56 protein-coding genes (1 of these 56 running past the window's edge) are annotated in these 57,671 nt (G+C 40.0%); 39 read left to right on the top strand and 17 right to left on the bottom strand.

The features are described from left to right. The 16 genes from porW to QSE00_RS00205 all read left to right on the top strand — a co-directional run. A protein-coding gene (gene porW, locus QSE00_RS00280) for a type IX secretion system periplasmic lipoprotein PorW/SprE (RefSeq protein WP_286104440.1) crosses the window boundary here: on the top strand, positions 1-211 show its 3' end. Its footprint begins 2,333 nt before the window's first position; 211 of the gene's 2,544 nt are visible here — the last part of the coding sequence; its start codon lies beyond the left edge, outside the window; it ends in the stop codon at positions 209-211. 19 nt (positions 212-230) lie between these two features. Further along, the gene (locus tag QSE00_RS00275) at positions 231-662 is read left to right on the top strand and encodes a bactofilin family protein (protein ID WP_110356212.1); all 432 of its coding nucleotides are present in this window, start codon (positions 231-233) and stop codon (positions 660-662) included. Then, on the top strand, positions 640-870 hold the full coding sequence (locus tag QSE00_RS00270) for an AtpZ/AtpI family protein (RefSeq protein ID WP_072860080.1): 231 nt from the start codon (positions 640-642) through the stop codon (positions 868-870). The genes QSE00_RS00275 and QSE00_RS00270 overlap by 23 nt, the downstream gene beginning before the upstream one ends. Beyond that, positions 870-1,256, top strand: coding sequence for a DUF6168 family protein (locus QSE00_RS00265; protein WP_110356211.1), 387 nt, complete (start codon positions 870-872; stop codon positions 1,254-1,256). The genes QSE00_RS00270 and QSE00_RS00265 overlap by 1 nt, the downstream gene beginning before the upstream one ends. 124 nt (positions 1,257-1,380) lie before the next feature. After that, positions 1,381-2,457, top strand: a complete 1,077-nt coding sequence (gene atpB / locus QSE00_RS00260; RefSeq protein ID WP_110356210.1) for a F0F1 ATP synthase subunit A — start codon at positions 1,381-1,383, stop codon at positions 2,455-2,457. A gap of 33 nt (positions 2,458-2,490) precedes the next feature. Next, positions 2,491-2,682, top strand: a complete 192-nt coding sequence (atpE, locus tag QSE00_RS00255) for an ATP synthase F0 subunit C (RefSeq protein WP_031446173.1) — start codon at positions 2,491-2,493, stop codon at positions 2,680-2,682. A gap of 90 nt (positions 2,683-2,772) precedes the next feature. Further along, positions 2,773-3,273, top strand: coding sequence for a F0F1 ATP synthase subunit B (locus tag QSE00_RS00250; protein ID WP_110356209.1), 501 nt, complete (start codon positions 2,773-2,775; stop codon positions 3,271-3,273). A 10-nt stretch (positions 3,274-3,283) separates the two neighbouring features. After that, a complete protein-coding gene (atpH, locus tag QSE00_RS00245; protein WP_286104438.1) occupies positions 3,284-3,823 on the top strand; it encodes an ATP synthase F1 subunit delta in 540 nt (179 codons plus the stop codon). 58 nt (positions 3,824-3,881) lie between these two features. Beyond that, entirely contained in the window at positions 3,882-5,456 is a 1,575-nt protein-coding gene (gene atpA, locus QSE00_RS00240; protein WP_110356207.1) for a F0F1 ATP synthase subunit alpha, read from the top strand. Positions 5,457-5,559: 103 nt separating this feature from the next. Then, the gene (gene atpG, locus QSE00_RS00235) at positions 5,560-6,420 is read left to right on the top strand and encodes an ATP synthase F1 subunit gamma (protein WP_110356206.1); all 861 of its coding nucleotides are present in this window, start codon (positions 5,560-5,562) and stop codon (positions 6,418-6,420) included. An 841-nt stretch (positions 6,421-7,261) separates the two neighbouring features. After that, positions 7,262-8,722, top strand: a complete 1,461-nt coding sequence (locus QSE00_RS00230; protein WP_110356205.1) for an oligosaccharide flippase family protein — start codon at positions 7,262-7,264, stop codon at positions 8,720-8,722. After that, the gene (gene dut / locus QSE00_RS00225; protein ID WP_286104437.1) at positions 8,719-9,153 is read left to right on the top strand and encodes a dUTP diphosphatase; all 435 of its coding nucleotides are present in this window, start codon (positions 8,719-8,721) and stop codon (positions 9,151-9,153) included. Before QSE00_RS00230 ends, dut begins: the two co-directional genes overlap by 4 nt. A gap of 138 nt (positions 9,154-9,291) precedes the next feature. Continuing rightward, positions 9,292-10,224 (top strand): tetratricopeptide repeat protein, encoded by a 933-nt coding sequence (locus tag QSE00_RS00220; RefSeq protein WP_286104436.1) that lies wholly within the window; start codon positions 9,292-9,294, stop codon positions 10,222-10,224. 4 nt (positions 10,225-10,228) lie between these two features. Beyond that, positions 10,229-11,014 carry a DUF4292 domain-containing protein gene (locus tag QSE00_RS00215; protein WP_110356202.1) on the top strand — a complete coding sequence of 262 codons (786 nt, stop codon included), beginning with the start codon at positions 10,229-10,231 and terminating at the stop codon, positions 11,012-11,014. A gap of 1 nt (position 11,015) precedes the next feature. Then, complete coding sequence (locus tag QSE00_RS00210) at positions 11,016-12,260, top strand: murein hydrolase activator EnvC family protein (protein WP_286104433.1); 1,245 nt, start codon at positions 11,016-11,018, stop codon at positions 12,258-12,260. A gap of 12 nt (positions 12,261-12,272) precedes the next feature. Then, a complete protein-coding gene (locus tag QSE00_RS00205) occupies positions 12,273-13,109 on the top strand; it encodes an aldo/keto reductase (RefSeq protein WP_286104432.1) in 837 nt (278 codons plus the stop codon). Here QSE00_RS00205 and QSE00_RS00200 read toward each other — a convergent pair. Then, positions 13,106-13,618, bottom strand: coding sequence for an acyl-CoA thioesterase (locus QSE00_RS00200; protein ID WP_110356200.1), 513 nt, complete (start codon positions 13,616-13,618; stop codon positions 13,106-13,108). The two genes, QSE00_RS00205 and QSE00_RS00200, sit on opposite strands and share 4 nt — an antisense overlap. Positions 13,619-13,675: 57 nt before the next feature. After that, a complete protein-coding gene (locus QSE00_RS00195) occupies positions 13,676-14,623 on the bottom strand; it encodes an HU domain-containing protein (RefSeq protein WP_286104431.1) in 948 nt (315 codons plus the stop codon). Between the two features lie 104 nt (positions 14,624-14,727). Between QSE00_RS00195 and dprA the strand changes: the two genes are divergently transcribed. Next, positions 14,728-15,831, top strand: coding sequence for a DNA-processing protein DprA (dprA, locus tag QSE00_RS00190; RefSeq protein ID WP_286104430.1), 1,104 nt, complete (start codon positions 14,728-14,730; stop codon positions 15,829-15,831). Between the two features lie 242 nt (positions 15,832-16,073). On the opposite strand, the gene trpS is transcribed toward dprA, so the two are convergent. Continuing rightward, on the bottom strand, positions 16,074-17,042 hold the full coding sequence (gene trpS / locus QSE00_RS00185) for a tryptophan--tRNA ligase (protein WP_110356197.1): 969 nt from the start codon (positions 17,040-17,042) through the stop codon (positions 16,074-16,076). 72 nt (positions 17,043-17,114) lie between these two features. Between trpS and QSE00_RS00180 the strand changes: the two genes are divergently transcribed. Beyond that, positions 17,115-17,855: a lysophospholipid acyltransferase family protein gene (locus tag QSE00_RS00180; RefSeq protein ID WP_110356196.1), complete on the top strand. Its 741-nt coding sequence runs from the start codon at positions 17,115-17,117 to the stop codon at positions 17,853-17,855. 50 nt (positions 17,856-17,905) lie between these two features. Here QSE00_RS00180 and QSE00_RS00175 read toward each other — a convergent pair whose 3' ends face one another. The 4 genes from QSE00_RS00175 to recA form a co-directional block, all read right to left on the bottom strand. Then, positions 17,906-19,405 (bottom strand): porin family protein, encoded by a 1,500-nt coding sequence (locus tag QSE00_RS00175; protein ID WP_286104428.1) that lies wholly within the window; start codon positions 19,403-19,405, stop codon positions 17,906-17,908. 36 nt (positions 19,406-19,441) lie between these two features. After that, a complete protein-coding gene (locus tag QSE00_RS00170; RefSeq protein ID WP_286104427.1) occupies positions 19,442-19,984 on the bottom strand; it encodes an RNA polymerase sigma factor in 543 nt (180 codons plus the stop codon). A gap of 20 nt (positions 19,985-20,004) precedes the next feature. Then, the gene (locus QSE00_RS00165) at positions 20,005-20,478 is read right to left on the bottom strand and encodes a hypothetical protein (RefSeq protein WP_110356193.1); all 474 of its coding nucleotides are present in this window, start codon (positions 20,476-20,478) and stop codon (positions 20,005-20,007) included. A gap of 189 nt (positions 20,479-20,667) precedes the next feature. Beyond that, positions 20,668-21,675: a recombinase RecA gene (recA, locus tag QSE00_RS00160; RefSeq protein WP_110356192.1), complete on the bottom strand. Its 1,008-nt coding sequence runs from the start codon at positions 21,673-21,675 to the stop codon at positions 20,668-20,670. Between the two features lie 581 nt (positions 21,676-22,256). Between recA and trhO the strand changes: the two genes are divergently transcribed. From trhO to QSE00_RS00120, 8 genes are all read left to right on the top strand, one after another. Further along, positions 22,257-23,288, top strand: coding sequence for an oxygen-dependent tRNA uridine(34) hydroxylase TrhO (gene trhO, locus QSE00_RS00155; protein ID WP_110356191.1), 1,032 nt, complete (start codon positions 22,257-22,259; stop codon positions 23,286-23,288). Between the two features lie 314 nt (positions 23,289-23,602). After that, positions 23,603-24,772: a PSP1 domain-containing protein gene (locus QSE00_RS00150; RefSeq protein WP_110356190.1), complete on the top strand. Its 1,170-nt coding sequence runs from the start codon at positions 23,603-23,605 to the stop codon at positions 24,770-24,772. Then, positions 24,765-25,250 carry a gliding motility lipoprotein GldH gene (locus tag QSE00_RS00145; protein ID WP_110356189.1) on the top strand — a complete coding sequence of 162 codons (486 nt, stop codon included), beginning with the start codon at positions 24,765-24,767 and terminating at the stop codon, positions 25,248-25,250. The genes QSE00_RS00150 and QSE00_RS00145 overlap by 8 nt, the downstream gene beginning before the upstream one ends. Before the next feature lie 4 nt (positions 25,251-25,254). Next, entirely contained in the window at positions 25,255-27,597 is a 2,343-nt protein-coding gene (locus QSE00_RS00140; protein ID WP_110356188.1) for a penicillin-binding protein 1A, read from the top strand. A 119-nt stretch (positions 27,598-27,716) separates the two neighbouring features. Beyond that, positions 27,717-28,418: a CoA transferase subunit A gene (locus QSE00_RS00135; RefSeq protein WP_286104425.1), complete on the top strand. Its 702-nt coding sequence runs from the start codon at positions 27,717-27,719 to the stop codon at positions 28,416-28,418. Between the two features lie 33 nt (positions 28,419-28,451). Further along, positions 28,452-28,817 (top strand): four helix bundle protein, encoded by a 366-nt coding sequence (locus tag QSE00_RS00130; RefSeq protein WP_286104424.1) that lies wholly within the window; start codon positions 28,452-28,454, stop codon positions 28,815-28,817. 21 nt (positions 28,818-28,838) lie between these two features. Next, entirely contained in the window at positions 28,839-29,492 is a 654-nt protein-coding gene (locus QSE00_RS00125) for a 3-oxoacid CoA-transferase subunit B (protein WP_110356185.1), read from the top strand. 551 nt (positions 29,493-30,043) lie between these two features. Next, on the top strand, positions 30,044-30,577 hold the full coding sequence (locus QSE00_RS00120) for a GNAT family N-acetyltransferase (protein ID WP_286104423.1): 534 nt from the start codon (positions 30,044-30,046) through the stop codon (positions 30,575-30,577). A 10-nt stretch (positions 30,578-30,587) separates the two neighbouring features. On the opposite strand, the gene QSE00_RS00115 is transcribed toward QSE00_RS00120, so the two are convergent. The 7 genes from QSE00_RS00115 to QSE00_RS00085 form a co-directional block, all read right to left on the bottom strand. After that, positions 30,588-31,745 carry a methionine aminotransferase gene (locus QSE00_RS00115; protein WP_286104422.1) on the bottom strand — a complete coding sequence of 386 codons (1,158 nt, stop codon included), beginning with the start codon at positions 31,743-31,745 and terminating at the stop codon, positions 30,588-30,590. Between the two features lie 30 nt (positions 31,746-31,775). Next, positions 31,776-32,249, bottom strand: coding sequence for a very short patch repair endonuclease (locus tag QSE00_RS00110; RefSeq protein WP_110356182.1), 474 nt, complete (start codon positions 32,247-32,249; stop codon positions 31,776-31,778). A 102-nt stretch (positions 32,250-32,351) separates the two neighbouring features. Further along, the gene (locus tag QSE00_RS00105; RefSeq protein ID WP_110356181.1) at positions 32,352-33,098 is read right to left on the bottom strand and encodes a succinate dehydrogenase/fumarate reductase iron-sulfur subunit; all 747 of its coding nucleotides are present in this window, start codon (positions 33,096-33,098) and stop codon (positions 32,352-32,354) included. Between the two features lie 37 nt (positions 33,099-33,135). Further along, positions 33,136-33,411, bottom strand: a complete 276-nt coding sequence (locus tag QSE00_RS00100; protein ID WP_353477432.1) for a four helix bundle protein — start codon at positions 33,409-33,411, stop codon at positions 33,136-33,138. A gap of 133 nt (positions 33,412-33,544) precedes the next feature. Further along, on the bottom strand, positions 33,545-35,560 hold the full coding sequence (locus tag QSE00_RS00095; protein ID WP_110356180.1) for a fumarate reductase/succinate dehydrogenase flavoprotein subunit: 2,016 nt from the start codon (positions 35,558-35,560) through the stop codon (positions 33,545-33,547). Positions 35,561-35,572: 12 nt separating this feature from the next. Then, the gene (locus QSE00_RS00090; RefSeq protein WP_110356179.1) at positions 35,573-36,250 is read right to left on the bottom strand and encodes a succinate dehydrogenase cytochrome b subunit; all 678 of its coding nucleotides are present in this window, start codon (positions 36,248-36,250) and stop codon (positions 35,573-35,575) included. 824 nt (positions 36,251-37,074) lie between these two features. Continuing rightward, positions 37,075-38,796 (bottom strand): DUF4910 domain-containing protein, encoded by a 1,722-nt coding sequence (locus tag QSE00_RS00085; protein WP_286104421.1) that lies wholly within the window; start codon positions 38,794-38,796, stop codon positions 37,075-37,077. Between the two features lie 185 nt (positions 38,797-38,981). Between QSE00_RS00085 and QSE00_RS00080 the strand changes: the two genes are divergently transcribed. Next, complete coding sequence (locus tag QSE00_RS00080; RefSeq protein ID WP_286104420.1) at positions 38,982-40,280, top strand: aminopeptidase P family protein; 1,299 nt, start codon at positions 38,982-38,984, stop codon at positions 40,278-40,280. 67 nt (positions 40,281-40,347) lie between these two features. On the opposite strand, the gene brnQ is transcribed toward QSE00_RS00080, so the two are convergent. Then, positions 40,348-41,634: a branched-chain amino acid transport system II carrier protein gene (gene brnQ / locus QSE00_RS00075; RefSeq protein WP_286104419.1), complete on the bottom strand. Its 1,287-nt coding sequence runs from the start codon at positions 41,632-41,634 to the stop codon at positions 40,348-40,350. Positions 41,635-41,900: 266 nt separating this feature from the next. Between brnQ and QSE00_RS00070 the strand changes: the two genes are divergently transcribed. Then, positions 41,901-42,152: a hypothetical protein gene (locus QSE00_RS00070; RefSeq protein WP_110356306.1), complete on the top strand. Its 252-nt coding sequence runs from the start codon at positions 41,901-41,903 to the stop codon at positions 42,150-42,152. A 180-nt stretch (positions 42,153-42,332) separates the two neighbouring features. On the opposite strand, the gene thiL is transcribed toward QSE00_RS00070, so the two are convergent. Continuing rightward, positions 42,333-43,376: a thiamine-phosphate kinase gene (gene thiL / locus QSE00_RS00065; protein WP_286104417.1), complete on the bottom strand. Its 1,044-nt coding sequence runs from the start codon at positions 43,374-43,376 to the stop codon at positions 42,333-42,335. Positions 43,377-43,675: 299 nt separating this feature from the next. Continuing rightward, a complete protein-coding gene (locus QSE00_RS00060) occupies positions 43,676-45,133 on the bottom strand; it encodes a Gfo/Idh/MocA family protein (RefSeq protein WP_286104416.1) in 1,458 nt (485 codons plus the stop codon). 323 nt (positions 45,134-45,456) lie between these two features. Here QSE00_RS00060 and QSE00_RS00055 point away from each other — a divergent pair, with 323 nt between their 5' ends. From QSE00_RS00055 to QSE00_RS00005, 11 genes are all read left to right on the top strand, one after another. Continuing rightward, complete coding sequence (locus QSE00_RS00055; RefSeq protein ID WP_286104415.1) at positions 45,457-48,375, top strand: PA14 domain-containing protein; 2,919 nt, start codon at positions 45,457-45,459, stop codon at positions 48,373-48,375. A gap of 350 nt (positions 48,376-48,725) precedes the next feature. After that, positions 48,726-49,055 carry a HesB/IscA family protein gene (locus QSE00_RS00050; RefSeq protein WP_110356171.1) on the top strand — a complete coding sequence of 110 codons (330 nt, stop codon included), beginning with the start codon at positions 48,726-48,728 and terminating at the stop codon, positions 49,053-49,055. A gap of 99 nt (positions 49,056-49,154) precedes the next feature. Beyond that, on the top strand, positions 49,155-50,600 hold the full coding sequence (gene sufB / locus QSE00_RS00045) for a Fe-S cluster assembly protein SufB (protein ID WP_110356170.1): 1,446 nt from the start codon (positions 49,155-49,157) through the stop codon (positions 50,598-50,600). A gap of 142 nt (positions 50,601-50,742) precedes the next feature. After that, entirely contained in the window at positions 50,743-51,495 is a 753-nt protein-coding gene (gene sufC, locus QSE00_RS00040) for a Fe-S cluster assembly ATPase SufC (protein WP_110356169.1), read from the top strand. 65 nt (positions 51,496-51,560) lie between these two features. Further along, positions 51,561-51,938 carry a four helix bundle protein gene (locus QSE00_RS00035; protein WP_286104414.1) on the top strand — a complete coding sequence of 126 codons (378 nt, stop codon included), beginning with the start codon at positions 51,561-51,563 and terminating at the stop codon, positions 51,936-51,938. A gap of 32 nt (positions 51,939-51,970) precedes the next feature. Beyond that, a complete protein-coding gene (gene sufD, locus QSE00_RS00030; RefSeq protein ID WP_286104413.1) occupies positions 51,971-53,287 on the top strand; it encodes a Fe-S cluster assembly protein SufD in 1,317 nt (438 codons plus the stop codon). A gap of 42 nt (positions 53,288-53,329) precedes the next feature. Beyond that, positions 53,330-54,556: an aminotransferase class V-fold PLP-dependent enzyme gene (locus QSE00_RS00025; RefSeq protein ID WP_286104412.1), complete on the top strand. Its 1,227-nt coding sequence runs from the start codon at positions 53,330-53,332 to the stop codon at positions 54,554-54,556. Between the two features lie 106 nt (positions 54,557-54,662). After that, on the top strand, positions 54,663-55,085 hold the full coding sequence (locus tag QSE00_RS00020) for a SufE family protein (protein ID WP_286104411.1): 423 nt from the start codon (positions 54,663-54,665) through the stop codon (positions 55,083-55,085). A 59-nt stretch (positions 55,086-55,144) separates the two neighbouring features. After that, entirely contained in the window at positions 55,145-55,477 is a 333-nt protein-coding gene (locus tag QSE00_RS00015) for an SUF system Fe-S cluster assembly protein (protein ID WP_110356166.1), read from the top strand. A 95-nt stretch (positions 55,478-55,572) separates the two neighbouring features. Further along, positions 55,573-56,076, top strand: a complete 504-nt coding sequence (locus tag QSE00_RS00010) for a DUF2480 family protein (protein WP_286104410.1) — start codon at positions 55,573-55,575, stop codon at positions 56,074-56,076. Positions 56,077-56,150: 74 nt separating this feature from the next. Further along, entirely contained in the window at positions 56,151-57,083 is a 933-nt protein-coding gene (locus QSE00_RS00005; protein ID WP_110356164.1) for a DUF3078 domain-containing protein, read from the top strand. Positions 57,084-57,671: the final 588 nt, after the last annotated feature.

Below are 57,671 nucleotides of genomic sequence, written 5' to 3'. Positions count from 1 at the left end.
GAATGTGGTCTCAAAAGACATTTATAATTTGGAGGATCAATTTGTAGTGGTTCATGGCTTTAAATCCAAGGACTTTGCCCTAGGCTACGCAGAATTGATAAAAAACAACAAGGATTACAGGATCGATGATGAGAATTTCGTAATTTTATCCAACAACTACAAAATAATTCAAGTACATAAGAATATAGCAGATTATAAAGCCCAGCAATAAACCCCAAAACCTTAGCAAAATGTTTTCAGATAACAAAAAACCTCGTGTTATGACAGAATTAGGCGGACAGCCCAACAGAATTGAAAAGAATACCAAAATAAAAGGGGACATTGTCTCCGAGGCCGACTTTCGGATTGATGGAAAATTGGACGGCAACGTAAAGACTTCGGGAAAAGTGGTCATTGGTATAGATGGCTATATTCATGGTAAAGTAGAATGTGTCAATGCCGATATTGAAGGTAATTTTAACGGAGAGTTGATCGTGGCCGATCTCTTGTCCCTAAAATCTTCCGCTGTCATTGAGGGTACTGTTATAGTATCCAAATTAGCGGTTGAGCCCGGTGCTACCTTTAATGCATCCTGTACAATGAAGGGCAAGGAAGGGAAAGGCACTGTAAATAGCCCAACAAAACATTCGGTAAATACCAATGAGCCAGCAAAAGCCTCCTAAAAATAACAATGGTTTAAAAAATGCAGCTATCTTAACAGGTGTTGCCATTGAAATGGGTGGAATCATTTTCTTGGCTGCCCAGGGAGGAAAGTGGTTGGATGAATATTTTGAAATGGAGTCAAAGACCTTTGTAATTGTCCTTACTTTATTGGGAGTGGCGGTTGCAATTTATTTGGTTTTGCAGCAATTGAAACGCATAAAATATTAATGTCCAAGAATAAATTTCTTTTTACTTTTTACCTCTCCCTGGTTCTTTTGAGCTTTTTGGTTTTTTGTCTTCACCTCCTCATACTGTATTTGTTCGGATTTCCTTTATTGGACCATATGATCGTTTTGGCCTATTTGCTAAATGTAGTACTGGCCTTGATCATATTTTCGGTGCTTTATTGGTTTCGGGAGAAATGGAGAGATCAGATCGGATTTCTTTTTTTAGGGGGAAGCATGCTCAAGTTTTTATTTTTCTTTCTCGTTTTTTATCCCTTCTATAGCGCAGACGGGAACATGCAATCTTTGGAGTTTACCACTTTTTTTGTTCCCTATTTGGTGTGCCTCCTTTTGGAGACAATCTTTACTGCCAGAATGTTAAATAGTTAGCTTCAATTTTGTTTTCCATATTACTTTTAAGTTATGGCCCAAAATAAACCGTTTAATGCTTTTTTCTTTTTGAGATAAAAGCGTACATTTGCACGGATTTTTTGAGACCGATATTTTAAGCGATATGCAAAAACCATTTTACGTTAAAGTTCTTTTAGTTGTTACACTTCTTCTGGGTATCAATGCTTTCGCACAGGAAAAGGACCATTCGTCCAGCGAGGAAAAAGGAAGCCTAAAAAACGAAATCAAGGAATTTATAGGACATCACTTGTTGGATTCCCACGATTTCACCCTTTTCACCATAGATGAGGAAAAAAATGAACACGTAGGATTTCCGCTCCCCGTAATTTTATGGGATAACGGTCTAAAGGTGTTCTCATCTTCCAAGTTTCACCATGGGGAATCTGTGGCCGAAGTGGATGGGAATCATTATGCACTGTATCATGGTAAAATAGTGAAGACCGATGCCGAAGGAACTATCAATTACGATGAAGATCATCATGCTACCAATGCAAAACCATTGGATTTTTCCATTACCAAAAACGTGGTTTTTATATTTTTAGTGGCAGCCTTAATGTTTTTCTTGTTTTCCAGAATGGCCAAGTCTTATAAAACCAACGCGTTGCCAAAAGGAATTGGACGGTTGTTGGAGCCGATTATTCTATATATACGTGATGATATTGCCATTCCAAATATTGGAAAGAAACATTATAAGAAATACATGAGTTATTTGCTTACGGTATTTTTCTTTATATGGATCATTAACCTTTTGGGGCTTACCCCTCTAGGAGTAAACGTTACCAACAATATAGCGGTAACCTTTGCTTTGGCCATCCTTACCTATTTGATTACTACGTTTACGGCCAATAAAAATTACTGGAAGCATATTTTTTGGATGCCCGACGTACCTGTCTTTATGAAGATAGTCTTGGCTCCTATAGAACTTTTGGGAACTTTTATCAAGCCTTTTTCCCTAATGATTCGTTTGTATGCCAACATCACGGCTGGTCACGTGGTTTTAATGAGTATTTTGGGAATGATGTTTATCTTCAAAAACTGGATAGGGAGTCCGTTGTCATTTGGTTTGGCATTCGCACTTTCTTTGTTGGAGTTGTTGGTAGCGGCTTTACAGGCCTATATTTTTACGATGTTGTCCGCCCTGTATTTTGGTTCGGCCGTTGAGGAACATCACGATCACTAAGAGTAGAATGTTTAATAATTAATTATATATATTATGGAAATCCCAACTATTGTAGGAGCTGGTTTGATCGTTATCGGTGCTGGTTTAGGTATTGGTAAAATTGGTGGTTCTGCTATGGATGCCATCGCTCGTCAGCCAGAGGCTTCCGGTAAGATTCAAACAGCAATGTTGATTGCTGCGGCTCTTATTGAAGGTATTGGTTTTGCTGCGCTTTTCGCATCTTAATCAAACACAACAAAGCAACAGCTATAACGGTTGGTTATAGCTGTTCTTTTACCATTAAAAGTTAAACGTTTACATTTCATATATTAGGACATGGAAAAATTAATAGAGCAGTTTTCATTTGGATTGTTTTTTTGGCAATTGTTATTGTTTATAGCAGTGCTTCTTTTGTTGCGTAAATTTGCGTGGAAACCTATTCTTGATGCCGTTGAGGATCGCGAATCAGGAATTAAGGATGCCTTGGCCGCAGCGGAGAATGCCAAAAAGGAGATGCAAAACGTTACTGCCGATAGCGAGCGGCTATTGCAAGAGGCACGCGTTGAACGTGAGGCCATGATAAAGGAGGCTCGTGAAATGAAGGAGAAAATTGTTGCCGATGCCAAAGATTTGGCACAGGCAGAGGCAGATAAAATGATCAAGCAGGCACAACTTGCCATTGAAAGTGAAAAGAAAGCTGCCGTAGCCGATATTAAAAACGAAGTGGCTACCTTGTCCCTGGAGATTGCTGAAAAAGTAATTAAAGATCAGTTTTCCGATAAGGCCAAACAAATGAAGTTGGTAGAGGAAATGATCGGAGACATTAAGTTAAATTAGGGATTTGGATATGAACGAAGCTAGAGCAGCCGTACGTTACGCAAAGGCAATTATGGACTTGGCGGTAGAAAATAAAGCTACCGAACAGGTGGAGAAGGATTTCCGCAGTATTTTATCTACTATTGCTGATAGCAATGAACTTCGGGAAATGTTAGGGAGCCCGGTTTTGCAAGGCGAACTTAAAAAGCAGGCCTTATCCGAAATCTTCAAGGGAAGCAATAGCGTTACCGAGGGACTTATTTCCACCTTGGTGGATAATAAGAGAATTTCAATTCTGAACGATGTGGCAGAGAAGTTCATCATTTTAAATGAAGCTAGAAAGGGGCAGGGAGTTGCGAAGGTTACCACAGCGGTTCCCCTAAGTGCCGAACTTGAGAAAAAAATATTGGGCAAAATAGTTCAACTCACCGGCAACCAATCCACCATAGAGAACAAAGTGGATGAGAGCATTATAGGAGGGTTTATTTTGAGGGTTGGAGATTTGCAGTATGATGCAAGTATTGCCAATAAATTGAGTAATTTAAAGAGAGAGTTTACAAATAGTCTATAAATAATTTTTTTGGTCGGCCTTGGGTTTCAAGGAAGTCCTAATCTTATATCTATAACAAATGGCAGGAGTAAAAGCCGCTGAAGTATCAGCAATATTAAAGAAACAGTTATCGGGATTTGAAGCATCAGCTTCATTAAACGAGGTGGGTACCGTTCTACAAGTAGGTGATGGTATCGCTAGGGTTTATGGATTATCTAATGTCCAATATGGGGAATTGGTAGAATTTGAAGGTGGACTTCAGGGGATCGTTCTAAACTTGGAAGAGGATAACGTTGGTGTGGTATTGTTGAGCCCATCCAGAAATATTAAGGAAGGTTCGGTTGTAAAACGTACCCAGACCATTGCCTCCATTAAAGTTGGTGAAGGTATTATTGGTCGTGTTGTAGATACATTGGGAGCACCTATAGATGGTAAAGGCCCAATAACTGGTGAATTGTATGAATTGCCATTGGAGCGCAAGGCGCCTGGAGTTATTTTCCGTCAGCCGGTGACAGAACCATTGCAAACAGGAATAAAGGCTATCGATGCTATGATTCCTGTGGGTAGGGGTCAGCGTGAGCTGGTTATTGGTGACCGTCAGACGGGTAAGACTACCGTTTGTGTGGATACTATTTTGAATCAAAAGGAATTTTACGATGCAGGGGAACCTGTATATTGTATATATGTTGCCATAGGTCAAAAGGCCTCTACAGTAGCAAACATTGCAAAGACCTTGGAAGAGGCTGGGGCTTTGGCCTATACTACCATTGTAGCTGCCAATGCTTCCGATCCTGCTTCCATGCAGGTATATGCCCCTTTTGCCGGAGCGGCAATTGGAGAATATTTTAGGGATACGGGTAGGCCTGCCTTGATCATCTATGATGATTTGTCAAAACAAGCGGTTGCCTATCGTGAGATATCATTATTGTTAAGACGTCCACCAGGACGTGAGGCTTACCCTGGAGATGTTTTTTACCTTCATTCAAGATTGTTGGAGCGTGCGGCAAAAGTAATTGCAGATGATACTATCGCAAAAAATATGAACGATTTGCCAGAGGTATTGAAACCAATGGTAAAAGGTGGAGGTTCTTTGACAGCCTTGCCCATTATTGAAACCCAAGCAGGGGATGTTTCCGCTTATATTCCTACCAACGTAATTTCGATTACCGACGGTCAGATTTTCTTGACCCAGGATCTTTTCAACCAAGGGGTGCGTCCAGCGATCAACGTGGGTATTTCTGTATCCCGTGTTGGGGGTAATGCCCAGATAAAATCAATGAAAAAGGTGGCCGGAACCTTAAAATTGGATCAGGCACAATTCCGTGAATTGGAAGCATTTGCCAAGTTCGGTTCAGATTTGGATGCCGCGACCTTGAATGTTATTGAAAAAGGACGCAGAAACGTTGAAATTCTTAAACAGGCACAGAACGATCCTTTTACTGTTGAAGATCAGGTAGCGATTATTTATGCTGGTTCCAAGAACTTGTTGAACAAGGTTCCTGTAGAGAAGGTAAAAGAGTTTGAAAGAGACTATCTGGAGTTCTTAAATGCCAAGCATAGGGGAGTTTTGGATCAGCTTAAGGCAGGAAAGTTAACAGATGAGGTAATAGATGTTTTAAGCTCTGTAGCCAAAGATCTATCCGCTAAATATTAATAAAGTATTTTATCTGTCTTTTTGATCCAAAAAGACAGATAAAATTGAATAAATGAATGTCTAACACAGTATTCCTCTCCTAAGGGGAGCTTAAGTGGAGCCTATGGCCAATTTAAAAGAAATACGTAATAGAATTGCTACGGTATCTTCAACGATGCAGATTACCAGTGCCATGAAAATGGTTTCTGCCGCTAAGTTGAAGAAGGCTCAGGATGCCATTACCGCAATGCGTCCTTATTCCGATAAATTGTCGGAGCTTTTACAAAGCCTTAGCGCTAGCCTTGATGCAGATTCCGGAAGCAAGTTTGCCGATAATCGTGAAGTAAAAAAGGTGTTGATCGTTGCCATAACCTCTAACCGTGGTTTGTGCGGTGCGTTTAATACGAACATTTTAAAGCAAAGTGCGCTGTTGGCAAAGGAAACCTATGCTGGCAAACAAGTAGATTTTGTTGCCATTGGTAAAAAGGCCAATGACATTTTAAAGAAAAAGAACAAGGTCATTGCAAACCACAGTTCGGTTTATGATGATCTGACCTTTGATAATGTGGCGGCCATTGCCGAGGATTTAATGGACTTGTTTACCACAGGTGCTTACGATAAGATTGAAATTGTGTATAACAAATTCAAAAATGCAGCTACACAAATAGTAATGACAGAACAGTTTTTGCCAATTGTTCCGGTGGAAGGTGAAGCCAATTCGGTGTCGGATTATATTTTTGAACCTTCCAAGGCCGAGATTGTGGAACAATTGATTCCAAAATCATTGAAAACCCAATTGTACAAAGGTGTGCGCGATTCATTTGCTAGTGAACATGGGGCTCGTATGACCGCTATGCACAAGGCAACGGACAACGCAACGGACCTAAGAAATCAGTTGAAACTTACATATAACAAAGCAAGGCAAGCTGCCATCACCGGCGAAATTTTGGAAATTGTAGGTGGAGCGGAAGCGTTGAACAATTAGAAAAGCCGTTAGGGTTTTTAATTTGTCAACTGGGAAGTGGACACCAATTGGGCGCAGCGATAGCGGAGCCAAATTCCACCCAATCGGAAGCGTTGAACAATTTGAAAAGCCGTTAGGGTTTTCAATTTGTCAACTGGGAAGTGGACACCAATTGGGCGCAGCGACAGCGGAGCCAAATTCCACCAATCGGAAGCGTTGAACAATTAGAAAAGCCGTTAGGGTTTTTAATTTGTCAACTGGGAAGTGGAACCAATTGGGCGTAGCGATAGCGGAGCCAAATTCCACCAATCGGAAGCGTTGAACAATTAGAAAAGCCGTTAGGGTTTTCAATTTGTCAACTGGGAAGTGGACACCAATTGGGCGCAGCGACAGCGGAGCCAAATTCCACCAATCGGAAGCGTTGAACAATTAGAAAAGCCGTTAGGGTTTTTAATTTGTCAACTGGGAAGTGGACACCAATTGGGCGCAGCGATAGCGGAGCAAAATTCCACCCAATCGGAAGCGTTGAACAATTAGAAAAGCCGTTAGGGTTTTTAATTTGTCAACTGGGAAGTGGACACCAATTGGGATCAGCGACAGCGGAGCCAAATTCCACCCAATCGGAAGCGTTGAACAATTAGAAAAGCCGTTAGTTTTTAAATGTTTTAATTGCGAAGATTTGAGCAATTAGGTATATAGTAATTTAGCTAACCCTTTTGAAAATTATAGAGATTGCCTCACAGGAATGTGGGGCTTTTCCATTTATAAAGAATTTATAAATGGCATTTGTTGAATAAGCTATTTAACTAACTTTGCGCGCATCGATTAAATGCCTAATTTTAAAGCTAATTCATAGATTTCTTTGAATCCACTAAAAAAACTTTTCAAACAGACGTTTATTTATGGTTTGGCTACGGTCCTGCCCCGGATGCTATCCTTTTTATTGCTGCCTTTATATACAGAGGTTTTGGAAACGGCAGGCTTTGGGGAGGTTAGTATTATTTTTGCGTGGTTTGCTATCTTCAATGTCATTTTGTCCTATGGTATGGAAACCGCCTTTTTTAGGTTTTACACCAAGGCAGATGACCGTAAAAAGGTTGTTACCACTTCCCTGATTTCAATCATTGCCTCTACTTTTCTTTTCGTGGTTTTGGCATTTCTTTTCAAGGATAGCGTTGCTAGCTTTACCAATATTGACGAAAAGTATATTAGTTATGCTATTTGGATTCTTGCCTTGGATGCATTGGTCATAGTGCCTTTTGCTTGGCTTAGGGCCAATGAAAAGCCAATGCGCTATGCCTTGGTGAAGATATCCAATGTGGCCATAAATTTTGGATTGAACCTTTTCTTTTTAATAGTATTGCCACAAATGGTCGTGGATAGCCCAGATTCTTCTTTTAGTGCCCTGTACCGGCCAAATTTTGAAATATCGTATATTTTCATATCCAATTTGATAGCCAGTGCCATAACGCTTCTTTTGATGCTAAGACTATATTTTAGAAGGCCATATGTATTTGATAAGAAATTGTGGTATAAAATGATGGATTATGCCTTACCGGTGCTGGTGGCCGGAATTGCTTTTACCATAAACGAAGTGTTCGATAAAATTATGCTCTCCTATCTTTTGCCGGAAGATATCGCTGAAAGTGAAATTGGTAAATACTCTGCCTGTTACAGATTGGCGATGTTCATGACCTTGTTCGCTACAGCCTTCAGAATGGGGATAGAACCCTTTTTCTTTAGTCATGCTACTTCCGAGAAGCCCCAAAGGGCCTATGCCCAGATTACCAACTATTTTGTTATACTGGGCAGCATAATATTGTTGGGGGTAGTGGTATTTGCCGATGTTCTGAAGCTGCTTTTGGTCAGGGACGAATCGTATTGGGAGGCCATGTCCATTGTGCCTTTGGTAGTTTTGGCCAGTTTTTGTTTGGGAATTTACCACAACTTGTCAGTTTGGTACAAAGTAACAGATCGCACCAAATTTGGAGCCTACATCTCGTTGATCGGTGCCATACTAACCATTATTATCAATTTTGCCTTTATTCCGTATTTCGGATATGTGGCCTCTGCTGTGGCAACTTTAGTGGCCTATGCCACTATGGTAATACTGTCTTTCTTTTTTGGTAGAATGTATTACCCTATACCTTACAACCACAGAAAAATAATTTTTTATCTAGTGGTCTCCATTTCATTTTCCATGCTCTCCTTTTACGTTTTCGATCGTAATTTGATTATTGGCAGTATATTTTTTACTCTATTTTTGGGCATGGTTTATAGGCTTGAAAGTGATAAACTAAAACAAATTTTTCTAAGAAAATGACTATAAAAATTATCAATAAATCAGCTCACCCTTTACCAAACTATGAAACCTTGGCCTCCGCTGGAATGGACCTAAGGGCCAATCTTTTGGAATCCATTGTGTTGCAACCCATGGAAAGAACTATAGTTAAGACGGGTCTGTTCTTGGAGCTTCCTTTAGGTTTTGAGGCACAGGTTAGACCTCGTAGTGGATTGGCAGCGAAAAAAGGAATTACGGTCCTTAATGCCCCTGGCACGATTGATGCCGATTATAGGGGGGAGGTAGGTGTAATACTGATTAATCTTTCCAGCGAAGCATTCACTATAGAAAATGGGGAGCGTATAGCACAATTGGTCATCGCAAAACACGAAAGGGCGGAGTGGCATTTGGTTGAGGAGCTTTCCAATACCTCAAGGGGAGCAGGAGGATTTGGCAGTACGGGAGTAAAATAAACACCTGCTATAAACGGGGTGGACTATGGCATTATCACTAATTTTGTGGGGGTTGTTCCCATTGTCTTTTTATTGATATGGGAAACGGTTGGGTTTTATATATTAAGGTCCGTTTCCCCCTAATATGAAGTTTGTAATATGAGAAGGAGGGACTACATTATTATTTTTGCACTGGGGGTGGTTTTGGCCCCAAGTCCTAGTTGTGCCCAAGAAAATGAAGTTGGGGAGGAAGGGAGTGCCGAGTTATTTTTGGAGGAATATACCGATGAGTTTCAAGAAAAATTCTTTGAGGCATTAAAGCAAAAAGGAATTGAAAACTACGATAGGGCCATTAATCTCTTCTTGGAATGTAAACGCTTGGATCCTAGCAACGCTGTCTTGGACCATGAACTGGCCAAGGCCTATTTGGCTTCAAAACAAATGGTTTTGGCCCAGCAATATGCTATTTCTGCTGTGAATGCGAGGCCAGGGAATTATTGGGTGCTATGTACACTGGTGGATATTGCACGACGTCAAGGGACGGGACTCGAGGAAGTGCAGGAAAGGATTCCGTACAAAAATATCCAATTGCAGGAAAATTTGGCTTTGATCTATTTTGCTGGGGAAAACTATGATAATGCCTTAAAAATACTTAACGGTATGAAAGGTTCGGCATTTTCAGAGGATCTAACCACTAGGGTAAACAACGCTATTAAGAAAAAGGAAATTACTGTAATGGAAAAGGATACAATTATTGAAGAGGTTCCAAAATATGGCCCAATGGATAATTTTATCTCCAAAATTTCCGATTATTTGGCTAAGAGCGACTTTAAAAATGCTGCGGCGGTAAGTGGGGAAGCCTTGGAAAACTTTCCTGCTCAAGCTTATTTTTATTACGCCTATGGACAAAGTTTAAATAAACTCAAGAAACATAAGGAGGCCGTTGCTATTCTGGAGTCGGGATTGGATTATTTATTGGACGATGTGGATTTAGCCAATAAAATGTATAAAGAATTAGTGGATGCTAACAATGCTTTGGGAAATTCTTCCAAAGCAAATATGTATCTTAGTAAATTAAAATCCGGGTCGTAAATCTATGGTAAACAGTTTTAAAAGACTTCAAAAATGGGCTATACTTGGCGTTTTTGTGGTATTGGTGTTTTCTTGTAAGTCTACAAGTGTAATTAAAAGCGGTACGGTGGATGGGAATTTAACCGCTAAGGCGGTTATAAGAAACCACTATTACACCCATTTCAATTTTAAAACCCTAAGTGGAAAGATGAGGATAGATTATTCGGACGGAGAGAGCACACAAAGCGTAAGTGTTAGTTTTAGGATGGAAAAGGATAAGGCCATTTGGTTAAGCGCGCCCTTAGGAATCGTAAAAGCCTACATTACTCCGGAAAGAGTGTCGTTTTATAATAAGTTGGACAACGAATATTTTGATGGGAATTTTTCCTATTTGAGTCAATTATTGGGGACCGACCTTAATTTTCAAAAAGTACAAAACCTTCTTTTGGGAGAGCCACTTTTCGATTTACGGGAAGAAAAGTATACGGTGGATATCGCCAACGACAACTATCAGTTGAAACCAAAAAAGGTTGGAGATCTATTTAAAACACTTTTTCAAATAGAACCTTTGAATTATAGAATGGCTACGCAGCAGTTGTCGCAACCATGGGAGAAACGACTACTTGAAATCAATTATAGGAACTATCAAAAAGTAAATAAATGGATTTTGCCAGGGGAGATAGATATTCTGGCCATAGATGGAGACCATACCAATAATATTACCTTAGAATTTAGGAATATGGAGTTCAATAGGGCCTTGAATTTTCCATATAACATACCAAATGGTTTTAAAGAAATTGTATTAAATTAATATGGGAAGTAAACACTCTTATGTAATTTATTCTCTTTTATTTATGTTCATATTTATGGGCAATATTTCAAGGGCCCAGACCAATGAACAAAAAGCCTTGGAGTCCAAGAGGGAACAGCTCCAAAAAGAAATTTCGGAGATTAACCGATTATTGTTCGCGGAGAAGAAGGAAAAGGGAAATGTCTTAGAGCAGATGGAGGCTATGGACCATAAAATAAATGTACGCCAGCAGTTGATCAGGGTTACCAATCAACAGTCCAATTTACTCAATAGGCAGATAAATACCAATGTGAGGAACATTGGAAAATTGCGAAATGATCTCGCTTTTCTTAAAGAGGAATACGGGAATATGATTCAAAAGTCATATCAGAATAAATCGAGGCAGAGCAGATTGATGTTTCTGTTGTCTTCCGAGGATTTTTTACAGGCTTTTAAGCGCTTTCAATACATGAAGCAATATACCCAATACAGAAAGGAACAGGGCGAACAAATTGTGGCCAAAACGGATGAGCTTACCCAATTGAACAAAGATCTTTCGGAACAGCGTAAGGAGAAGGATAAACTTGTGGCCGAAAATACCCAGATCAAAAATCAATTGTACAAAGAAATCCAATCACAAAAGGAGTTGCTCAAGAGTATAAGAAAGAACGAAAGCAAATATGCCACGGCTATTGAAAATAAGAAGAAGGAGGCCAAGAGGATAGACGAGCAGATAGAGAGATTAATTAGAAGTGCTATTGCAGCCTCCAACAGAGAGGCCACTAAGTCTAGCAGTACTACTGCAACAAGTAGTAGTAAGTTTGTTTTAACTCCCGAAGCGACCATTGTAGCCAATAATTTCTCGGCCAACAAGGGAAAATTGATCTGGCCGGTTGAAAAGGGTATTAAAAGACAGGGTTTTGGTGTTTATAATGACGCCGTTTATCCCGGTATAAAGCACGAAAGTAATGGGGTAATCATTGCCACCGATGAAGGATCCAAGGCGAGGGCCATCTTTGAAGGGGAGGTTATCGCTATCCTGTCAGTTCCAGGAGGGAATAAGGGCGTACAGATTAAACATGGAAATTATATAAGTACGTACTACAATCTTTCCAAGGTTTATGTGAAAAAAGGGGATAAGGTAAGCACCAAGTCCGATCTGGGGGATATTTACACCAGCAAATCCAGCGGTACTACCCAATTGAAATTTTATCTGTACAAGGATACTACCCGACTTAATCCAGAGGAATGGATATATCAACTATAAAATATTTTAAAATTGAAAAATATAACGGATTTAAAAGGAAGTTTTAGGCTGCATAATGGCGTGGAAATGCCCTATTTTGGTTTAGGGGTCTATTTGTCCAAAGATGGAAAGGAAGTGGTCAATGCGGTAAAATGGGCGTTGGATGAAGGATATCGGCATATAGATACGGCTTCCATATATAAGAATGAAGAGGGTGTGGGCCAAGGGATTAAGGAAAGCGGTGTGGACCGCAAAGATATATTCGTGGTGAGTAAGGTGTGGAATAGCGATCAGGGTTATGAAAGTACTATAAAGGCATACGAATCCAGTTTAAAGCGGTTAAATTTGGATTATTTAGATCTTTACTTGGTACACTGGCCCGTAAATGGTAAGTATAAGGAGACTTGGCGTGCTATGGAATATTTGTATAAGCATAAAGGCGTTAGGGCTATTGGAGTGAGTAATTTTATGCAGCACCATCTTGAAGATTTAATGACTTCTTCGGAAATAGTCCCAATGGTGAACCAAATGGAATTTCATCCCTATTTGGTGCAACAGGAGTTGATCGATTTTTGCAATAAAAATACCATTCAGTATGAAGCCTGGTCCCCTCTAATGCAAGGGCATATCTTTGAAATGGATATAATGAAGGACCTAGCGGCAAAATACAATAAGACTATTGCCCAAATTGTACTGCGATGGGATTTGCAAAAAGGGGTTATCACGATTCCCAAATCTGCAAAAAGGGATCGAATTATTGCCAATGCCGACATTTTTGATTTTGAACTTGTTGCCGAGGATGTTAAAAAATTAGATCAATTGGACCGTGGAAAAAGATTTGGTCCCGACCCTAATAATTTCGATTTTTAATCCATAAACAAGGCCTTTAATTCGGTAGCATCCTTGGGCTTCATCTTGCCTGCAAGTACCAAACTTAGCTGCTTTCTGCGCAGCGCGGCCTCATATCGCTTAATTTCCAATGCGGTCTCTGGCCGTAGTTCGGGAACTGTCGTAGGCTTTCCGCTATCGTCAACGGCCACAAAAGTGTAGATAGCCTCGTTTACCTTGGATTTCTCGCCGTTAAACCGGTCTTCCATCCAAACATCTATAAACACTTCCATGGAGGTCCTAAAGGCTCTGGAAACGGCTGCCTCTACAGTAACTACACTTCCTACTGGAACAGCCTGGTTAAAGGCGACATGATTTACCGATGCCGTAACGGTAATTCGTCTGCTGTGGCGTCTGGCGGCAATACTGGCAGCACGATCCATTCGCGCCAACAATTCACCACCAAACAAGTTGTTCAGAGGGTTGGTTTCACTGGGCAGGACCATATCGGTCATTAAGGTACGCGATTCACTGGGCGTCTTTGACTCCATAAATTTCTTTTGGGTAAAGATACATTGGTAATATTAAGCTAAAAAGTAGAGAAGGATTTATTTTACGGAGCGCAACCAAGCCTCTGGAGATTCGGACTGCTTTATTTTCCTTAAATAATTTAAGGCTTCCTTGGCATCGTCAAAACTGCCATAGGCTACCATATGCAGTCCATATTGATTAACACCAAGATAGGATGCGTCGTATCCTTTTTCTTTAAGTTGAAGGACTTTCTTTTCAGCATTCTCCTGAATTCTAAAAGCACCGGCAATAACTTGGTGAACACCACTTTTTTTGTTTGTGGTAATATTCAAGGATATGGCAGGCAATTCAATGGGAGCTGTATTGAAAAATGTGGCTTCCTGAATATTTTTTGACACTTGCTGATGCGCTTCCTGTCTCACCAATTCTTGGTCGTAAACCTTTTCATTATAAAGGCGGTAACCAGTAAAACCTGTGGCAACGGCCAACAATATAACAGCTGCATACTTCAAATATGGCCTCAGTTTGGATTCTTTCCTAGCCTCGGGAGTAATCATAAATGGAATCTTTTCCTCCAATTCCACTACTTCCTCCTTTAAAACCTCCCTAGAGACCGGGGTGGATACAAAAGTGGACAAGCCAAAGGACGAGGTTAGGTAATTCACTTGATATGAAGGCTGAAACTGTGTTTTGCCTTCCTTGTTCAACCAGAGTTCACCAATATTGGGTAAACTTAAACGATTGCCTTCCTTTAAAAGTTTTTTCCATTTCGAGGATACAGTGGCTATCTGCTTTTGCATGTCTTCGTAAGACATTTTTTCAGCATCGGCCATGTACGAAACCAATAGTCCGTCATTGGATGTCAGTTGTTCGTTAAAGGAAATTATTTTAGAAGGAGGGTAGAACGAATTTGTGGCGTCATTGATAACGGCAGATTTCATCTGTGTCAAAAAAGCGCCAAATTCAGGCACCATTACACAATTGTATCTATAAAGCAGCTCCGCTATGTAATGTTCGGTTCCCATAAGGACAAAGATTGGAAAAAATTAACAAGTTCAAAACTCTTCACATAACTTTTTATTAACATTATATTTTATGTATTTTGTGAACAACTAAGCCGCTTCCATAAATGTCTAGAGATGAAATAATTGCTATTCTTCGGTTGCAGAACGTACCAAATATTGGTGATATAACAGCCAAAAAATTAATATCCAGTTGTGGGAGTCCTTTGGCAATTTTTGAGGAAAAAATGACTCGGTTGTTGAAATTGGATGGTATCGGTTCCGGCACCCTAAAAGGACTTATGGACAGGGAACATTTGGAGGCCGCCGAGTTGGAGTACGAATTTATAAGAAGTGGGGAAATAAACCTTCATTATTTTATGGAGGATAGTTATCCCACCTATTTAAAGCATTGTATAGATAGTCCTATTTTACTTTTTAGCCAAGGTGAGATCAATTTGAGCCGCCAAAAGATCATAAGTATTGTAGGGACTAGAAATATTACCAGTTATGGAACTTCATTTTGTGAGCAATTCATAGAGGAATTGGCACCACTGGATCCAATTATTGTAAGTGGGTTTGCTTACGGGGTGGATATTTGCGTACAGCGGGCTGCGGTAAAGCATGGTTTACAGACCATAGGGTGTTTGGCCCATGGGTTAAATCAGATTTATCCAAAGACTCATGCAAAATATGTGCAGGATATAAATAAAAATGGCGGTTTTTTCACTGAATTTTGGAGTACGAGTCAACCCGATAGGGAAAATTTTTTAAAGCGGAATCGGATTATTGCGGGAATGGGAGAAGCTACTATCGTAGTGGAATCCGCGGAAAAAGGAGGTAGTCTGGTTACCGCCGATATAGCAAACAGCTATAATCGCGATGTTTTTGCCGTACCTGGGAGAACCCAGGATAAGTACAGCAGTGGTTGCAATAACCTCATAAAACAGCAGAAGGCACAGATGCTTACGTCGGCCGCCGATCTTATCTATATGTTGGGTTGGGATTTGGAAGAAAAGGAGCCGACAATTATACAAAAGCAATTATTTGTGGAGTTGGACGATACCGAGAAGGAAATCTATGACTATTTACAGCAAAGGGGCAAACAAATGTTGGACCATATTGCACTGGATTGTAAATTGCCAATATTCAAGGTTTCCTCTATCCTGTTGAATATGGAAATGAAAGGAGTGGTAAGGCCACTTCCCGGCAAGTTGTTCGAGGCCATTTAAAAAAGGTGTGAATAGCCTGTTTATTGCATTTAATAGTGTGGCAATGGCAAAGGTCTACCTTGTTTTTAGGGGAGTCTTCGTCAAAATTTACCAACCACCTAGTTTGTCAAAGGGCGTTTTTAATTGAACAATGAAGATCTTTGGGTATTTCATCGTACTTCAATATCCCTTCAACCCATTAATCTTTTTGAGAGGACATCCGGGAATGGCATAGACCGACCAAGGGGTATGTTTTTCAAAAATTAATACCCCACCTTCATTCTTACCCTTTCCAGAACACTATCGGCCACTATTGTGGCTTTTTTAGCGCCAACAGCCAATGCTTCATCCAGTTCATTTAGGTGGTTCATATAATAATCGAACTTTTCCCTTGCCTCCCCAAAGCGTTCCAAGACCACCTCATATAGCGCCTGCTTGGCATGTCCGTAGCCATAGTTGCCGTTTAGGTAATTAGACCTCATTTCGGCAACTTGATTTTCCGTAGCCAGAATTTTGTACAAGGCAAACACATTATCCGTATCCGGATTTTTAGGAGCTTCCATAGGGGTACTGTCTGTCTGTATACCCATGATCTGTTTGCGCAATTGTTTGTCGGTTTGAAAAAGGCTTATTAAGTTGCCCTTGCTTTTACTCATTTTGGTGCCATCGGTGCCAGGGACGTACATGGTTTCTTCCTGCACCTTTCCTTCGGGCATTACAAAGGTTTCGCCTAATTGGGCATGAAACCTTGAAGCTACGTCGCGGGTCATTTCCAAGTGTTGCATTTGATCCTTGCCAACTGGGACTATCTCGGCATCGTATAAAAGTATGTCGGCAGCCATAAGCATAGGATAGAAGAACAAGCCGGCATTTACATCTTCGAGTCGGTCTGCCTTGTCCTTAAAAGAGTGGGCAAGGGTTAGTCTTTGGTAAGGAAAAAAACAGCTGAGGTACCATGCCAGTTCAGCGGTCTGGGGGATATCACTCTGGCGATAAAAAGCTGTTTTATCAATATCCAATCCAAATGCCAACCATGTAGCGGCAACAGCATAAGTGTTGCTCCGCAATTGTTCCCCATTCTTAATTTGGGTCAGTGAGTGCATATCCGCAATAAAGAGAAAGGATTCGTTTGCTGGATTGTTTGCCATTTCTATAGCAGGGATAATCGCTCCCAAAATATTTCCTAGATGAGGGGTTCCCGTACTTTGTATACCGGTTAAGATTCTTGCCATTATTTTATTTTCAAAGAAGGACAAAGGTAAAAGAAATTCTAAAGAAGGACTAAAATTATTACTTTTGACGACATGCTATTATTCCTAAAAAAATTAGGCCAGGGGCTTTACCGGATTTGGTTCTATGTTTTAGCGGTCCTTCCTATTTTATTAATGTTTCCTTTCTTGTTGCTATTTACCCTTTCCGAGAAGACATACCCACAATTTTTCTGGATGGCTCGTAATATATGGGCCAACACTATTCTTTATGGTATGGGGTGTTTTCCAGAAATTAAGTGGGAGCAAAGACTAAAAAAGGGCGAAAGTTATATGTTGGTATCCAATCACACCAGTATGCTGGATATTATGCTGATGTTAAAAGTCAGTAAAAACCCTTTTGTGTTCATAGGGAAGAAGGAATTGGTAAAGATTCCACTGTTCGGGTTTTTCTATAAAAGGGTATGTATCTTGGTGGATAGGGAGAGTGCCAAAAGTAGGACTGCGGTTTATAGAAGGGCGCAAAAGAGATTACAACAGGGGTTGAGTATTTGTATTTTTCCAGAGGGCGGGGTGCCCGAGGAACATATTATTTTGGATGATTTTAAGGACGGGGCATTTAAAATGGCCATTGCGCACAACATTCCGGTCGTACCTATGACCTTTTTGGACAACAAAAAACGGTTCTCCTTTACTTTTTATAGTGGAGGTCCGGGAAGATTACGTGTTAAGGTGCATAAATTTTTTACTACTCAAAGTATTAAGGAGTCAGACAAGACTATGCTTCGGGAATCGGTCAGGGCAGTAATATTGAATGAGCTAAAACATTCCAGCTAGACCTACGATTCCCAGGGGCGGTATGCCAGTTGTAGCTGCTTTCTTGGGAGTTAAAACTTTAAAGTGAATCCACTGTATACACCCAAGGAATATGGGTTGAAATTGCCCGAGGTATTGGAAAAAGTATTTAGTTGATATTTAAAAACCGGCTCTACATTAAATTTTAGCTTAGGGGTAAACTTATAATCCAGTCCAAGACCTACATTGGTGCTAAAATTAACGGAATTGACATTATTGGCTTCCCCCACCTCTGTCGTCTGTCCACTAGATTCCAGTACTACCGAATTATCCGTTAGAAAAAGGGAGCTTACTCCTCCAATAATATTAATGCCAAATTTGCGGTCCAAAAGTGCATAATTTAATTCCAAGGGCACTTCCAAATATCCCATTTCTTGCCCCATTGTTCCTAAACGCGTAGGGTTTTTACCGGTTACGTCCATGGCAAATACGGTTCCTGGTTTGGGAATTACATTCTCACTATTTGGGTTATTTAAAATTATGGATTGGGAGTCATTGGAATAATTAATATTACTTATTTGTCTGCCATTTGAGGCATTAAAGGAGGATGTAAAGGAGACGTCGTTGGTATCGTAGCCATAATCAACTTTATGGATACCGGAACGCACGCTTAATTTTTTGGAAATTTCATAGGCTACCGTGATACCATAACTTAGGCTTACGCCCCCCGTTTTGTTATTGGAAGCAAGAATAGAGTTGATAGGCGATCCTTCACCCAAACCATTAAAGTAAACTGGAGCGATACTTGGGCCTGCAGACCACCTTCCATCGCGGGTTTCCTCAACTTTAACGACCTCATTTTCTTCGATGGCCTCTAGAATTGATTTTTTATTTGAAGGACGGTCTTCGGAGACTACCTCCGGAGTATTCCCAATGGGCTTGTTTTCATTGTTGTTCTCCTGATGTACAATAGCTTCCTCAGTGGTAATGGACAGGTCTTTTTTGGGTAATGTATCGCTCCCTATCCCTGGTTGAATAGTAAGGGCAGGGTTTTGGCTTACTGTTTTATCAAGACGTTTTGCGTCTTTATTATTTTCTGCCAATTCCTTGGTTACAGGGGTGGGGGCAGTGGTGTTCTTTAAACCTTCTTCTGGATCGTGGTTTTTTGCATTTTCCTCGGCAATTATGCTTCTATTGTTGGTTAGGGGAATGTTGGTTTTGTCCACAGCAGTTTGGCGGGTTTTTTCCATTTGATTTTCCTCTGAAGTTTTTCCTTCATTATTGGTGATGCTGCTGGCTTCAATGGAAGATTCCTTTAAGGTGTTGGAGTCCTTGGTATTTCGGGTATTGTTTTCTACATCCGTAATAATGGGTGCTACCGATTCGGAAGTGGAAAAAGGATTGATCGCAAGAAATAGGATGGCAAGTATTGCTGCCACACCGCCAACTTTCCACCAAAGGGGAACAAGCTTTCGCGATCGTTTCTTATTATCCAAGGAAGCGGCTATGGAATCCCAAACTTTTTCGTCGGGAATTTCTTGGAAGTTGGCCAACTTCTCTTGAAATAATTTGTCTAAATTATTTTCACTCATGTTTTTAATTGTTCAGCAGGGATTACAAATGGGAGGTTACCCTTCCATTATAATTCGAGCTTTATTTGCCTCAATTTTTTCCTTTAATATCATTCTTGCCCGGGCAAGATTGGATTTGGAAGTCCCTAGGGACGTTCCTAACATTTCACTGATCTCTTTGTGGCTATAACCATCCAACACATAAAGGTTGAAGGTTAAGCGGTATTTATTTGGAAGCTCTTGCACATAACTTAGCAAGGTGGCCAAATCCAAGTTTAAATAGCCCGAATCTTCTGGCACTTCATCCTCTATATTATCTGTAACCAGTGTTAAGGTTTCCTCTTTTCTATATTTTTGAAGTACCGTATTTACTGTTATTCGCTTAATCCAGCCTTCAAAGGAACCTTGGTGTTTAAACTGGTCTATTTTATTGTAGATAGTCATAAAACTATCATGCAGATTGTCCTCGGCCTCCGTTTTATTGCGAGAGTATTTGAGACAAATGCCGAACAGTATCCGGGAATAATCCCGGTATAACTGTTCTTGTGCTTGTCTGTTCCCTTTTTTGCAATTATTTATGAGCTCTACCAGATTACTCAAAATATGGATTGGGTTATTTACTAATTCTTTAAATTGGTCGCGCCCATAACACTTTCGGGTGCTATTATTGCCGAACTATCTTCGTTGACTGGCACTGTAATTTCTAAATATGTTGGTTCCCCATCGGCATCCTCACCTGTCCAATATCTAAACAAATAAGGCTCATCATATAAGACCTCAAAGTTAAATGTTGCCACTAATTCTTCCCCACTACCGGAACATTCCTCTTCCTCTTCAATGACGGTACCAATAGTGACCACCTTTCTAGTTGTTAAACCTTCCTTTACAACATCAAAACCTTCGAAAAAGGTACAATTATTCGGCCTAAAGTAAGTAACTTTTATTTTATAAATTTCACCGTAATCAAATGCCTCCGGCATTTCTACAGATTTCACCTGTAGGGCTTCAAAATGATAGTTAACATCATCATCTATGTCGCACGATGTGAATAGTGTAAAAGAGGCAACAAGCAGCAAAAAGAATACTCGTTTCATGTTCTTAATATTTATTTAGTTTTAAAATGGTTTTGGAAACCTATTTTACCTAAAAAATATGAACGGACATATTTTGATTTTTAGGTACAAGCAGGTTTCATAACAATTGCTTTTGTTAATAAGATGTAAAGGGTAATTAAAGGTTGCGTGTAGAAATAAAAAATCCCGAAGAGATCGGGATTTTTAGGTTTATGACTTTACTGTTTTAATGGCTTCTTTAATTTTGCCTTCCAGTTCTTCGAGTAGTTCGGGATTATCCAGCAGCAAATTTTTTACGGCATCCCTGCCCTGGCCCAGTTTGGTGTCCCCGTAACTAAACCAGGATCCACTTTTCTTGATAATTTCAAATTCAACACCCAAGTCGATTATTTCCCCTACTTTGGAAATACCTTCCCCGTACATAATATCGAATTCGGCGGTCCGGAATGGAGGGGCAACCTTGTTCTTGACCACTTTTACCCGGGTCTTGTTTCCTTGTACATCACCATCGGTATCCTTAATTTGGGTAGATCTTCTTATATCCAAACGGACGGAGGCGTAAAACTTAAGGGCGTTACCACCAGTGGTTGTTTCCGGATTGCCAAACATAACCCCAATTTTTTCACGCAATTGGTTAATAAAGATTACGGTACAGTTTGTTTTACTGATAGAACCAGTAAGCTTTCGCAAGGCCTGTGACATTAATCGGGCATGAAGCCCCATTTTTGAGTCGCCCATTTCTCCTTCAATTTCACTCTTAGGGGTCAATGCGGCAACCGAGTCGATAACAACAATGTCGATAGCCCCGGAACGTATAAGGTTATCTGCTATTTCCAAAGCTTGTTCACCGTGATCGGGTTGGGAAATGATCAGGTTATCTATGTCTACACCAAGCTTTTGGGCGTAAAAACGGTCAAAGGCATGTTCCGCATCTATAAAAGCTGCGATGCCTCCATTTTTTTGGGCCTCTGCCATGGCGTGAAGCGTAAGTGTGGTTTTACCAGAGGATTCGGGTCCGTAAATTTCAATTACCCTTCCTCGTGGATAGCCTCCAACACCAAGTGCTACATCCAAGCCCAAAGAACCCGATGATATCACTTCTACGTCCTGCACTACACTATCGCCCATCTTCATTACGGCACCTTTGCCATAAGTTTTATCCAATTTATCCAGGGTAAGTTTAAGTGCTTTTAATTTTGCGTCTTTTTCGGAACTCATTTACATATCATATTAGGGACGCTAAAATACCAATTCTTTTTGCATTAAACCACCTATGGAGTGGATTTTATGTGAAGATATTCGGCAATTATTTTGTTCAGCCTAAGATTTTTGAATCTTCCGAAATTTATTTTAACACCTTTATTTAAAGGGTCTTACAGAATTTGTATGGCCCATTTTAGCTGCTTTTTTACAATAAGACTAAATTATTGGAGCTTTTGGACGCAACCTTTTTTTATTTGTTGCATCTAAAAAGTAACTAACTCAAATTAGGTTGCTTATTGTTCTGGTAAAACAATAAGGGTTGTGGGTCAATATTTTATTGTAATTCTATGAAAAAGAAAAATCAATATTGACCTTAAAAAGGGTCTTGATAACATCGAGATCCTTTTTTGTTTTATATACAGCCTGTATTAATTCTAAAGCCCATGTTTTTGTTTCATATTTCTTAAATGTAAGGTTACAAAGTGTTTTATGTCTTCCTGGGATTCAAAAAACAGGCATATTCCTTTTAATCCCGCCCTATAAATCTTATTTTTGCGGCCTTAAAACAATTCTTTAACTTAAAATATTAGTATAGTATGCAACTGTACAATACCTTAAGTGCAAAGGAAAGGGAGGCTCTAATAGAGGAGGCCGGATTGGACCGCCTCACCATTTCTTTCTATAAATATGCACGTATTGGCAATCCGTCAATTTTCCGTAATCATTTATTTATTCATTGGAACGAACTGGACGTTTTGGGCCGTATTTATGTGGCCCATGAAGGTATAAATGCCCAATTATCTGTTCCTGCCGTTAATTTCAATGCCTTCAAGGCCCATTTGGACAGCATCACCTTTTTGGAAAATGTTAGGTTGAACATCGCTATTGAACAGGATAACAAATCATTTTTAAAACTAAAGGTGAAGGTCCGCGAAAAAATCGTGGCCGATGGTTTAAATGACGATTCCTTTGATGTTACCAATAAGGGAATCCATGTTGATGCCGTAAAATTTAATGAACTTATTGAAGATTCCGATACCATTTTGGTAGACATGCGGAATCATTACGAAAGTGAAATAGGGCATTTTAAAAATGCCATTACCCCGGATGTGGATACGTTTAGGGATTCTTTGGATATCATAGAGAAGGATCTTGCAGATTATAAAGAGGACAAAAAATTGGTCATGTACTGTACCGGTGGTATTAGGTGCGAAAAGGCCAGTGCATATTATAAACACAAGGGCTTTAAAAATGTATATCAGCTTGAAGGTGGTATTATCGAATACACCCGCCAGGTGAATAATCTTAATTTGGAGAATAAGTTCCTTGGTAAAAACTTTGTTTTTGACCACCGTAGGGGAGAACGCATTACAGATGATGTTATAGCCAACTGCCATCAATGCGGTAACCCATGCGACAATCATGTAAATTGCGCCAATGAGGCCTGTCATTTGCTTTTTATTCAATGCGACGACTGTGCCGAGGCCATGAACCATTGCTGTTCTTTGGAATGTAAGGAAATACATGAACTCCCTTTTGAGGAACAAAAACGTCTTAGAAAGGGAAAAGTGGTGAGCAATAAGATTTTTAAAAAGGGTCGTTCCGAGGTTTTAAAGTATAAGAAGTAGTTTTTTGTTGAGGTTTCAGGCCAAAAAAGGCTTAGTTTTATCCATAACGAAGAGATTGTTTTTTTGAAGGGTGATTTAATTTTTTCTGAATTAATTGCCTCAAAAAAACAGTAGTATTTTTAAAATAATTTAGTCAAAGATTAAGTTGGAAATCTCCTTCTTGGGATTATTTTTCCTTGTTTAATGGCAGCTTTAGGTTGACAATGGAACTCTTTCTTTTCATCGCATTAAAAAAACACTATCTTTACGTTTAATAATTTTATGAACCTTTTTTAGTAAAAGTGTTACATTTTTACTAAACCAAGATACGAAATATGGGTTGTAGCAGTTGTTCAACCGGTAAGGACGGACAGCCAAAGGGATGCAAGAACAATGGTACTTGTGGCACTGATGGCTGTAATAAATTGACGGTATTTGATTGGCTTTCCAATATGTCACTGCCAAATGGGGAAAAACCATTTGATTGTGTGGAAGTCCGTTTTAAAAATAGCAGAAAAGAATTCTTCAGAAATTCCGAAAATCTTTCACTTTCCATTGGTGATATAGTGGCTACACAGGCTTCTTCCGGTCATGATGTGGGAATGGTTACACTTACCGGGGAATTGGTAAGGGTGCAAATGAAGAAGAAAAAAGAGGATTACAATAATCCGGAACTTCCCAAACTTTACCGAAAGGCTTCCCAAAAGGACATCGATATTTGGCAAAAATGTAGGGATAGGGAAGAGGAAATTAAAAAGAGGGCCAGGGAAATAGCCATTGTTCTTAAACTACAGATGAAAATCTCGGATGTGGAATTTCAAGGAGATGGTTCCAAGGCTACCTTTTATTATACAGCGGAGGAACGGGTAGATTTCCGACAGTTGATCAAGGACATGGCCAAGGCTTTTGGTATCCGCATTGAAATGAGGCAAATTGGCTACCGTCAAGAAGCCCAACGTTTGGGAGGAATAGGTTCCTGTGGAAGGGAATTGTGCTGCTCTACATGGCTTACCGATTTTAGGTCGGTAAGTACTTCGGCGGCCCGCTATCAGCAGTTGTCGCTTAATCCCCAAAAACTTGCAGGGCAATGTGGTAAGCTTAAATGCTGCCTTAATTACGAATTGGACGTTTATTTGGATGCCCTAAAGGATTTTCCAGGCCAGGATACCAAACTTTTCACCGAAAAAGGAATGGCCTTCTGTCAGAAAGTAGATATTTTTAAAGCTACACTTTGGTTTTCCTATAAGGACGAACCTGCCAATTGGCATGTCTTATCCAAAGACCAGGTTTTGGAGGTCATGGAAAAGAACAAGAAGCGGGAGAAAGTAGCCAGTTTGGAGGAATATGCGGTTGACAATGTTCAGGAGGTTGAAAAGGTATTTGAGAATGTGGTAGGACAGGATAGCCTAACGCGATTCGATACCCCAAAGAAGAGAAGGTCCAATAGGAATAATAAGAAAAAAAAGCGAAGCAATTATAAAAAAAGGCCTACCAACAATGCTTAAGAGTTTAGGGGTATTTTTTTTAGTAATTTTTATGGTTTCCTGCGATATGCAAACCGTAAAGTCCGATTATAGTCCAACACAGAATGGACGATGGAATAGGGATAGTGTGGTAAAATTTTCCTTCCAAGAGCTGGATACACTCCAAAAGTATAATATGTTCATCAACCTGAGAAATGATGGGACATACCCCTACAGCAACCTTTTTTTAATTGCGGAGTTAAAGTTTCCCAATGGCGATGTGGTAAGGGATACTTTGGAATATGAAATGGCCAAACCTGACGGAGAGTGGTTGGGAACGGGCTATGGCAGTTTAAAGGAAAACAAATTATGGTATAAGGAAAACGTCGTTTTTCCAGCTTCAGGCGTATATACATTAGAAATTTCCCATGCCATGCGTAAAAATGGCCAAGTAGATGGAATAGTGGAATTGGAAGGTATTACCGATGTGGGGTACCTAATCGAAAAAAGTAATCAGTAGGCTTATGGCAACAGCTACCAAAAAGAAGAAAAAAAGCAACAACAATTTTTTTAAGTTCATTAAGTGGTTTTGGATTCTCTTTTTTATAGGGGTTTTTTCCGGAGTTATGATTTTCCTTTTAGCTTCCTGGGGTGCCTTTGGAGCCATGCCGGAATATGAGCGCTTGGAAAATCCACAGACCAACTTGGCCAGTGAAATTATTTCCTCTGATGGAGAAACATTGGGCAAATTCTATTTGGACGACAATAGGACCGATGTAGACTATGAGGAGTTGCCGAAAACCTTGGTACAGGCTTTGGTGGCTACCGAAGATGCCCGTTATTATGAGCATTCGGGAATAGATGCAAGGGGAACACTAAGGGCCTTTGCCTATTTGGGTAAAAAGGGTGGGGCCAGTACCATATCCCAACAATTGGCAAGACAATTGTTTGTAGGGGTACGTTCCAAGAATATTTTCGAGACCATTACCCAAAAAATAAAAGAGTGGGTACTTGCCATTAGGTTGGAACGCAGTTATACCAAAGAAGAAATTATTAAGATGTATCTTAATATATACGATTTTAACTATAATGCCGATGGTATTAGATCTGCTTCCCGTATTTATTTTGGTAAAGAGCCTAAAAACCTAAAAATTGAAGAGTCTGCAGTTCTGGTGGGTATGCTTAAAAATTCTTCTTATTACAATCCTATCCGACGTGAAGAATTGGTCTTTAATCGAAGAAATACGGTTTTGTCCCAGATGGCGAAATATGATTATATAACCGAAAAGCAGAAGGATTCCTTACAGGCCTTGAAAATGGATATTAATTTTAGCCCTGAATCCCATCGAGAAGGATTGGCTACCTATTTTAGGATGTACCTTCAAGGGTTTATGAACAGATGGATTAAAGATAACCCCAAGCCGGCCTTGAAAGGAGAAAGTGATAAATGGAACATTTATTTGGACGGGTTGCGTATTTACACCACCATAGATTCGCGCATGCAAAAAAATGCGGAGGATGCGGTGGCAGAACATATGAAGCGGCTACAAGCCGAGTTTTTTCATCAAAACACCCCTGACCGTAATAAAACGGCACCCTTTATCCAAGAGGTTGATGGGGAAATTGATCGGATTATGGAGAGAGCTATTAAATCCTCGCACAGATGGCACAACTTAAAGGATCAGGGAAAAAGTGAAAAGGAAATAAGGGCTTCCTTTAACGAGCCGGTGGAGATGACCGTTTTTGATTGGAACAGTGAAACCAAGGAAAAAGATACGGTAATGACGCCCATGGACTCTATTAAGTACTATAAATCCTTTTTAAAGACGGCCATGATGTCCATGGAACCACAAACGGGACATGTAAAAGCCTGGGTAGGCGGTATAGATTATAAACATTTTCAGTATGACAATGTTATCCAAGGAGCAAGGCAGGTAGGATCTACATTTAAACCTTTTGTTTATGCTGCCGCCATTGACCAATTGCGTCTTTCGCCCTGTGATATACTTCCGGACAATCAATATTGTATTGAAGCTAATAAACACGGGAATCCAGATCCTTGGTGTCCAAAGAATTCAGATGGTAAATATTCCGGGGAAATGCTTACCCTTAAAAATGCTTTGGCCAATTCAGTGAATACTATCACTGCCCAATTGATTGATAGGGTGGGGCCCAAAGCAGTGGTATCTATAGCCAAAAATCTGGGAATTACAGGGGACATACCGGAAGTACCTTCCATTGCCTTGGGAACTGCAGACCTTAATGTATATGAGATGGTGGGGGCCTACGGTACCTTTGCCAATCAAGGGGTATACGTTAAACCGGTCATGGTAACCAGGATTGAGGACAAGAATGGTACGGTACTCTACGAGTATGTGCCGGAAACCAAAGATGTATTGAGCAAGGATGTGTCCTATGCCATGCTAGATCTTATGTCAGGGGTAACCCAAGGGGGATCTGGGACAAGATTAAGAACCACAGGAGCAGAGAAATATAGGCCGGAATATAAGGAGATCATAACAGGTTATCCATATGAATTTAAAAACCCAATTGCCGGTAAAACGGGTACTACCCAGAACCAAAGTGACGGTTGGTTTATGGGAATGGTCCCCAACCTGGTAACCGGAGTATGGGTAGGCGGAGATGACAAGGCCGTTCATTTTAGGACCATTACCTACGGACAGGGAGCTTCCATGGCTTTGCCAATTTGGGGCTTGTATATGAAAAAGAATTATGCCAACAAGGAATTGGGTATTTCCGATGGGGAATTTGAAAAGCCGGAGAATTTATCCATAAATGTGGATTGCTCCAAAGCATCAATGGAGGAGGACAATAAAATAGATATAGAGGACGATTTGGATTTTTAGTACCAAAAAAAATTATAGCCTAAATGCCCTTGCTTTTATCAAAAAGTTAAGGGCATTTTTCGTTAAAAACCCTTATTTTAGAAAGAGCAAGTTAATAAGTTAAATTAAGAAGGTTTTATATGATACGAAAAACAGTTGCCAACGTGGAGGAGGCCCTGGAAGGGGTAAAGGACGGTATGACTCTTATGCTCGGAGGATTTGGATTATGTGGTATTCCAGAAAATACGATTGCGGAATTGGTGAAGATGGGGGTCAAAGATTTAACTTGTATTTCCAATAATGCCGGAGTGGACGATTTTGGTCTAGGGCTCTTGTTGCACAAAAGACAGATAAAGAAAATGATCTCTTCGTATGTGGGGGAGAATGATGAGTTTGAACGGCAAATGTTGAGCGGCGAATTGGACGTTGAATTGACCCCACAAGGTACGTTAGCGGAGAAATGTAGGGCCGCACAGGCCGGTTTCCCCGCCTTTTATACCCCAGCTGGTTATGGAACCGAAGTGGCGGAAGGCAAAGAGACAAGGGAGTTCAATGGAAAGATGTATGTGCTGGAAGAAGCCTATAAGGCCGATTTTTCATTTGTCAAGGCCTGGAAGGGCGATGAGGCGGGGAATTTAATATTTAAGGGAACTGCCCGAAACTTTAACCCGGCCATGAGCGGCGCTGCCAAGATTACCGTGGCCGAGGTGGAGGAGTTGGTGCCGGCAGGACAGTTGGATCCCAACCAAATCCATGTCCCTGGAATTTTTGTGCAACGTATCTTCCAAGGTAAGAATTACCAGAAAAGAATTGAACAGTTGACAATACGGAAAATTAATTGATTTGAAAGTTATCGGATTTGAAAATTTGATAATATGAGGAATGATAGGGAAAATTTAATAGTTAAGAAAACATTTGATTTCTCCTTGCAAATTATTGAATATTGTGAGCAACTTCGAACTTTAGATAAGTATGAAATGGCATCTCAATTGTTTAAAAGTGGAACTTCTATTGGAGCAAATTCATGGGAGGCTCAAAATGGGGAGAGTTCTGCCGACTTTATACATAAATTTAAAATTGCGGCTAAAGAGGCTGATGAAACTTTATATTGGATAGAACTTTGCCAGGCCTCAAGGCACTATCCAAATCCGCAAGAAGAACTTTTTTCGGAGTTAAAATCTATTATTCGAATTATCTCGAAAATTATAGGCACAAGCAAACGTGCCAAATTATCAAATTAACTAATTATCAAATCAACAATTATGTTGGACAAAAACGGAATAGCAAAACGCATTGCAAAGGAAGTGAAGGACGGATATTATGTAAACCTAGGAATCGGGATACCTACCTTGGTGGCCAATTTTGTAAGGGACGATATAAGTGTGGAATTTCAAAGTGAAAACGGGGTGTTGGGTATGGGGCCGTTTCCGTATGAAGGGGAAGAGGATGCCGACATTATCAATGCAGGCAAACAGACCATCACAACCCTGCCAGGAGCCTCGTTTTTCGACTCTGTAACGAGCTTTGGGATGATTCGGGGTCAACATGTAGATCTCACAATTTTGGGAGCCATGGAGGTTTCTGGGAATGGGGATATTGCCAATTGGAAAATTCCGGGAAAAATGGTCAAGGGAATGGGCGGGGCTATGGACCTGGTGGCTTCTGCAGAGAACATCATTGTTGCCATGATGCATACCAATAGGGCTGGTGAATCCAAGTTGTTAAAGAAATGCACTTTGCCATTAACCGGAGTTGGGTGTGTAAAAAAAATTGTGACCAATTTGGCCGTACTGGATGTAACTCCCGACGGATTTAAATTGTTGGAAAGGGCACCTGGTGTTAGCGTCGATGAGATAGTGAAAGCTACTGAAGGGAATTTAATTGTAGAAGGCGATATCCCAGTGATGGATATTTAACGGGTCTGTTCAATTAAGTATCTCCTATTTTATTAGTGAAACTCAATTTTGAGAAGTCAGTAATACGCACTTAAAATTGCAAGTTGACACTATCCCGCATTTTTCGGCGGGATCTAGGTACAATACCTTATATTGAATTTTATCATACGCTAAAATGAAAAGTCGCTATTTAACATTTTGGAGAGGGTTATTTATCGATCTAATTAACTATTTTTATACGCATACAACAATTACTGTATATTTCACAACAATTTTTTAAATGTTGCGTTAATCTGATTTATATTGCAATCATTAACAGAAGTTAAACCCCAAATTTAACAACTACTAAACCTAAATTATTATGGAAGCCCAAATTAACCACACCCGTACACAAAAGGAAATTCAAGTTTATCGCAATGACTTTTTTACAGGCATTGTACGATTGACCAAAAAATTATTTATGCTGTAGGCATAAATCAATAGCTTATAAAAGGAGCACTTCTTTAGAGGAGTGCTCCTTTTTTTGTTTTCATCCTAGTGAAAAGTCGTATTTTAGGAAGAAAAGCAAAGCAATGAAACTACATTTGAGGCCGTGCTCCATCAGCGATTTGGAAGTTTTGGCTAAACTAGGCAGAAGGACTTTTATAGAGGCTTTTGAAAAGGACAATAAGCCGCAGGATTTTAAGGAATATCTTAAAACTTCTTTTGGAGAGGATACGCTTCTAAAGCAGTTACGGGATATTAATTCTTCCTTTTATTTTATATATAGGGATTCCAGCTTGGTGGGATATATAAAATTAAATGAAAATGAATCCCAAACGGATATTAGGGATAGTTGTTCCATGGAGTTGGAACGGATCTACGTGCTGGCCGAATTTCAAGGCCAAGGAATTGGGGAGTGGATAGTACGGCAGGTAATGTCCATTGCAAAAGCCAAAAATAGGTTGTATGTGTGGCTTGGTGTTTGGGAGGACAATCCTAAAGCTATTAAATTTTATCAAAGAATGGGGTTCTATAAGTTTGGTAGTCATCCTTATTTTATTGGCAATGATGGGCAAACGGATTGGTTAATGCGATTGGACCTACAGGAGGGAGTGTCTATATAGATTCCATATACTACAGCTTACATAGTATTTCGGTGGCCTTTTCCAAAGTTTCGTTGGTCTTGGCGAAACAGAATCGTACTAGATGTTTGTCAATTCCCTTGGTATTAAAGCCTGAAATGGGAATACTGGCTATACGATGTTCTGTAACCAGGCGTTCGGCAAAGGCTTCGTCAGGTTCTTGGCTAATACCACTATAATCCACTAATTGGAAGTAGGTACCTTGGGAAGGTTTTATTTTAAACCTTGAAGAAGATAGTCCTTCTAGGAATAGATTTCGCTTTTCTTGATAAAATTGGTTGAGGCCTAAATAATGTTGGGGTTCTTTTAAATAAGAGGCTAAGGCTTTTTGAACGGCATGATCCGCACTAAACACATTAAACTGGTGGGTTTTACGAAATTCGTGCATTAGTTCGGCCGGGCCTGCGCAATATCCCATTTTCCATCCGGTTATATGGAATGTTTTTCCAAAGGAACCACATACAAAAGTACGGGAGGCAAGTCCGTCAAATTTTGAGGCACTTTCATGTACAAGGCCATCAAAGATAATATGCTCGTAGACTTCATCACTAATGACGATTATATCTGTTTTGTCAAGGCTCTGCTGTAATTGAAGCATATCTTCCTTGGAGAAGATTGTACCGCTTGGATTGTGAGGAGTGTTGATGATGACCATTTTGGTTTTGGAGGTAATCTTGGAACGGAATTCCTGCCAATCTACCTTAAAATCCGTATTGCTTAGTTGAACAAATACAGGAATGCCCCCATTGACCTCAATGGCGGGCTCATAACAGTCGTATGCTGGTTTAATGACCATAACCTCATCACCATGGCCAATAAACGTTGTGATAATGGTAAAAATGGCCTGTGTGGCTCCGATGGTTACTGTTATTTCATTATCTGGGTTATAGCGCCGGCCATATAATTGCTCCAACTTCTTTGAAATCCCTTCCCTAAGTTCCATTACCCCTGCCATAGGGGCATATTGATTGTATCCTTGTTTCATGGCTTGGGATACCAAGTCTATTAGGGTAGGATCGGGCTCAAAATTGGGGAACCCTTGTGAAAGATTTATTGCCTCGTGTTTCTGAGCCAATTGCCCCATTGTAGTAAAAATCGTAGTTCTTACATTAGGAAGCTTAGAGAATATTTTGTGATTGTATTTGGGCATTGGAGCGCGTTTGAATTTGTAATTGGCAAATTAGTTTTGCTGTGATTGTAAATGTTGAATTACCTGATTTAGACATAGATCCAATTCTTTCTTAATCTCCCGTTCCCAAAAACGGAATACGGTATAGCCCATTTGTTGTAATTCTTGGTTTACTTCCCTATCGCGTTGAATATTGCGTTCAATTTTTGGAATCCAGAACTCTTTGTTTGTTTTAATCCTTTGTTTCCGCTCCTCCCAATTATACCCGTGCCAATATTCGCCATCAATGAAGATGGCGGTTTTATATTTATTTAGGACAATGTCCGGTTTGCCAATCAATTTCTTGTAATCTACCCTATATCTATATCCTGCCGCCCATAGGGCTTTTCTAAATTTGAGTTCGGGAATGGTGTTTTTACCTCTAATTTTTCCCATGATCTTAGAACGCTCAGGGGTGGTATAAAAACCGGACTCCTCATTAAAACGCGGAACGATTATCCTTTCTTCCTTATATTTTTTTGGCATATTTAAAGATACTGGATTTTCCAGAACTGGATAAAGAAAAACCCCATTCCTGAAAAGGGATGGGGTCTGTTTCTGTAGAAAATAAATTATATTTTAATACTACTATCCTTTTATGCTTGCGGCAAAGAACTCCCTGTTCATACGGGCAATGTTTTCCAAGGATATTCCTTTAGGACATTCTACTTCACAAGCCCCTGTATTGGTACAGTTTCCAAATCCTTCCAAATCCATTTGCGCGACCATATTCTTCACTCGGTCCGTAGCTTCAATACGTCCTTGTGGAAGTAGGGCATATTGGGATACTTTTGCCCCAACAAACAACATGGCCGAGGAATTTTTACAACTTGCTACACAGGCGCCACAACCAATACAGGTAGCGGCATCCATGGCCGTATCCGCTGCGTGCTTATCAATTGGAATGGCATTGGCATCCTGGGTATTTCCAGAGGTGTTGACGGAAATAAAACCACCGGCCTGTTGAATCCGATCAAAGGAACTACGGTCTACCACCAAATCCTTGATTACCGGAAAGGCTTTTGCCCTAAACGGCTCAATAGTAATGGTGTCGCCATCCTTGAACATTCGCATATGTAATTGGCAGGTAGTAACCCCTCTATCCGGACCATGGGCTTCCCCGTTGATGTACATGGAGCACATACCGCAAATACCTTCGCGACAGTCATGGTCAAAAGCAACAGGTTCTTCGCCTTTGTTGGTGAGCTGTTCGTTCAAAACATCCATCATCTCAAGGAATGACATATGTTCTGAAATCTCGGTCACCTTATATTCGACCATTTTACCTTTGTCCTGTGGTCCTTTCTGTCTCCAAATTTTTAATGTAAGATTCATTCTTATAGTTTATTAGCCAAAAGCCAATAGGCATTAGTTACTTGTCTATCGATTTAATGAAGGCGTTTAACATTTTACTTTCTTCGGTTATTAAAACTTGTATTCTATTATAACTATCGGTTGAAATAAAGTTTAATTCTTTAGCAATTATTAATTGGGTTTCCAATTCCAATAAAGATCCTCTTGAAATTTTTAAGAATTGAATATAATTCTCAGTGTAATTCCGACCCCATCCTTCGGCAATATTTGAAGGTATTGATATAGAGGAACGTTTAATTTGACTTTGTAAACCGAATAACTCGTCATTTGGGATTTATTGGCATAATAAATAAATTTCCTTAACGATATCTATTCCTTTTTGCCAGATCAGCAAGTCTTTATACGTTCTTACTTCATTCATATGGGCAACCTCCATTTATTTTTGGCTAATGCCTATTGTCTTTTGCCTATTTATAACTTCTTTGTTTTAATTCTATATCCTTAAATTCCAATTGTTCCTTGTGCAAAACGGCCTCTGAAGGTTCTCCTTTGAATTCCCAAGCAGCTACAAAAGCATAATCTTTATCGTTACGTTTTGCTTCCCCTTTTTGCTCTCCATCAATTTCCACGGATTCTTCACGGAAATGTCCTCCACACGATTCCTCCCGCATTAAGGCATCCTTGGCAAACAATTCGCCCAATTCCAAGAAATCCGCCACGCGTCCTGCTTTCTCCAATTCCGGATTCATTTCATTGGCTGATCCAGGAACCTTTACTTCCTTATAAAATTCTTCACGTATCGCCTTAATTTCTGACATGGCTTCTTTTAGGCCTTCAGCGTTACGGGACATACCACATTTGTCCCACATAACTTTGCCCAAGCGTTTATGGAAATAATCAACTGAATGGGTTCCATTGTTGTTGACAAAGAAGTTGATCCTATCCGTTACTTCCTTTTCGGCTTGATCAAATTCCGGCGTATCTGTAGGAATTTTTCCAGTCCTAATTTCATGGGAAAGATAATCCCCTATAGTGTACGGGAGCACAAAATAACCATCGGCCAAGCCTTGCATTAAGGCAGATGCTCCCAAACGGTTGGCACCGTGATCTGAAAAATTGGCTTCCCCAATACAGTAAAGGCCTTCTACGGTAGTCATTAGATTGTAATCTACCCAAACACCCCCCATGGTATAGTGGGTTGCGGGATAGATCATCATTGGGGTCTTGTATGGATTTTCGTCTACGATTTTTTCGTACATCTGAAACAGGTTCCCATATTTCTCCTCCACTACTGCTTCGCCAAGTGCTGTAATTTTTTCTTTGGTTGGATTTTGTATACCATGGATTTTGGCCTGTTCCAAGCCATACCTTTCAATGGCGGATTTAAAATCCAGATACACGGCTTCTCCAGTGGCATTAACGCCGTAACCGGCATCACACCTTTCTTTTGCAGCTCTGGAAGCCACATCACGTGGTACCAAGTTTCCAAAAGCAGGATATCTTCTTTCCAAATAGTAGTCCCTTTGTTCCTCGCTCAATTGGGTTGGTTTTAATTTTCCTTCCCTAATGGCCAATACATCTTCCATGTTTTTAGGAACCCATATACGGCCATCGTTACGCAATGACTCGGACATTAAGGTCAATTTGGATTGATAATCTCCGGACCGAGGGATACAGGTTGGGTGAATTTGGGTATAACATGGGTTGGCAAAAAAGGCCCCCTTTTTATGTATTTTCCAAGCCGCTGTGGCGTTGGACCCCATGGCATTGGTAGAAAGGAAGTATACGTTGCCATAACCCCCCGATGCAATTACTACAGCGTGTGCCGAATGGCGTTCTATTTCACCGGTAACCAAGTTACGGGCAATAATACCACGTGCTTTGCCATCCACCTTTACAACATCGAGCATTTCATGCCTGTTATACATTTCAATTTTACCACGGGCAATCTGCCGGTTCATGGCAGAATAGGCTCCTAACAATAATTGTTGGCCCGTTTGCCCTTTGGCATAAAACGTTCGGGATACCAATACTCCACCAAAAGAACGGTTGTCCAATAATCCACCATAATCCCTTGCAAAAGGGACACCCTGTGCCACACATTGATCTATTATATTGGCCGAAACCTCTGCCAAACGGTACACGTTGGCCTCTCGGGAACGGTAATCCCCTCCCTTTACTGTATCATAAAACAAACGATAGATAGAATCGCCATCCCCTTGATAGTTTTTTGCGGCATTTATACCCCCTTGGGCAGCAATGGAATGCGCTCTACGTGGTGAATCTTGATAGCAGAACGCCTTAACCCTATAGCCTAGCTCGGCTAGGGTTGCCGCGGCAGAACCCCCTGCAAGGCCGGTACCAACAACAATAACGTCGATGTTTCGCTTATTGGCAGGATTTACCAAGTTTATTTTATCCTTATAGGTAGTCCATTTATCCTTTAATGGGCCTTTTGGTATTTTAGAATCCAATACAGACATAGAATTGTATTATTAATGGTTAAAATGGTGAAAAAGTGCAATGAAAATAAATCCTAATGGAATTAAAACAGCGTATGCCTTTCCAAATCCTTTTAACCCTTTTACATATTTATTGTTGGCACCAACAGACTGAAATGCTGAACTAAAGCCATGTAGTAGGTGCAATGATAGAAAAACGAAACCTAAGCAATAAAGGGCAACCCTCCATATAGGTTCAAATTTATGGGTAAGTTCTTCATAATAACGAAAACCTTCCCCATCGGCCAATAGACCGGACATATCTCCTTGTATATATTTAGTGTTGATTTCTGGAAACCAGAAATCCAAGAAATGAATAATTAAGAAAACAAGGATAAAGCCACCGCTCCAGATCATATTCCTACTCATCCAAGTGGAATTGGCAGCACCGTTATTTTTGGCATAATTAATGGCACGGGCGTTCCTGTTTTTTATTTCCAACACAAATCCCATTACAAAGTGATAGATCACCCCAAAGAGCAGTACGGGTTGCAAGGCATATTGAACCAAGGCATTGGTGCCCATAAAATGGGAGGTTTCATTAAAGGTATCCGGACTAAACACGGATAGGATGTTAATGGCAAAATGTTGAAGGATAAAAATCATTAGAAAAAAGGCGGAAAGGGCCATAGTGTACTTTCTGCCTATAGAAGAGTTTAAAAATCCACTCATTATTTATTTGTTTTGATGGCAAATTTACTCTACAATCGAATTATTAACAAACTTTGTTGAATTTATGTACAGTATTTAGAACCAATTTAAAGAATTCCACAATAATAGATCGGAAATTACTTGAAAATCTTCTTGGTTCAGTGGATATAATAGTTGGGAAACGGCATATTTTCCTTGATACACTATTCCCAAAGCGTCCTGATAATCGGCTTAATTCCGCTATTAAAAGGTGGTATAAGAGGTATTGCTATCAAAATATGTTTAGCATATTTTCTGTATTATATGAAAGTTTTTTCGTGTTAAATTATTTAATTCAGGGTAGTGCATCCATACTTTTATTGGTTTCCATGCGTTAGAAACTAACCGTAATATAAATTGGAATAATTGGATGGTATTCTGGAAAAACTGGTCTTTTAATATAAAATTCTCTTTAATTGCTTTTTTTATAACTGCAATATTGGGCCTTGTAAGCATGGGCGCTTTGGGAGGTTTGTTGTATTACCCGGTTTCTTTTTTATTTGCATCTTATCCCTCACTGGATGATTGGAGTGGGGATTGGGTGTGGCCCAGTGTTATTATGGTGGGGATGTTATGGTCCTTTGGATTCGTGTTTGCTGCGTTAGCTTGGTACTACATTCAAAAAATAACCCAATCCAAAATGCTACTTATTATCGCATACCTACTTATATTATGGTTATGGGCCGCATTGCTATGGTGTTGGAGGATTATGGTCCATATAGACCAAATATCCCAGGGGAATTAAGCCGTAATTGGTGGAGGGCGTTACCGCCTTTTACATGATATATGGAAATATCACATCTATCCTACTTTTCCAATTCCGCAATAAACACTTTTGACTGGGTTTCAATAATGGCTTGGGCCCCTAAAATAGCCTTTTCCAAAATTACCTTGTTTTCCGGGGATGCCAAGTCTATTGTAGATGCAATGGCTTTTATATACCAATCTTCCCAAGCCTTTATAATAGTAATCTCGTTTTCCACGGGATTCCCGCCTTTTACAGATTTTTCACTCAGCAAAAACTCTTCAGCAAGACGGTTGGTGGCCGCGTCCTTCACTATTTGAACAATATCCATTGCTGTATAGGAATCACCATTTACCAGGGTCAACGCACTGGCCAATGATGCAATACCCACATTTTTAAGTGTTTCTTGTGAAACCTTATCCATTCTATCTTTATCTGTATGATAAAACTGGTCTGTGAAATGCCAAAACAACAATCCGGGAATATTGTTGTCCAAAAATGGAGTGTGGTCGCTGCCACCTTCATAAGGATTGGTATTTACTTCCCAATGGGCCACTTTACCTTGTTTCATGAAACTATGGATCATAAAGTCGTTTAGGTAATGGGGTTTCATATCCTCCAAGCCAAGTAACTTACCGCCCCATTCCGTATGCTTATCTTTTCCTCTGGTCCAGATGGCACTGGGGTCCGGCATTTTTTCGATTAGGAACGAACCTCCGGTTATGGCTGTATTTTCACCAACCATATCCAAACTAAGGCCCCACTTGATTTTGGCAGCCCTTTTTTCATTTTCTTGCAGATACCTTTTGGTGGATATAATTTCGTCGCCCCAAAGGAAGGTCATGGTTCGCCGGGCATCAATACTTTCATTCCCGATTAATTTGGCGGCAATTGTTGCCATTTCCAATTGCACACCCACACCACTGGCATTATCATTGGCGCCCGGCTCCTGCACGTGGGCACTGAAGACTATGCGCTCATCCGGTATTTCAGAGCCCTTTATATTGGCCACTATGGTTAATTCTTCAGAGGGATATATTTTGGTGGAAATATGTACATTGGCCATAAGTTTGCCTTTTTCCAATGCCGACACCAACCTTACTTTGGCTTGATGGGAAAGCGCAATTCCCCAAGAATTTTTTGTATCATAGGGAAGGCTTCGAAATTGAATGGCATTTTCGTTTTTTTCGGGTTGTAAATAGGCGGGATTATCGTAACTAACAATGCCCACTGCCCCCTTTTTTAAAACACCTTCCTTATATATTTCCAAAATATTGGATTCCGTAAAAATAATTTTACCCTTTACGGACTCCTTTTGTAGGTCATTTATGTCCTTAACATAGATTATTTCGGTGGTAATTCCATTTTTTGGTGTAGAAGTCGAATTTAGGTAAACCATGTTTCTGTTGGAGGTATAGGAAAGCAATGGCTCCTTGTCTCCTATAAGGGTAATCTCCGCATCTACAATTTCCCAGGTGGGTAGCTGTAAAGGTCTTTTTTCAATCCTGTAAGTGAAGCGATCCATATTGGAGGCATTTTCTTCCAAGACATATCCTGCGGTCTCTAAATCGGTTGCAATTTTATGGATACTTTTGTTGTATCCCCCATTGCCTACTACACGCCAAAACTGCTCCACGAAGGCCGTGGTCTCATAGGCCTTATCCCCAGAGATGTTACTTCTAAGGATCTTTAAATAATCCTCCGTAGTAACTGCAGAAATATTTACTTGGCTCCAGCCTAGGCTAAAGGTACTTATAAATAGGAGGAGTAGATTTTTACTCATAATATTGGATAGTACTTAAAATTGTTACATACCGTGGCAAACCATTTGTAATATTACAAAATGATAGAGCGAAGATATGCTATTTTGGAATTTAGTAGGACGGTAAGAGGAGCTTTTAAAATTCATTTAACGCTTTGTGGATAATACACTTCCTATTTCTTAAATTTGGTCACAAAATTATAAGAATGAAGTATCAGCAAATTGAGAACAGCTTGTTTATAAAGAACCGCAAGAAATTTATGGCCAGAATGAAGCCAAAAAGTATTGCTGTTTTTAATTCCAATGACCTTTATCCCATAGGGGCCGATAGTACCATGCCCTTTGAGCAGAACCGGGACCTGTTTTATTTAAGTGGTGCCGATCAGGAGGAAACCATTTTGTTGTTGTGCCCGGACGCTCATGAGAAAAAGCATAGGGAAGTCTTGTTTGTGAGGGAGACCAATGCACACATTGCAGTCTGGGAAGGGGAAAAATTGACCAAAGAAAAAGCCACCGAGGTATCTGGTATCGAAACCATTTATTGGTTGACCGATTTTGATAAGATCTTTTATGATCTTATGACCGAAGTGGAAATGGTATATTTTAATACCAACGAGCATTACCGTCAGGCTGTTGAGACCCAAACCAGGGAAGATAGGTTTATAATAAAATGCAAACAGGATTATCCTGCGCATCTATGGGCCAAAAGCAGTCCTATTTTACAGGAAATTAGGGGGGTGAAGGAGCCGGAGGAGATTGCGATCATGCAGACGGCCTGTAATATTACAGAGAAGGGATTCAGGCGTCTGTTGCAGTTTGTAAAGCCGGGGGTTATGGAGTACGAGATCGAAGCCGAATTGCTTCACGAATTTATTCGTAATAGGTCCAAGGGCTTTGCCTATTCCCCTATTATAGCGTCGGGCAACAATGCCAATGTGCTACATTATATAGAAAATAATCATGAATGTAAGGATGGGGATATGTTATTGTTGGATGTAGCAGCAGAATACGCCAATTATTCCAGTGATCTTACCCGTACCATTCCCGTCAACGGGAGGTTTACCCCAAGGCAGAAAGTGGTTTATGAAGCTGTTCTTCGGGTAAAGAACGATGCCACCGCCATGTTGGTTCCTGGTGCCATGTGGGGGGAATACCATCAGGAAGTAGGCAAGTTAATGACTTCAGAGTTGTTGGGATTAGGCTTGCTGGATAAAGCCGATGTTCAAAATGAGGATAAGGACTGGCCCGCCTACAAAAAATATTTTATGCACGGTACTAGTCATCACATTGGTTTAAATACCCACGATTACGGCGCATTAAAAACGCCTATGGTGGCCAATATGGTATATACTGTGGAGCCAGGAATCTATATTCCGGAGGAAAAAATGGGGATTAGATTAGAAGACGATGTGGTAATCCAAGAAAAAGGGGCTCCTTTTAACCTCATGGCAAATATCCCTATTGAGGTAGAGGAGATAGAAGAGTTGATGAATGCCAATATTTAAGGCATTACCATAATTTATTATAGAAGGGCTGGTATGAACCAGCTCTTTTTTATTTTCAGGATCTTTTTTAATTAGACTTCTTGGATGATAAGTATTCACGTATAAGGTTTGAAGCCACAAAAACAGTTAGAGCCGGCAAAATCCATCCCAATCGGTATTCACTGAGGGGTATCCAGTAAAAAAAATCCTTTTTAGGGGCCCAATTCCCCAAGCTGTTCAAAAAATCCGGGATACTAAAAATGACGGTAGTGAATACCACAGCCTTAAACACCATTGGTGAGGCCCATTTCTCTGGCATTACATTAAGCAGAATCAATATAATGGTAATAGGATAAATGAACATAAGCGCCGGAAAAGCTACCGTAATAATATAGGCAACATCAAACTGCCCCATTGTAATCCCAAGAAGACAGCCCATTATTGCTGTTATGAGATAGGCATGTTTGTATTTTGGGAGTCGGTCCTTGATAAAATCAGCGGTTCCTGTAACAATGCCTACGGCAGTGGTAAAGCAGGCCAGGCTTACCAATATACTAAGGAATATATTGGCGTTATTACCCAGGCTTTGTTTACTTATACCAGTCAGTAGTTCTATTCTGGTGCTATTTAATTCAAAATTGTTGTGGTTCAAAGCTCCCGTAAGGATAAGGCCTGCGTAAATTATAAAAAGGCTTGATCCAGCCAACCAACCGGCATTGCGCACCAATGTTTTTTTGTCCTTAAAGGATGCGTCCGACTTTATATTGATAGATACAATGATTACACCCCCAACTACAACGGCACCAATGGCATCAAAGGTTTGATAGCCTTCCAAAATGCCATCGCTGAACGGACTGCTAATTTCGGTAGTCCCAAAATTGTAGTCAAGCGTAAAAAAGCTCGAAACGATTAGCATAACTAAAATTAATATGATGGCAGGGGTTAGAAATTTACCCAGGATGTCCAACAGTTTTGATCGATTTGCAACGAAAATAAAAACCAAGATAAAGTAGACAACACTGCTTAGGAGGGCAGAGGTGTTAAAGAAGGGCTGTACTGCCATTTCATGGGTTACGGCAGCAGTGCGCGGTGAAGGCAAGCTTATGGAAATAGCATAGATCAACAAAGAATAGATAAGACTAAACTTTGGGGAGACTTTTTTTCCAAAGTCATAAATGGTCCCCTGCAATTTGGCGTGGGCCAAAATTCCCAGGACGGGTACCAAGACAGCAGACATTGCAAATCCTAAGGTCACCAGCCACCACCAATTTCCAGACTGAAACCCAAGTAGGGGTGGAAGAATTAAATTCCCTGCCCCAAAAAACAAGGAGAATAATGCAAATGAAGTGACTAGGGTTTCCTTGGTGTTGGGCATTAATGGCAATTTTGGCGAAAGATAGTTTAAAAACCGTTTAGTTTAAATGGGTATATAATCGCGCTATAAGTGCAGTTGGTCGAAAAAATCAAATTTTGCTAAAAAAAAACGGAAAAAAAACAGGTTGCACTCAATAAAAGGAAGGGTGCCGGCGTTAATTATCTGAAAGTCATTTAATAAGTGCTTTCAACAGTTAACCTAAAGTTTAATTTTTGCATTTTACGGTCCCCTAAACCTTACCAATGCCACCTAAAAAAACCTGTATTATGAAGAAAGTTATTACAGACTATGGAACAAAACTCAGCGCCATTTGCTGCAGTATTTTTGGACACCACTACATTGTTTCCAAAAAGGTTACCCTACACATCAAGGAATATAAATGTGTACATTGTAATAAAGAAGTGACTACCGATGTAAGTGGAAATCTGTCCAACTTAACTCCGGAATTGCAGGACATTAACAATACCTTACAAGATATTTATCAGAAAAGACATAGGGCTACCCAACAGGTAGCCTAAATTATGCTTGGCAACTTAATTCCGGCCTTAAGCGGTATCGGAGTTTTTGAAGTTATTCCCGTAAATTAGAAGAACGCCCATATTCCTTGACTGTCCTGCGCCCCACGACAGTTAAGTAAGGAACGTCCTGTATTTTCGGGAATTCTTTTTTTAAAATTATCCTATCAGATCTTTATCACATTATGAAAATGAATTCCAACCCTGTGCGGTAATGGGAATTTTGGTATTGCTCCTGGAAATCAAATGAACGCCTTCACTCTTATCCGTCATATGTCCCACTACCGTAAGATGTGGATTGCCCTTTATTTTTAGAAAGTCCTTTTGGTCTATGGTAAACAATAATTCATAATCTTCACCTCCACTTAGGGCTACTAGTGTGCTATCCATTTTAAATTCTTCACATGCCGAAATTACCGTTGGATCCAGCGGAATTTTATCCTCGAATAAATTACAGCCCACCTCACTTTTATCGCATAAATGTAAAATTTCAGAGGAAAGTCCATCACTGATATCGATCATGGAGGTAGGGAGAACCTCCAACATTTCCAACAGGCCTTTTATATCCCTTCGGGCTTCGGGCTTTAATTGACGTTCAACAATATAGGTATATGGGGATAGATCTGGTTGATTGTTTGGATTTACCTTGAAAACTTCCTTTTCCCTTTCCAAAACCTGTAAACCACAGTAGGCACCACCTAAATCTCCCGAAACCACTAAAAGATCATTGGGTTTGGCCCCACTTCTATATGCTATTTCCCCTTCTTTGGCTTCCCCTATGGCAGTAACACTGACCAACATTCCTTTGGTAGAGGAAGTAGTATCCCCTCCCACAAGATCTACCTTGTAGATTTCACAGGCCAAGGCAACCCCGCTGTAAAATTCTTCCAAGGCTTCCAAAGGAAATCTATTGGAAACCGCAATGGAAACAGTTATTTGTGTGGCTGTGGCATTCATGGCATAGATATCGGATAAATTTACCATAACCGACTTATAGCCCAAGTGTTTTAGGGGCATATAGCTGAGGTCGAAATGCACACCTTCTATCAAAAGATCCGTAGATATAACGGCTTTTTTGTCTTTAAAATCCAATACGGCAGCATCATCGCCTATGCCTTTTAAGGTGGAGCTATGTTGTAAGGTGAAATTTTTGGTAAGATGTTTTATCAATCCAAACTCTCCCAATTGATCCAGTCCGGTCTTTTCTTGATTCTTGTCTTCTATCATGCTGCAAAAATAAGGAGTAAATCCATTATATCCTTAAGAAAGAATCTATAAGTAAACAATCTTGGGGTTCTCCTAACTTTTTGTAGGGCCTGCCTGTTGATAGGCAGGGTGGAAACTGCTATTTTGGGTCGTTCCGCATGAGATGGGTTAAATGTTACTATAAGCGGATGGCCCCAATATATGTCGTTGCAGCATACTCGTTTATTTTAAGAATTATGCATTAAAAAAACCGGACCTATATAAGTATTCCAAACATACTTAAAAGTCCGGCATTTTTAAATCAAATTTTAATAAGTGGTCTATCCCAAAGAATATCCTGCTCTATAATTACGTTTTACATACTTGTTGGCAGGTTCAAAGTTGGTAACCTTCATATTCTCTGCATCCCATAACAAACGTTTTCTGCCATAGTACTGTGAACCACCGCTCCAGAATCCTTTGCTTTCTGCATTGGGGTCAACTTCAAAATAGGCTTTTAACGCCAAGTTACCTATTAGGATACTTTCGGTAAACGGACCGGCATAATCGAAGGAAGAACTGGTTTCGGCATTGCCATAACCGGCCATACAGGCATTTACCCATTGTAGGTAGTGACCTTCCGGCACTCTGGCGATAGTTTCCGGAACATCGAACTGTTCATTTAATGATAATGGTAGCAATCTTGGGTTGGCACCATAACAATCAGCCAATAATTTACCTTTGGTACCAATAAATAGTACTCCTCCATCCCAGTTGCCCAGTGCTTCGTCATCACCCATTTCATCTGGTCTTTCTGGCAGTAGTCCACCATCCATCCATGTAACTTTTACTGTGCCTTTGCCATCGGTTCTTGGATAGCTAAGGTGTATTTTACTGGAATTGGGGAAACTCTTAGGATAATCAGCTGTTTCAAATTTCCCTTTAAAGGAATCGGAAACGCTACATTCCACTTGGTTTGGATATAGAATAGGTAGAATTCTGTAAACAGGATCCATTATGTGGCAGGCCATGTCACCTAGTGCCCCTGTTCCAAAATCGGACCAGCCTCTCCAATCAAAAGGAAGATAGGCATCGTTATAATCGCGCATTTCAGCAGTTCCCAACCACAGATCCCAATTTAAGCCTTTAGGTATTTTGTCTTTTTTGGTTGGAGTTTGTAAGGCCTGTGGCCAAATGGCCCTGTTGGTCCAACATTTTACGGTGTGAACATCACCTATGATACCTGTGTCATAAAGTTCCTTCATTCTCCGTACTCCATCACCGGAACCACCTTGGTTGCCCATTTGGGTAATTACTTTGAATTTTTTTGCAGCTTCGGTAAGCATTCTGGCTTCCCAGATATCATGGGTTAGGGGCTTTTGAACGTAGACGTGTTTGCCCATTTGCATGGCCATATAGGCTGCAACGGCATGATTGTGATCCGGAGTCGATACCGATACGGCATCAATATTGTCCTTTTCCTTTTCCAACATTTTCCTAAAATCGGCATAATATTTAGCCTTAGGGAACGATTTCCTGGACTCAACGGCCTGTCTGTCATCAACATCACAAAGCCCAACTATATTAACATTGGGACTTTCTGCGAAAGATGCAATATCACTTCTACCTTTACCACCCGCACCAATACCGGCAATATTTAATTTGTCACTTGGGGCAACATAACCCGGACCTCCCAATACGTGTCTTGGGACAATCATAAATCCGGCAGTTGCCAAGCCGGTACCTTTAATAAAATCTCTTCGCGAATTGTTACTAAATGCGGTCTTTTTTTTGGACATAATTTTTGAAAGTTTTTCTATTTTTTAAAATGGATTTGAATTTAATTTAATTTTTTGTAATCTGCATAAGGATGTTTTAATTAATTTCTATATATTTTGTTAATTTATCCGTTGTGGCCTTGGAACTATAATTTGGGTCGTGGGCTTTACATGGTTTTATGTATTGATAATTAGTGGTTTAATCCAATAATATGAGGATCGGAGGCACTTTAATATATAATTGTATTTTACAACTTTAATCGTTTAAGCAAATACTGCTGTATTTGTATACTTGTCATAACTTGCAAACTTAATTTTACATAAAGGCTTTAACTAGTTAAGAAATGAAATATTTTGAGTTCTCCCGTTTGCCCATTATCCTGTTTTTAATAGGTTTTAATTTCTCATGTGATCCTAAAGTAAAATATGATAGACCAATAGATACCTGGGTCTTTAGATCTGTCATGGACAAACAGCCTCGAATGTTGACCGTGGCCTTGAATAAGGATTTGTATACTTGTTACAATTTACAATCCGGAAATTTATACAAAGTATGGAAGGGCGGGGTTAATTATGAGGGGGCCGTTTATACCACAGCACATGGTATTCAGCCCTCGAGTTTTGGTTTTGCTTATATACAGGATGATTCCCAAGAAACACAATGGAGGATAAAAAGTCATGAGGGTCTTGAAATTCCTAAAATCAATTACTTGGGGTATTCAATGATAAATGGTCAAGTAGGAATCAACCTTGAATTGATTTCAAAAACTGGAAATTCGGTCAAGGTTCGTGAAATTCCGGAGTACGTTCTTGAGGAAGGCCGTTTAGGATTGGTTAGGAATTTTACTATTCTTGAAGGCTCGTCCAATGATTTGGTAGCGGTATTGAATTATGGTACGGACCATAAATTGATATACAAGGAAATCCTGAAAGGGGGGAAACGGCGGGGTAATAACAATGGCTTGGAGCTTGCAAAAAATACTGTGGTTGAGACGTATTTTAATCCTGTTCCGGCAGACTGGAAAGAACCTATTTCAGAGGATACCGGAATGAAGGTCATTGGCAGAAAAATGGTTGAAGGTAATGATTGTAGTGCCTGTCATCTACCAAACGAAAACTTGGTTGGCCCTGCATATGATTCCATAGCGAAGAGATACCCTTTTGATTGGGCCACTGTTGATGCCTTGGCGGACAAAATTAGACTGGGCGGAACTGGGAACTGGGGTACTATCGCCATGACCCCCCATCCTGATATTTCAAGGTCCGAAGCACAGAATATGGCCTATTATATTTTGTCTTTGGATGCCGAGCCCCAACCCGAGGAAAGGGTAGTGGATATTGCGTTGAATACAGCGGACATCACTTTTGCCTTGGACAATGTTGACCGAAGGGGTGGCGATAACACTGAAAAACAGGCAGGGGTGGCCGTAAGTTTTTATTTGGTCAATGATAGTGGTGATCTGTATGAAGATCTTACCAAAAGTACCCTCCCAATATTAAACGGAATTGCACCTGCAATTCATTTACCAACTTCAGGGGTGTTGGGGGAGATCAATGAACATTTCTATATGGAGTTTAAAGGATTTATAAAATCTGATGAAAGGGTAAACAAAACCTTTAGGCTAATTAGTGATGACGGTTCTGTATTGAAACTCAACGGTTCCGAAATAATAGATAATAGGGGAGATCACGGTGCTGAAGCCGTAAACGCCTTGGCAGTTTTGGAAAAAGGATGGAACGAATTCTTGTTACAATTCCAACAAGGTGGTGGAGGGTATGGCCTTTCACTTCAATGGTCGGATGATGGGGAACAATTTACGGTGGTCCCGGATTCCGTATTTTATCACGATACCAGTGCGTTTCGAAAATTATTGCCGTATGTTTCAAGAAAGGCAAGTACAGTTCCTGGAGACCAAATGCCCTTGAATGCGGTACACCCATCATTTGACATGTTTCAGGCCAAACCCTCGGAATTTCATCCTAGGATCGGGGGTATCGACTTTATAGACAGGGATAAAATGGTCATCTGTACTTGGGATGCCACTGGCTCCGTATATATTTTGAAAAACTATAATACCGAAGACCCGGAATCTATAGAAGTAAAACAAATAGCTAAGGGATTGGCCGAGCCTTTAGGGATTAAAATGGTGGATGGGGAACTGTATGTGTTGCAAAAACAGGAACTCACCAAACTGATCGATACCGATGGGGATGGTATCATTGACGAGTACAAAAAGGTTTGTGATTCTTGGAACGTTACTTCACATTATCACGAGTTTGCCTTTGGTCTTGTTTACAAGGAAGGAAGTTTTTATGCCACCTTGGCAACGGACCTGGGTTCAGAATTTAAAGAGGTAAAGGACAGGGGTAAGGTGGTGAGAATTAGCAAGGATGGCAGTGAGGTTGAGATTATAGCTGAAGGCTTTAGAACTCCCAATGGCATTGCAGAGGGACCGGATGGTGCTTTATATGTTGCGGATAATCAGGGAAATTGGATACCCACTAGTAAGATTGTACGGGTTGAAAAGGGAAAGTTTTACGGATTTAAACATGCGGATTGGGAGCGGGTAAAGGATTATGATGAGGATCCTCCGCTGGTTTGGCTACCACATGGCGAAATTAGCAATTCCCCTAGCCAACCTGCAATTTTGAATATTGGACCGTATAAGGATCAAATGATTCATGGGGATGTTACCCACGGTGGCATTAAAAGGGTGTTTATTGATGAGGTTGACGGTGTAAAACAGGGCGCTGTTTTTCGTTTTATTCAGGGATTGGACGCAGGAATCAATCGGACGGTCTGGGGACCCGATGGTAACCTATATGCCGGTGGCGTGGGCTCTGGTGGGAACTGGAGGCATGAGGGCCGATTATGGTATGCCCTTCATCGATTTGAATACAATGAAAAATCCACCTTTGAAATGTTGGCGGTCCGTGCGAAAAGTCATGGAATGGAAATTGAATTTACCGAGCCGATAGCTGCTGGTGAAATAATGACTGCCGATGGTTTTGAGGTGCAACAATTTTATTATGAAGCCACCGAGGACTACGGAGGACCAAAATTGGGAGAGGAGTCGCTTAAGATCAAATCGGTGAACCTTTCAGCAGATAGGAAAAAAGTATTTTTGGAGATACCTGGTATCCAAGAAAACAGGGTGGTTTACATACATATTGCAAAGCCTTTAAGAAGTGAAAATGACCAATCACTATGGTCAACGGAAACTTGGTATACCATGACCAAAAAACCTGGGGGCAGCCCTTGAAATAAAAACCCTTAAATCCTAGAGTTAAATTGTGTTCAAGAACTAGACTGTTGGTCAATAGTACAAACGGCCTGGATATTTAGCGTGTTTATTATTGCTTGTATCTGATAATTTTTTTAAAGGGAGACCATTGGGTATAGGCTATGCTATGGGGTTTCCGAACGTTGTTTAAATAAAAAGTCTTGGCTAGGTTTTCACGAAAGATCCATTCGAAAAAAAATCCATTTTAATGCTCCTAACGGCCATAAGAAATTTTGATTTGTCTATTCGTTATATTAATGTTAGGAAATATGGTAAAACCCTACTTATGTAGTATATTTGTAAACTATTTAGATTAAATCCAATTAAGTATGATTAAAGTATCTGAAACAGCTAAGCAGAGGGTGATGGCCCTAATGGCCGAAGGAGGCTTTGATGCCAACAAGGATTATGTGCGGGTAGGTGTTAAAAGTGGAGGTTGCAGCGGATTGTCCTATGAGCTTAATTTTGATAAAAAGACCACGGAAACCGATAAAATTTTTGAGGATAATGCAGTGCGTATTGTAGTGGATAAAAAAAGTTTTCTTTATCTGGTTGGAACGGTACTGGAATATTCCGGGGGGCTTAATGGCAAAGGTTTTGTATTTAACAACCCCAATGCCCAAAGAACTTGCGGATGTGGAGAGAGTTTCTCTCTTTAAAAAAGCAAAGATGTACAAGAATAAATGTGCCATTGGGTGCATTAGAGATGATAAGTAATTAACCAATTGTTCCATGGAACAATTGTTAAATTAGGAAGAATGGCATATACAGAGGAAGAATTAAAGAAGGAACTGGAAACCAAGGAGTATGAATATGGTTTCTACACAGATATAGAATCGGATACGTTTCCAAACGGTTTAAACGAGGAAATCGTTATCGCTATTTCCAAAAAGAAGGAAGAACCCGAATGGATGACCTTATGGCGATTGCAGTCCTTTAAAATTTGGAAGGATATGGTGGAGCCCGAGTGGGCAAATGTTAAATATAAAAAACCTGATTTTCAGGCCATTTCCTATTATTCCGCACCTAACAAAAAACCCAAATACGAAAGTTTGGACGAGGTAGATCCAGAATTACTGGACACCTTCAAAAAGTTGGGTATTTCTTTGGACGAACAAAAGAAATTGGCAGGGGTGGCCGTGGATATCGTTATGGACTCGGTATCGGTCGCTACCACTTTTAAAAAGACACTTGCCGAAAAAGGAATCATATTTTGTTCCATTTCAGAGGCCATAAAAGAGCACCCTGAGCTGGTAAAAAAATATATAGGTTCGGTAGTTCCGCAAAAGGACAATTTTTATGCAGCCCTAAATTCGGCGGTTTTCTCTGATGGGTCTTTCTGTTATATTCCAAAAGGCGTCCGATGCCCTATGGAGCTATCCACTTATTTTAGAATCAATCAGGCCGGAACCGGACAGTTCGAAAGAACTCTCGTTATAGCCGATGAGGGCAGTTATGTGAGTTATTTGGAAGGATGTACCGCACCGTCGCGTGATGAAAACCAATTGCATGCCGCAGTGGTAGAATTGATTGCTTTGGATGATGCCGAAATAAAGTATTCAACAGTGCAGAACTGGTTCCCAGGAAATAAAGAAGGTCAAGGGGGTGTTTTCAACTTTGTAACCAAAAGGGGGTTGTGCGAAAAGAATGCAAAAATTTCTTGGACACAGGTCGAAACGGGTTCGGCAGTCACTTGGAAATATCCATCCTGTATTCTTAAAGGGGATAATTCCATTGGGGAATTCTATTCCATTGCCGTAACCAATAATTATCAACAGGCGGATACCGGTACCAAAATGATCCACTTGGGGAAAAATACCAGGAGTACTATTATTTCCAAGGGTATATCGGCAGGGAAGAGCCAAAACAGTTACCGTGGTTTGGTACAGGTAAACAGTAGGGCGGAAAATGCCAGAAACTTTTCCCAATGCGATTCCTTGCTTATGGGGAACGAATGTGGGGCACACACTTTTCCCTATATAGAAGTCAAGAACAAGTCGGCACAGATAGAACATGAGGCCACAACCAGTAAGATCGGGGAGGATCAGATATTCTATTGTAACCAGAGGGGTATCAATACGGAAAAGGCAATTGCCTTGATCGTAAACGGTTTCAGTAAGGAAGTACTGAATAAATTACCAATGGAATTTGCAGTGGAAGCCCAAAAATTATTGGAAATAAGTTTAGAAGGATCTGTAGGATAGAGGAAAAAATTCCTAGAGTCCTGTTTCGTTGGGGCAGGGGCTTTAAGAAATTATATAAATGCCCCTTTCTTTAAACAATTAGAGAAGATTTAATAAAATGCCGAAGGCGCCCAATTATTTAAAATAATTAGAATTAAGAACAATGCTGAAAATTAACAATTTACACGCTAGAGTAGAGGATAAGGAGATACTAAAAGGAATAAACTTAACGGTAAATGCAGGGGAAGTACATGCTATTATGGGGCCTAACGGTTCTGGGAAAAGTACCTTGGCTGCCGTAATTGCCGGGAAGGAAGAATTTGAAATTACCAAAGGTGAGGTATTTTTGGAAGGTGAAAATTTAGAGGACACATCACCGGAAGATAGGGCACATAAAGGAATATTTCTTTCCTTTCAGTATCCTGTTGAAATCCCAGGTGTTTCCGTTACCAACTTCATGAAAACAGCGATCAATGAGTCTAGAAAGGCAAAAGGTTTGGAAGATATGCCTGCCAAGGATATGTTGAAATTGATCCGTGAGAAATCGGAATTGTTGGAGATCGATAGAAAATTTTTGTCGCGCTCCCTTAATGAAGGCTTTTCAGGTGGGGAGAAAAAGCGTAACGAGATTTTTCAAATGGCGATGTTGGAACCTAAATTGGCCATTTTGGATGAAACGGATTCCGGTTTGGATATCGATGCCCTGCGTATTGTTGCCAATGGGGTAAATAAATTAAAGAGTAAGGATAACGCTGTAATAGTTATTACCCACTACCAACGTTTGTTGGAATACATTGTCCCTGATTTTGTGCACGTTTTGCACAACGGAAAGATCGTTAAATCTGGTACTAAGGACCTTGCTTTGGAATTGGAAGAAAAAGGATATGACTGGTTGAAACAGGAAACTGTGATATAGTTATAAGGTTCAATGTTGAAAGTTTGAAAGTCAAAATGGCGTTCTAATCTAATTATGGATTGGAAATGGCCAAAATAAATTTGTTTGGGGAAATAAATGCTTGGAAAGAGAGTATAGATTTCAACAAGGTAATTTATGATTTGACGATTAAGGGTGAATTTGAAAAATATTTTGATTTAAAGAGACAGATTAGGAGAGCTTCAGTATCAATAAGTTCTAATATTGCAGAAGGGTTTGAAAGAAATACAAATAGGGAATTTATCCACTTTCTTTACATTTCAAAAGCCTCTGCGGGAGAGGTTGGATCACAGTTGTATTTAGCATTGGATTTGGGGCATTTGGAGGAGAAGCAGTTTATTTTATTAAAGGAAAAAATTGAAAACATATCTATAATGTTAAGTGGATTTATAAAGAATTGGATAAGTAGACAAGGCACTTTATAACGTTTAACATTTAGACATTACAACTTGTAAAAATGGATTTAAAAGAAAAATTAGTTTCCTCATTCTTGGCTTTTGAAAATGGTGTGGATGTAGATCATCCGGTACACGATATACGCTCAGAGGCCATCAAGAATTTTGAGACAAAGGGGTTTCCTACCAAAAAGGAGGAGGCTTGGAAATATACTTCCTTAAATACACTACAGAAAATAGATTTCAGCATCTTTCCTAAAAAGGAAAGCATGTTGGAATACAGGGATGTGAAAAAATACTTTCTACATGAAATAGACACCTTTAAAATTGTATTTGTAGATGGGGTATATAGTTCTTTTTTGTCGGAGACAACCCATGATGGAGTAGATGTGTGTTTAATGAGTTCGGCTTTGAACAAGCCTATGTACCAGCAAATAATAGATGTTTATTTTAATAAAATAGCCTCCAAGGACGATTCGTTGACTACCTTGAACACCGCTTTTAGCAGGGAGGGAGCCTATATCTATATTCCCAAAAACAAGATTCCCAAAAAACCGATTGAAATTGTTCATTTTTCAACAGGGAATGAAGCAGCGTTATTGTTGCAGCCAAGAAATTTGATCATTGCAGAGGAAAATGCGGAAATGCAGATAATAGAACGGCATCAGAGTTTAACGGCCAATGAAGTGTTTACCAATTCGGTAACAGAAATTTTTGCGGCCAAGAACGCTCATGTAGATTACTATAAGGTCCAGAACGATTTAACAACCGCCTCATTGATAGACAATACTTATATTGACCAGAAAGATGGTAGTGTAGTAAAGGTCCATACCTTCTCCTTTGGAGGAAAATTAACGCGGAACAACCTTAACTTCTATCAAAATGGGGAGCGTATAGATTCTACCATGAAAGGGGTTACCATAATTGAGGAAAAGCAACATGTGGATCACCATACCCTGGTGCACCATATTCAGCCCAACTGTGAAAGTCATCAGGATTATAAAGGAATATATGGGGAAAATGCCACAGGTGTTTTCAACGGTAAGATTATAGTGGACAAAATTGCCCAAAAGACGAACGCCTTTCAGCAGAATAACAATATTTTGGTTAGTGACAAGGCTACCATTAATACGAAACCCCAGTTGGAGATTTTTGCAGACGATGTGAAATGTTCACATGGTTGTACCATAGGGCAATTGGATGAGGAGGCATTATTTTATCTACAGTCTCGGGGAATTCCAAAAAAAGAAGCACGGGCATTGCTTATGTACGCCTTTGCCAATAACGTTTTGGAAAGTGTGCGAATTCCTGAATTAAAGGTTAGGATCAACAAATTAATTGCCAACAAATTGGGAGTTCGTTTAGGGTTTGACCTATAGAAAGTTTTTATTCAACGTAATTTCCAGCATTGAATTTTTAACATGATACAAACTGTTTTCGATATATTGAGCATACGTAAGGACTTTCCTATCCTAAATAGGAAAGTAAACGGCTATCCTTTGGTATATCTGGACAATGCCGCTACGTCCCAGACCCCTAAAAAGGTTATAGATACCATTGTGGATTACTACAGTAATTACAATGCCAATATCCATAGAGGGGTACACTCACTTTCCCAAGAAGCAACGGACGTCTATGAACAGGCGAGGCAGAAAATACAAAGGCATTTTAATGCCGCTAAGCCACAGGAAATTATTTTTACGTCTGGAACTACCCATGGTATAAACTTAGTAGCCAATGGTTTTACCTCTTTATTGGAAAAAGGTGATGAAATTATAGTTTCAGCATTGGAACACCATTCCAATATTGTGCCTTGGCAAATGCTTTGTGAACGCACCGGAGCTGTTTTAAAAGTGATTCCAATGAATTTGGAGGGCCAATTGGTTATGGGGGAATACCATAAATTACTCTCCCAACGTACCAAACTGGTATTCTGTAACCATGTTTCAAATGCCTTGGGTACCATTAATCCTATTGAGGAAATTATTGCCGCAGCCCACAAGGTAGGTGCTGCCGTTTTAATAGATGGGGCTCAAGCAGCTCCGCATATAAAGGCTGATGTTCAGAAACTGGATGTTGATTTTTACGTGGTTTCTGCCCATAAAATGTGTGGTCCTACTGGAGTAGGAATGCTCTATGGCAAAGAGGAATGGCTAAATAAATTGCCACCTTACCAAGGAGGGGGCGAAATGATTGCAGGGGTAACCTTTGAAAAAACCACCTATGCCGAACTTCCCCATAAGTTTGAGGCAGGTACTCCCAATATTTGTGGTGGTATAGCCTTTGGGGCTGCCTTGGATTATATGAATGCCATTGGATTTGATGCCATTGCCCAATACGAACAGGAACTTTTGGAATATGCAACCCAAGAACTTCTGGCCATTGATGGATTAAAAATATACGGGGATACCAAGGAAAAAACAGCCGTGATTTCTTTTAATATTGAAGGACTCCACCCTTATGATATTGGGAGTATATTGGATAAACTAGGTGTTGCTGTAAGAACAGGACATCATTGTGCCCAGCCTATCATGGATTTTTACAAAATTCCAGGTACCGTACGGGCAAGTTTTAGTTTCTACAATACCAAGGAAGAAGTAGATATACTGGTGTCCAGTGTGCGGAGGGCAAAAACAATGCTATTATAACTTCATTTGGTTAATTTTCAATCTTTTAAATAGTTGATAGGCAAAATTACTTGTTGTATTTTTGTTTGGAATTGTTACCATTATACAATGGGCACAAAATTTTGATATGGGTATAAAAGAAATTCAGGAAGAGATAGTTGATGAGTTCTCAATGTTTGAGGACTGGATGCAGCGCTATGAGTATATGATAGAGCTTGGAAAATCCTTGCCAATGATCAAAGAACAGTATAAGACCGACGATAATATTATTAAAGGCTGCCAGAGCAAGGTTTGGGTACATGCTGAACTGGAAGGTGATAAATTGGTTTTTACTGCGGATAGTGATGCCATTATTACAAAAGGTATCATTGCTATTTTAATAAGGGCCTTTAGTAACCAAAAGCCTAAGGACATAATAGAGGCCGAGACCGATTTTATTGACGAGATCGGATTGAAGGAACATTTATCGCCTACTAGGGCCAATGGCTTGGTAAGTATGATAAAACAATTGAAATTGTATGCCGTGGCATACCAAACACAATTAAATTAATTGGTCCTGCCATAAGAATTGATGCACTGACCTCTTTTGGACCATAAATAATTAAAACAATGAGTGAAGAAATAGAAACCATGGACACCCAGGAATTGGGCGAAAAAATAGTAAGGGTACTAAAAACCATTTACGACCCCGAAATACCTGTGGACATTTATGAATTGGGCCTAATTTATGATGTTTTCGTCAACGAGGACAATGAAGTTAAAATTTTAATGACCTTGACTTCGCCGAACTGTCCTGTTGCCGAGTCGCTCCCAATGGAAGTGGAGGAAAAGGTAAAATCTATAGACGAGCTAAAGGATGTTGAGGTAGAAATTACTTTTGACCCCCCATGGACCCAAGAATTAATGAGTGAAGAAGCCAAATTGGAATTGGGAATGCTATAGCTGTCCTGTAATCCCATCTAGCAATTAAAAAATACCCAATTAATTGGTAGGATTGGATCTGTCGATCAAAAGTGATATTCTAAAACCGAAGATTTATGTCTGAAATAATAAATCGAGTCTCCCAAAGTAAATTGGTGACCTTTAACTTAGAGTATTTATACCCCAATGGGGAAAGGATACTCATGGACATTAAGGATTGGTTGTATGAGGGCTTAATCCTTCGGGAAAAGGAATTTCGGGCTCATTTGGAGAAACATGATTGGACTAAGTACAAAGGTGCATATGTGGCATTAAACTGCTCTTCCGATGCCATTATTCCAGGTTGGGCGTATATGCTTATAGCTACCAAACTACAACCTTATTCCAAACAAATTATTATTGGGGATTTGGAAATGTTGGAATCTTCCCTTTATCAATCCATTTTGGAAGATCTGGACGTGTCCGAATTTGTGGACAAACCGGTAATCATCAAAGGCTGTTCCAACAAACCTGTACCACCCAATGCCTATTTATGGGCCACTACCAAAATTCAGACGGTAGCCAAAAGCGTAATGTACGGGGAAGCCTGTTCTTCGGTGCCTTTGTTTAAGGCAAAATAACGACTGATAACATTCTTACTCTTTATCCAATATTCCTTATTTTTGCCCTAACTATAAATAAAACACTAATTGTTATGAAGAAAATTGTACTAGCAATAGTCGCTTTGTTGGCTATGAATATTACTGTTGCCCAGTCTTTAGAGGAGTTAAAGGCGGAAAAGGCAAGTAAAAAAGATTCCATTGCGGCAATACAAGGAAGGGTAGACGCCATACAAGGAAAAATAAATGCCATACCCGGATGGAAAAAAGGCGCTTTTGGAACCATTGGCGCCAGTCTTTCCGGATTTAACAATTGGTATTCCAAAGGCACTCCAAATTCCAGTGCAGGGAATATAGGTATTACTACCAATGCCTTCGCCAATCTTAATCAACCTAAATATTTCTGGAGAAATTCATTGAATATCAATCTTGGGTGGGTAAAAATAGATGATAAGGATATTGATACCGATGATGATAGTTTTCGTTCCGCTACGGATGTTTTTAATATCACCTCGTTGTACGGGCGGAAATTGAGCGATAAGTTCGCTATATCTACTCTGGGCGAATATAGGACTACGATTATTGATAATTTTAATGACCCAGGCTATTTGGATATTGGAGTTGGTGCAACCTGGACCCCTATTACCGATTTGGTGGTTGTTATTCACCCCCTAAACTACAATTTTGTGTTCAGTTCCGGAGATACCGTTTTTGAATCCTCCTTAGGGGCTAAAATTGTGGCCGACTATACAAAGAAATTAGGGGATGTTAATTTTAAGACCAATTTATCCCTGTTTCAAAGTTATAAGAGTGCAGATTATTCCAACTGGACTTGGACCAACTCTTTTGGATATACTTTATGGAAAGGTATTGGTCTAGGGTTCGAATTTGGCCTAAGAAACAACAAGCAGGAAGCTTTAAACTATGCTTTGGGCAATCTGGATGTAGGAGATCCAATCCCTACTTTTGCGTCAATCGACAACGATTTACAGACCTATTGGCTGTTCGGTCTAAACTATTCGTTCTAAAAGACGATATTGATCGGTATAAAAAAATAAAATGGCCCTCTTTGAGGGCCATTTTTGCAAAGTAGGATTTGTCAATTTTGGTTAAGCGGTATATATTTTGAATTCCAATTGGAAAAGTATTTCTTTTAATTGTTCAGCTAATATAACAAGTAGCTATTTGGCAGTTAAATTTTTGTTGTGAATATAGGGCATCATGTGGTGTGCGAATTGAAGAGTGGGGTGGCTTAGCTACGAAATGTATTTTAGTGGCAGGAAGTGCATAGCATTTTAAGGATTGCTATGGCCAGTACTGTATTGCCGCCTATCTACCGATATTTCCGTGGTGAACGGAGTTTTCTATAGCATACCTGTTTTCTCTTTGTTGGTAAAATACGGGTTGCGGTGTGGCTCACTTACTGTTATTTTATACCAGTTGATATTTATTATTATCTTGGAGCCCTTTTCAGAATTCGGCTACTTTAAATCTAAATTAACGTGAGTTCGACTTAAGAAATGGGTGTTTTATATTGCAGGAAAAGCAGAAAATTGGTATATTTAAGTTATTGACATTCAAATATTTAACCAATTATCTGCTTATGATTTCTACCG

It is taken from the genome of Arenibacter flavimaris, from assembly GCF_030291335.1.
Lineage (GTDB): Bacteria > Bacteroidota > Bacteroidia > Flavobacteriales > Flavobacteriaceae > Arenibacter.
Note: the sequence above shows the minus strand (reverse complement) of the source record. Positions and strands in the feature narration are given on the sequence as shown.

Excerpts from the sequence above, each read along its gene's own strand:
- recA (WP_110356192.1), bottom strand. The coding sequence starts at position 21,675 with ATGAGTTCCGAAAAAGACGCAAAATTAAAAGCACTTAAACTTACCCTG.
- QSE00_RS00085 (WP_286104421.1), bottom strand. The coding sequence starts at position 38,796 with ATGAGTAAAAATCTACTCCTCCTATTTATAAGTACCTTTAGCCTAGGC.
- QSE00_RS00275 (WP_110356212.1), top strand. The coding sequence starts at position 231 with ATGTTTTCAGATAACAAAAAACCTCGTGTTATGACAGAATTAGGCGGA.
- QSE00_RS00140 (WP_110356188.1), top strand. The coding sequence starts at position 25,255 with ATGGCAACAGCTACCAAAAAGAAGAAAAAAAGCAACAACAATTTTTTT.
- trpS (WP_110356197.1), bottom strand. The coding sequence starts at position 17,042 with ATGGCAAGAATCTTAACCGGTATACAAAGTACGGGAACCCCTCATCTA.
- QSE00_RS00025 (WP_286104412.1), top strand. The coding sequence starts at position 53,330 with ATGATACAAACTGTTTTCGATATATTGAGCATACGTAAGGACTTTCCT.
- QSE00_RS00250 (WP_110356209.1), top strand. The coding sequence starts at position 2,773 with ATGGAAAAATTAATAGAGCAGTTTTCATTTGGATTGTTTTTTTGGCAA.
- QSE00_RS00265 (WP_110356211.1), top strand. The coding sequence starts at position 870 with ATGTCCAAGAATAAATTTCTTTTTACTTTTTACCTCTCCCTGGTTCTT.
- QSE00_RS00010 (WP_286104410.1), top strand. The coding sequence starts at position 55,573 with ATGTCTGAAATAATAAATCGAGTCTCCCAAAGTAAATTGGTGACCTTT.
- QSE00_RS00165 (WP_110356193.1), bottom strand. The coding sequence starts at position 20,478 with ATGAAACGAGTATTCTTTTTGCTGCTTGTTGCCTCTTTTACACTATTC.
- trhO (WP_110356191.1), top strand. The coding sequence starts at position 22,257 with ATGCAACTGTACAATACCTTAAGTGCAAAGGAAAGGGAGGCTCTAATA.
- QSE00_RS00055 (WP_286104415.1), top strand. The coding sequence starts at position 45,457 with ATGAAATATTTTGAGTTCTCCCGTTTGCCCATTATCCTGTTTTTAATA.
- QSE00_RS00145 (WP_110356189.1), top strand. The coding sequence starts at position 24,765 with ATGCTTAAGAGTTTAGGGGTATTTTTTTTAGTAATTTTTATGGTTTCC.
- QSE00_RS00130 (WP_286104424.1), top strand. The coding sequence starts at position 28,452 with ATGAGGAATGATAGGGAAAATTTAATAGTTAAGAAAACATTTGATTTC.
- QSE00_RS00080 (WP_286104420.1), top strand. The coding sequence starts at position 38,982 with ATGAAGTATCAGCAAATTGAGAACAGCTTGTTTATAAAGAACCGCAAG.
- thiL (WP_286104417.1), bottom strand. The coding sequence starts at position 43,376 with ATGATAGAAGACAAGAATCAAGAAAAGACCGGACTGGATCAATTGGGA.
- QSE00_RS00210 (WP_286104433.1), top strand. The coding sequence starts at position 11,016 with ATGGGAAGTAAACACTCTTATGTAATTTATTCTCTTTTATTTATGTTC.
- atpB (WP_110356210.1), top strand. The coding sequence starts at position 1,381 with ATGCAAAAACCATTTTACGTTAAAGTTCTTTTAGTTGTTACACTTCTT.
- QSE00_RS00105 (WP_110356181.1), bottom strand. The coding sequence starts at position 33,098 with ATGAATCTTACATTAAAAATTTGGAGACAGAAAGGACCACAGGACAAA.
- QSE00_RS00020 (WP_286104411.1), top strand. The coding sequence starts at position 54,663 with ATGGGTATAAAAGAAATTCAGGAAGAGATAGTTGATGAGTTCTCAATG.
- dprA (WP_286104430.1), top strand. The coding sequence starts at position 14,728 with ATGTCTAGAGATGAAATAATTGCTATTCTTCGGTTGCAGAACGTACCA.
- sufD (WP_286104413.1), top strand. The coding sequence starts at position 51,971 with ATGGATTTAAAAGAAAAATTAGTTTCCTCATTCTTGGCTTTTGAAAAT.
- QSE00_RS00115 (WP_286104422.1), bottom strand. The coding sequence starts at position 31,745 with ATGCCCAAATACAATCACAAAATATTCTCTAAGCTTCCTAATGTAAGA.
- QSE00_RS00035 (WP_286104414.1), top strand. The coding sequence starts at position 51,561 with ATGGCCAAAATAAATTTGTTTGGGGAAATAAATGCTTGGAAAGAGAGT.
- QSE00_RS00050 (WP_110356171.1), top strand. The coding sequence starts at position 48,726 with ATGATTAAAGTATCTGAAACAGCTAAGCAGAGGGTGATGGCCCTAATG.
- atpG (WP_110356206.1), top strand. The coding sequence starts at position 5,560 with ATGGCCAATTTAAAAGAAATACGTAATAGAATTGCTACGGTATCTTCA.
- atpH (WP_286104438.1), top strand. The coding sequence starts at position 3,284 with ATGAACGAAGCTAGAGCAGCCGTACGTTACGCAAAGGCAATTATGGAC.
- QSE00_RS00070 (WP_110356306.1), top strand. The coding sequence starts at position 41,901 with ATGAAGAAAGTTATTACAGACTATGGAACAAAACTCAGCGCCATTTGC.
- QSE00_RS00200 (WP_110356200.1), bottom strand. The coding sequence starts at position 13,618 with ATGGAGTCAAAGACGCCCAGTGAATCGCGTACCTTAATGACCGATATG.
- QSE00_RS00175 (WP_286104428.1), bottom strand. The coding sequence starts at position 19,405 with ATGAGTGAAAATAATTTAGACAAATTATTTCAAGAGAAGTTGGCCAAC.
- QSE00_RS00120 (WP_286104423.1), top strand. The coding sequence starts at position 30,044 with ATGAAACTACATTTGAGGCCGTGCTCCATCAGCGATTTGGAAGTTTTG.
- QSE00_RS00060 (WP_286104416.1), bottom strand. The coding sequence starts at position 45,133 with ATGTCCAAAAAAAAGACCGCATTTAGTAACAATTCGCGAAGAGATTTT.
- atpE (WP_031446173.1), top strand. The coding sequence starts at position 2,491 with ATGGAAATCCCAACTATTGTAGGAGCTGGTTTGATCGTTATCGGTGCT.
- QSE00_RS00090 (WP_110356179.1), bottom strand. The coding sequence starts at position 36,250 with ATGAGTGGATTTTTAAACTCTTCTATAGGCAGAAAGTACACTATGGCC.
- QSE00_RS00220 (WP_286104436.1), top strand. The coding sequence starts at position 9,292 with ATGAGAAGGAGGGACTACATTATTATTTTTGCACTGGGGGTGGTTTTG.
- QSE00_RS00095 (WP_110356180.1), bottom strand. The coding sequence starts at position 35,560 with ATGTCTGTATTGGATTCTAAAATACCAAAAGGCCCATTAAAGGATAAA.
- QSE00_RS00125 (WP_110356185.1), top strand. The coding sequence starts at position 28,839 with ATGTTGGACAAAAACGGAATAGCAAAACGCATTGCAAAGGAAGTGAAG.
- QSE00_RS00180 (WP_110356196.1), top strand. The coding sequence starts at position 17,115 with ATGCTATTATTCCTAAAAAAATTAGGCCAGGGGCTTTACCGGATTTGG.
- QSE00_RS00270 (WP_072860080.1), top strand. The coding sequence starts at position 640 with ATGAGCCAGCAAAAGCCTCCTAAAAATAACAATGGTTTAAAAAATGCA.
- QSE00_RS00015 (WP_110356166.1), top strand. The coding sequence starts at position 55,145 with ATGAGTGAAGAAATAGAAACCATGGACACCCAGGAATTGGGCGAAAAA.
- dut (WP_286104437.1), top strand. The coding sequence starts at position 8,719 with ATGACTATAAAAATTATCAATAAATCAGCTCACCCTTTACCAAACTAT.
- QSE00_RS00195 (WP_286104431.1), bottom strand. The coding sequence starts at position 14,623 with ATGGGAACCGAACATTACATAGCGGAGCTGCTTTATAGATACAATTGT.
- QSE00_RS00215 (WP_110356202.1), top strand. The coding sequence starts at position 10,229 with ATGGTAAACAGTTTTAAAAGACTTCAAAAATGGGCTATACTTGGCGTT.
- QSE00_RS00135 (WP_286104425.1), top strand. The coding sequence starts at position 27,717 with ATGATACGAAAAACAGTTGCCAACGTGGAGGAGGCCCTGGAAGGGGTA.
- atpA (WP_110356207.1), top strand. The coding sequence starts at position 3,882 with ATGGCAGGAGTAAAAGCCGCTGAAGTATCAGCAATATTAAAGAAACAG.
- sufC (WP_110356169.1), top strand. The coding sequence starts at position 50,743 with ATGCTGAAAATTAACAATTTACACGCTAGAGTAGAGGATAAGGAGATA.
- brnQ (WP_286104419.1), bottom strand. The coding sequence starts at position 41,634 with ATGCCCAACACCAAGGAAACCCTAGTCACTTCATTTGCATTATTCTCC.
- QSE00_RS00005 (WP_110356164.1), top strand. The coding sequence starts at position 56,151 with ATGAAGAAAATTGTACTAGCAATAGTCGCTTTGTTGGCTATGAATATT.
- sufB (WP_110356170.1), top strand. The coding sequence starts at position 49,155 with ATGGCATATACAGAGGAAGAATTAAAGAAGGAACTGGAAACCAAGGAG.
- QSE00_RS00110 (WP_110356182.1), bottom strand. The coding sequence starts at position 32,249 with ATGCCAAAAAAATATAAGGAAGAAAGGATAATCGTTCCGCGTTTTAAT.
- QSE00_RS00150 (WP_110356190.1), top strand. The coding sequence starts at position 23,603 with ATGGGTTGTAGCAGTTGTTCAACCGGTAAGGACGGACAGCCAAAGGGA.